The organism is Shewanella sp. SM95, from assembly GCF_025653595.1.
GTDB lineage: Bacteria > Pseudomonadota > Gammaproteobacteria > Enterobacterales > Shewanellaceae > Shewanella > Shewanella oncorhynchi.
Window position 1 is genome coordinate 1 of the sequence record NZ_JAKKSE010000014.1, and the last position, 57,671, is coordinate 57,671.

The 57,671-nt window shown below is 45.9% G+C and carries 51 protein-coding genes and 1 rRNA gene (1 of these 52 running past the window's edge); 26 read left to right on the forward strand and 26 right to left on the reverse strand.

The genetic code is table 11. The features are described from left to right. From L5M29_RS14920 to L5M29_RS14930, 3 genes are all read right to left on the reverse strand, one after another. A 16S ribosomal RNA gene (locus L5M29_RS14920) occupies nt 1–93 on the reverse strand; the annotation flags it as partial. A 940-nt stretch (nt 94–1,033) separates the two neighbouring features. Continuing rightward, entirely contained in the window at nt 1,034–1,939 is a 906-nt protein-coding gene (locus tag L5M29_RS14925; protein WP_006083558.1) for a helix-turn-helix transcriptional regulator, read from the reverse strand. A 69-nt stretch (nt 1,940–2,008) separates the two neighbouring features. After that, complete coding sequence (locus tag L5M29_RS14930; RefSeq protein ID WP_263168640.1) at nt 2,009–2,881, reverse strand: formate dehydrogenase accessory sulfurtransferase FdhD; 873 nt, start codon at nt 2,879–2,881, stop codon at nt 2,009–2,011. Between the two features lie 338 nt (nt 2,882–3,219). Here L5M29_RS14930 and L5M29_RS14935 point away from each other — a divergent pair, with 338 nt between their 5' ends. The 13 genes from L5M29_RS14935 to L5M29_RS14995 all read left to right on the forward strand — a co-directional run bounded on the left by L5M29_RS14935 (nt 3,220) and on the right by L5M29_RS14995 (nt 19,011). Beyond that, complete coding sequence (locus L5M29_RS14935) at nt 3,220–3,684, forward strand: DUF3305 domain-containing protein (RefSeq protein ID WP_105250549.1); 465 nt, start codon at nt 3,220–3,222, stop codon at nt 3,682–3,684. Further along, nucleotides 3,684–4,361 (forward strand): DUF3306 domain-containing protein, encoded by a 678-nt coding sequence (locus L5M29_RS14940; protein WP_263168468.1) that lies wholly within the window; start codon nt 3,684–3,686, stop codon nt 4,359–4,361. The genes L5M29_RS14935 and L5M29_RS14940 overlap by 1 nt, the downstream gene beginning before the upstream one ends. 189 nt (nt 4,362–4,550) lie before the next feature. Then, on the forward strand, nt 4,551–6,212 hold the full coding sequence (locus L5M29_RS14945) for a 4Fe-4S binding protein (RefSeq protein ID WP_263168642.1): 1,662 nt from the start codon (nt 4,551–4,553) through the stop codon (nt 6,210–6,212). A gap of 10 nt (nt 6,213–6,222) precedes the next feature. Then, a complete protein-coding gene (locus L5M29_RS14950) occupies nt 6,223–6,900 on the forward strand; it encodes a molecular chaperone (RefSeq protein ID WP_263168469.1) in 678 nt (225 codons plus the stop codon). A gap of 177 nt (nt 6,901–7,077) precedes the next feature. Beyond that, entirely contained in the window at nt 7,078–7,269 is a 192-nt protein-coding gene (locus L5M29_RS14955) for a twin-arginine translocation signal domain-containing protein (protein WP_113940320.1), read from the forward strand. Between the two features lie 24 nt (nt 7,270–7,293). Then, a complete protein-coding gene (locus tag L5M29_RS14960; RefSeq protein ID WP_113940319.1) occupies nt 7,294–10,146 on the forward strand; it encodes a formate dehydrogenase subunit alpha in 2,853 nt (950 codons plus the stop codon). 26 nt (nt 10,147–10,172) lie between these two features. Beyond that, entirely contained in the window at nt 10,173–10,769 is a 597-nt protein-coding gene (gene fdh3B, locus L5M29_RS14965; protein WP_006083566.1) for a formate dehydrogenase FDH3 subunit beta, read from the forward strand. Between the two features lie 49 nt (nt 10,770–10,818). Next, nucleotides 10,819–11,847 carry a formate dehydrogenase subunit gamma gene (locus L5M29_RS14970; RefSeq protein WP_113940318.1) on the forward strand — a complete coding sequence of 343 codons (1,029 nt, stop codon included), beginning with the start codon at nt 10,819–10,821 and terminating at the stop codon, nt 11,845–11,847. Between the two features lie 397 nt (nt 11,848–12,244). Then, entirely contained in the window at nt 12,245–12,445 is a 201-nt protein-coding gene (locus L5M29_RS14975) for a twin-arginine translocation signal domain-containing protein (RefSeq protein WP_105250556.1), read from the forward strand. 17 nt (nt 12,446–12,462) lie between these two features. Next, nucleotides 12,463–15,315, forward strand: a complete 2,853-nt coding sequence (locus L5M29_RS14980; RefSeq protein ID WP_131525790.1) for a molybdopterin-dependent oxidoreductase — start codon at nt 12,463–12,465, stop codon at nt 15,313–15,315. Nucleotides 15,316–15,344: 29 nt separating this feature from the next. Next, on the forward strand, nt 15,345–15,914 hold the full coding sequence (gene fdh3B / locus L5M29_RS14985; RefSeq protein ID WP_263168471.1) for a formate dehydrogenase FDH3 subunit beta: 570 nt from the start codon (nt 15,345–15,347) through the stop codon (nt 15,912–15,914). A 79-nt stretch (nt 15,915–15,993) separates the two neighbouring features. Beyond that, the gene (locus L5M29_RS14990) at nt 15,994–16,977 is read left to right on the forward strand and encodes a formate dehydrogenase subunit gamma (RefSeq protein ID WP_105250559.1); all 984 of its coding nucleotides are present in this window, start codon (nt 15,994–15,996) and stop codon (nt 16,975–16,977) included. A 450-nt stretch (nt 16,978–17,427) separates the two neighbouring features. After that, nucleotides 17,428–19,011 (forward strand): methyl-accepting chemotaxis protein, encoded by a 1,584-nt coding sequence (locus L5M29_RS14995; protein WP_263168473.1) that lies wholly within the window; start codon nt 17,428–17,430, stop codon nt 19,009–19,011. A 117-nt stretch (nt 19,012–19,128) separates the two neighbouring features. Here L5M29_RS14995 and L5M29_RS15000 read toward each other — a convergent pair whose 3' ends face one another. Next, nucleotides 19,129–20,244 (reverse strand): hypothetical protein, encoded by a 1,116-nt coding sequence (locus L5M29_RS15000; protein WP_263168474.1) that lies wholly within the window; start codon nt 20,242–20,244, stop codon nt 19,129–19,131. Between the two features lie 283 nt (nt 20,245–20,527). On the opposite strand from L5M29_RS15000, the gene L5M29_RS15005 reads away from it, so the two are divergent. Next, complete coding sequence (locus L5M29_RS15005; RefSeq protein WP_263168478.1) at nt 20,528–21,919, forward strand: SEL1-like repeat protein; 1,392 nt, start codon at nt 20,528–20,530, stop codon at nt 21,917–21,919. A 69-nt stretch (nt 21,920–21,988) separates the two neighbouring features. On the opposite strand, the gene L5M29_RS15010 is transcribed toward L5M29_RS15005, so the two are convergent. After that, entirely contained in the window at nt 21,989–22,900 is a 912-nt protein-coding gene (locus L5M29_RS15010; protein WP_263168483.1) for a bile acid:sodium symporter family protein, read from the reverse strand. A 380-nt stretch (nt 22,901–23,280) separates the two neighbouring features. Between L5M29_RS15010 and L5M29_RS15015 the strand changes: the two genes are divergently transcribed. From L5M29_RS15015 to L5M29_RS15025, 3 genes are all read left to right on the forward strand, one after another. Then, nucleotides 23,281–24,618, forward strand: coding sequence for a coproporphyrinogen III oxidase family protein (locus L5M29_RS15015; protein ID WP_105250563.1), 1,338 nt, complete (start codon nt 23,281–23,283; stop codon nt 24,616–24,618). A 132-nt stretch (nt 24,619–24,750) separates the two neighbouring features. Then, the gene (locus tag L5M29_RS15020) at nt 24,751–24,984 is read left to right on the forward strand and encodes a hypothetical protein (RefSeq protein ID WP_011787794.1); all 234 of its coding nucleotides are present in this window, start codon (nt 24,751–24,753) and stop codon (nt 24,982–24,984) included. Nucleotides 24,985–25,031: 47 nt separating this feature from the next. Further along, nucleotides 25,032–25,973: a DUF4424 domain-containing protein gene (locus tag L5M29_RS15025; RefSeq protein WP_263168484.1), complete on the forward strand. Its 942-nt coding sequence runs from the start codon at nt 25,032–25,034 to the stop codon at nt 25,971–25,973. Nucleotides 25,974–26,026: 53 nt separating this feature from the next. Here the strand turns inward: L5M29_RS15025 and L5M29_RS15030 are convergent, their stop codons facing one another. Continuing rightward, complete coding sequence (locus L5M29_RS15030; protein WP_263168487.1) at nt 26,027–28,027, reverse strand: ligand-gated channel protein; 2,001 nt, start codon at nt 28,025–28,027, stop codon at nt 26,027–26,029. A gap of 124 nt (nt 28,028–28,151) precedes the next feature. Between L5M29_RS15030 and L5M29_RS15035 the strand changes: the two genes are divergently transcribed. Beyond that, nucleotides 28,152–29,108 carry a LysR family transcriptional regulator gene (locus tag L5M29_RS15035; protein ID WP_263168489.1) on the forward strand — a complete coding sequence of 319 codons (957 nt, stop codon included), beginning with the start codon at nt 28,152–28,154 and terminating at the stop codon, nt 29,106–29,108. An 11-nt stretch (nt 29,109–29,119) separates the two neighbouring features. On the opposite strand, the gene L5M29_RS15040 is transcribed toward L5M29_RS15035, so the two are convergent. From L5M29_RS15040 to L5M29_RS15050, 3 genes are all read right to left on the reverse strand, one after another. Further along, nucleotides 29,120–29,905 carry a hypothetical protein gene (locus L5M29_RS15040; protein ID WP_173248138.1) on the reverse strand — a complete coding sequence of 262 codons (786 nt, stop codon included), beginning with the start codon at nt 29,903–29,905 and terminating at the stop codon, nt 29,120–29,122. Nucleotides 29,906–30,204: 299 nt separating this feature from the next. Continuing rightward, on the reverse strand, nt 30,205–31,143 hold the full coding sequence (locus L5M29_RS15045) for a LysR family transcriptional regulator (protein WP_263168491.1): 939 nt from the start codon (nt 31,141–31,143) through the stop codon (nt 30,205–30,207). A 28-nt stretch (nt 31,144–31,171) separates the two neighbouring features. Then, on the reverse strand, nt 31,172–32,029 hold the full coding sequence (locus L5M29_RS15050; protein ID WP_173497717.1) for a DMT family transporter: 858 nt from the start codon (nt 32,027–32,029) through the stop codon (nt 31,172–31,174). 193 nt (nt 32,030–32,222) lie between these two features. Between L5M29_RS15050 and trmL the strand changes: the two genes are divergently transcribed. After that, nucleotides 32,223–32,687: a tRNA (uridine(34)/cytosine(34)/5-carboxymethylaminomethyluridine(34)-2'-O)-methyltransferase TrmL gene (gene trmL, locus L5M29_RS15055; RefSeq protein WP_006079682.1), complete on the forward strand. Its 465-nt coding sequence runs from the start codon at nt 32,223–32,225 to the stop codon at nt 32,685–32,687. Nucleotides 32,688–32,718: 31 nt separating this feature from the next. Here the strand turns inward: trmL and L5M29_RS15060 are convergent, their stop codons facing one another. Further along, nucleotides 32,719–33,270 (reverse strand): hypothetical protein, encoded by a 552-nt coding sequence (locus tag L5M29_RS15060; RefSeq protein ID WP_219234984.1) that lies wholly within the window; start codon nt 33,268–33,270, stop codon nt 32,719–32,721. Nucleotides 33,271–33,482: 212 nt separating this feature from the next. On the opposite strand from L5M29_RS15060, the gene L5M29_RS15065 reads away from it, so the two are divergent. Next, nucleotides 33,483–35,510, forward strand: a complete 2,028-nt coding sequence (locus L5M29_RS15065; RefSeq protein ID WP_263168494.1) for an alpha/beta hydrolase family protein — start codon at nt 33,483–33,485, stop codon at nt 35,508–35,510. Nucleotides 35,511–35,585: 75 nt separating this feature from the next. Here L5M29_RS15065 and L5M29_RS15070 read toward each other — a convergent pair whose 3' ends face one another. From L5M29_RS15070 to L5M29_RS15100, 7 genes are all read right to left on the reverse strand, one after another. Continuing rightward, on the reverse strand, nt 35,586–37,049 hold the full coding sequence (locus tag L5M29_RS15070; RefSeq protein ID WP_263168495.1) for a M16 family metallopeptidase: 1,464 nt from the start codon (nt 37,047–37,049) through the stop codon (nt 35,586–35,588). Next, nucleotides 37,046–38,377, reverse strand: coding sequence for a M16 family metallopeptidase (locus L5M29_RS15075; RefSeq protein WP_263168496.1), 1,332 nt, complete (start codon nt 38,375–38,377; stop codon nt 37,046–37,048). The genes L5M29_RS15070 and L5M29_RS15075 overlap by 4 nt, the downstream gene beginning before the upstream one ends. 137 nt (nt 38,378–38,514) lie before the next feature. Beyond that, on the reverse strand, nt 38,515–39,936 hold the full coding sequence (locus L5M29_RS15080; RefSeq protein WP_263168498.1) for an amidohydrolase: 1,422 nt from the start codon (nt 39,934–39,936) through the stop codon (nt 38,515–38,517). Between the two features lie 700 nt (nt 39,937–40,636). Continuing rightward, nucleotides 40,637–41,008, reverse strand: coding sequence for an immunity 49 family protein (locus L5M29_RS15085; RefSeq protein ID WP_263168500.1), 372 nt, complete (start codon nt 41,006–41,008; stop codon nt 40,637–40,639). Beyond that, on the reverse strand, nt 40,996–41,535 hold the full coding sequence (locus tag L5M29_RS15090) for a hypothetical protein (protein WP_263168502.1): 540 nt from the start codon (nt 41,533–41,535) through the stop codon (nt 40,996–40,998). The genes L5M29_RS15085 and L5M29_RS15090 overlap by 13 nt, the downstream gene beginning before the upstream one ends. A 194-nt stretch (nt 41,536–41,729) precedes the next feature. Continuing rightward, on the reverse strand, nt 41,730–41,939 hold the full coding sequence (locus tag L5M29_RS15095) for a hypothetical protein (RefSeq protein WP_063882396.1): 210 nt from the start codon (nt 41,937–41,939) through the stop codon (nt 41,730–41,732). 360 nt (nt 41,940–42,299) lie between these two features. Continuing rightward, on the reverse strand, nt 42,300–43,019 hold the full coding sequence (locus L5M29_RS15100) for an ArsR/SmtB family transcription factor (protein ID WP_263168508.1): 720 nt from the start codon (nt 43,017–43,019) through the stop codon (nt 42,300–42,302). 64 nt (nt 43,020–43,083) lie between these two features. On the opposite strand from L5M29_RS15100, the gene L5M29_RS15105 reads away from it, so the two are divergent. Together L5M29_RS15105 and L5M29_RS15110 are read left to right on the forward strand one after the other, a co-directional pair. Then, complete coding sequence (locus L5M29_RS15105) at nt 43,084–43,467, forward strand: NIPSNAP family protein (protein ID WP_310795145.1); 384 nt, start codon at nt 43,084–43,086, stop codon at nt 43,465–43,467. Continuing rightward, nucleotides 43,464–43,793, forward strand: coding sequence for an antibiotic biosynthesis monooxygenase family protein (locus tag L5M29_RS15110; RefSeq protein WP_263168509.1), 330 nt, complete (start codon nt 43,464–43,466; stop codon nt 43,791–43,793). Before L5M29_RS15105 ends, L5M29_RS15110 begins: the two co-directional genes overlap by 4 nt. Before the next feature lie 118 nt (nt 43,794–43,911). Here L5M29_RS15110 and L5M29_RS15115 read toward each other — a convergent pair whose 3' ends face one another. The 3 genes from L5M29_RS15115 to L5M29_RS15125 all read right to left on the reverse strand — a co-directional run bounded on the left by L5M29_RS15115 (nt 43,912) and on the right by L5M29_RS15125 (nt 45,960). Continuing rightward, nucleotides 43,912–44,301 carry a DUF6678 family protein gene (locus L5M29_RS15115; protein WP_263168512.1) on the reverse strand — a complete coding sequence of 130 codons (390 nt, stop codon included), beginning with the start codon at nt 44,299–44,301 and terminating at the stop codon, nt 43,912–43,914. A 113-nt stretch (nt 44,302–44,414) separates the two neighbouring features. After that, on the reverse strand, nt 44,415–45,317 hold the full coding sequence (locus L5M29_RS15120; protein WP_263168514.1) for a hypothetical protein: 903 nt from the start codon (nt 45,315–45,317) through the stop codon (nt 44,415–44,417). Nucleotides 45,318–45,408: 91 nt separating this feature from the next. Next, the gene (locus L5M29_RS15125; protein ID WP_263168516.1) at nt 45,409–45,960 is read right to left on the reverse strand and encodes an SMI1/KNR4 family protein; all 552 of its coding nucleotides are present in this window, start codon (nt 45,958–45,960) and stop codon (nt 45,409–45,411) included. A 264-nt stretch (nt 45,961–46,224) separates the two neighbouring features. Between L5M29_RS15125 and L5M29_RS15130 the strand changes: the two genes are divergently transcribed. Then, on the forward strand, nt 46,225–46,368 hold the full coding sequence (locus L5M29_RS15130) for a hypothetical protein (protein ID WP_217363206.1): 144 nt from the start codon (nt 46,225–46,227) through the stop codon (nt 46,366–46,368). Nucleotides 46,369–46,564: 196 nt separating this feature from the next. Here L5M29_RS15130 and L5M29_RS15135 read toward each other — a convergent pair whose 3' ends face one another. Both L5M29_RS15135 and L5M29_RS15140 read right to left on the reverse strand, forming a co-directional pair. After that, entirely contained in the window at nt 46,565–47,227 is a 663-nt protein-coding gene (locus L5M29_RS15135) for a class I SAM-dependent methyltransferase (protein WP_263168519.1), read from the reverse strand. 105 nt (nt 47,228–47,332) lie between these two features. After that, on the reverse strand, nt 47,333–47,704 hold the full coding sequence (locus L5M29_RS15140) for a hypothetical protein (protein ID WP_263168522.1): 372 nt from the start codon (nt 47,702–47,704) through the stop codon (nt 47,333–47,335). Nucleotides 47,705–47,997: 293 nt separating this feature from the next. Here L5M29_RS15140 and L5M29_RS15145 point away from each other — a divergent pair, with 293 nt between their 5' ends. Then, nucleotides 47,998–50,118 (forward strand): putative bifunctional diguanylate cyclase/phosphodiesterase, encoded by a 2,121-nt coding sequence (locus tag L5M29_RS15145; protein ID WP_263168524.1) that lies wholly within the window; start codon nt 47,998–48,000, stop codon nt 50,116–50,118. A 459-nt stretch (nt 50,119–50,577) separates the two neighbouring features. On the opposite strand, the gene L5M29_RS15150 is transcribed toward L5M29_RS15145, so the two are convergent. Further along, entirely contained in the window at nt 50,578–51,174 is a 597-nt protein-coding gene (locus L5M29_RS15150; RefSeq protein ID WP_263168527.1) for a tRNA-uridine aminocarboxypropyltransferase, read from the reverse strand. Nucleotides 51,175–51,315: 141 nt separating this feature from the next. Then, complete coding sequence (locus L5M29_RS15155) at nt 51,316–52,524, reverse strand: multidrug effflux MFS transporter (protein WP_113940291.1); 1,209 nt, start codon at nt 52,522–52,524, stop codon at nt 51,316–51,318. 113 nt (nt 52,525–52,637) lie between these two features. Between L5M29_RS15155 and L5M29_RS15160 the strand changes: the two genes are divergently transcribed. Continuing rightward, nucleotides 52,638–53,609, forward strand: a complete 972-nt coding sequence (locus L5M29_RS15160; RefSeq protein WP_113940290.1) for a LysR family transcriptional regulator — start codon at nt 52,638–52,640, stop codon at nt 53,607–53,609. A gap of 83 nt (nt 53,610–53,692) precedes the next feature. Here L5M29_RS15160 and L5M29_RS15165 read toward each other — a convergent pair whose 3' ends face one another. Next, entirely contained in the window at nt 53,693–55,564 is a 1,872-nt protein-coding gene (locus L5M29_RS15165) for a methyl-accepting chemotaxis protein (protein WP_263168530.1), read from the reverse strand. Between the two features lie 376 nt (nt 55,565–55,940). Between L5M29_RS15165 and L5M29_RS15170 the strand changes: the two genes are divergently transcribed. Further along, the gene (locus tag L5M29_RS15170; RefSeq protein WP_263168532.1) at nt 55,941–56,288 is read left to right on the forward strand and encodes a hypothetical protein; all 348 of its coding nucleotides are present in this window, start codon (nt 55,941–55,943) and stop codon (nt 56,286–56,288) included. Nucleotides 56,289–56,310: 22 nt separating this feature from the next. Here L5M29_RS15170 and L5M29_RS15175 read toward each other — a convergent pair whose 3' ends face one another. After that, nucleotides 56,311–57,671, reverse strand: partial view of a DUF4145 domain-containing protein gene (locus tag L5M29_RS15175; RefSeq protein WP_263168533.1) — the 3' portion only. It continues 118 nt past the right edge of the window; only the last 1,361 of its 1,479 coding nucleotides appear in the window; the start codon falls outside the window, past its right edge — the gene reads right to left on this strand; its stop codon occupies nt 56,311–56,313.

The window sequence follows — 57,671 nt, forward strand, 5'->3', positions numbered from 1 at the left end:
TCAGGAGTAAACTCCCTTGTGCTGCCGCTCGACTTGCATGTGTTAGGCCTGCCGCCAGCGTTCAATCTGAGCCATGATCAAACTCTTCAATTAAAGTTTTGTTGCTTCCGTCTTGCGACGTCAGCGGCTCAATGAATTCTGATTTTTTGTTTCTMRCTAAAGAAACAAACTGTACATATTRCTATGAACACTCATTGTTACATTGATTTAAATTTTTGACTGCCAACCCGAAGGTTAAGCAGTTTCGATTAACTCAACACCTGTGAGTGTCCACACAGATTTCTTGTTTTATCTTGTTAAAGAGCAACTCAACCTCATAAGAGAAGGTGAGTACCACACTGAGCGTCGAACGCTTCCAGTTGGCTAGGGCTGCGTATTCTACGCATTTCCCGTTTCGCGTCAAGGAGTTTTTACAAACTTTCTCAACACTCATCAATCAGTAAACTCATCGATGAACTGTCACACCAGCCTGCTTAACGCTGTCTGCCGTGTCAGTGGATGCGCATTATAGGCAGTGAAACTTTTTGTGCAACCCCTATTTTAAGGAAATTTGCAGTTAATTCTAATTATCTAATCTAGCCACAAGATACCCACTACTTACCCCCAAAGTTATCCACAAAATAGCGCTTTATCTGTAATTTGGCCCAATTGATTACCAGCGTACAGTATCAAGACAAAGGGATCATGAGCATAAATGCTATCAGATTTAAATGAGAATAACGGCTGCTCGAACCGGAATATCTCACCTCCACTTTTATATGGAGTCGTTTATGGGAGAATGACGGGGAACAACAGAAGAAGATGACACTCTGAGTGTATTTGGCGATGAAGATACTTTACCTAATATAGTAGTTGCCTCCCATCAACCCACCATAGAAAGTCGAAACAACGTAATCAGCAATATAAAGAGGGTCTCTTTGATACTTATTCGTTAGTAACTGGCTACATTAGATATCAGCATGTAGTAGCAGTAATAAGTAGTTCAGAGACCATTCAACTCTATTCACCTTAATCCATTACCGAGTTGAGTGGATTAGCTCGCACTCCATAGCAGTTGTCCGCAGTCTGTAAGATCATAGCCACCAAGTAGTGCCGCCATTTGCCTCGAGTGACCGCTCGCCAACATAGTAAAAAGTTGTTGAAGCTGACGACGGAAGTAAATGCTTTGCGGCATAACGAAATCAAAAGACTCTTTAATCAGCGGCACGAAACTTAAACCACTTTCCAAAGCCACAGATTGACAACCAAAACCAATATCGGCATCCCCCCTAGCGATATAACCCGCCAACTCGCGTTCACTATAGGCCGTTAGCACGACATTAAGTTGATCTAAGCGAGCACCTTGCTTTAACAACCAATGCTCTAAGTGCTGTTGGCTACCTGCGCCCCCCTGACGACTCACCCAACGCCAAGGCAAGTTCACGACTTTATCTTCTTCTTGGCATCTGTGGTGCATATCGGCACGCATGATCAACCCTTGCTGACGAGAGTAACCATGCACCATGATCCATTGCTGATGGTTGTTATAACCTTTAAGTAAAGCTGGGTGGCGAATATTTCTATCCTCCATGCTACCCCAGTGTAAGGTGCACACATCGGCATAACCTTTAGCAAGCAACTCTAACCCTAAGCGTGAACCTGTTGCGCTGTAGCTTATCAACTCACGGCTACCAACTTGCGCCATCAAACGCGCCACCAGCATAGATAATAGTGGATCGTCACTACCAGTGATCAATAAACGGTCGGTCAGCATGCCACTGTGGCAAGAATCCATTACCCAACGGTCGATTAACACTTTCGGAAATAGCCATTTACCGGTGATTTTAGTGGCGGGGAGAATTCTGTCATTAGCCATGGCGTAGACTTTTTTCTCATTAAGATCTAAATACTCGGCCACTTGCTTCGCGCTCATGTAGACCAATTCACTGGCAGACGTCATCTTGTTTCCTTGTCTTATTCTTCGTTACTGCATGTAAGTCTTAGCATTACTGTCTTAGCTAACTTGGGGCTAAGGAGCCGTATTGGCATCAAACTGCAGATTTTCACTACCGTGGTACACCAAAAAGTGACGACCTTTAGCGCGGGCAATAATAGTAATACCCAACTGCTGCGCTAGTGCTAAGCCCATCTGAGTCACGCCACTGCGTGATAGCAATATAGGGATCCCCATTTTGGCGACTTTAATCACCATTTCCGAAGTTAAGCGGCCAGTGGTATAAAATATCTTATTATCGCCGCGATCCTGAGTCAGCCACATATCCCCAGCCAAAGTATCTACGGCATTATGACGGCCAACATCCTCGACGAAAGCCATAATTTTATCGTCTTCGCACAAGCCACAACCGTGCACAGCACCCGCATTTTTATAGGTTTCATTATATTCGTTGATATTTTTCAATAAGCTATAAAGGGTGCTTTGCTTAAGACTTGGCGTTGGTAAATTGATGCCGTCTAAATCTTGCATAAAACTGCCATAAACCGTGCCTTGACCACAGCCTGATGTCACCGTTTTTTCGGAGAGTTTCTCATCCAGATCGGCGGTTTGTTCACGGGTAACCACGGCTGCAGAACTCACATCCCAATCGACAATAACCGAGTCCAATAGACTGACATCCGAAATAAAGCCTTGGTTCTTAAGATAACCTAACGCCAGTGACTCAGGTTTCGCCCCTAGGGTCATAAGTGTCACTATTGGTCGCCAGTTCAAATACACGGTAAGCGGACGTTCGCAGGCGACAAATTTATCCATCACTTCCCCGGCTTCATTCACTGCTTTTACAGCAATGGTTAGCGGTACTTCCACTTGAGTTCTCACAAAAGAACAATGATGCTGAGTTTTTTGAGAAGGATTGGCTGCCGCTATTTCGCTATCTGTGCTCATGTTGTAATCAGGAATAGTGATATTTTCAGAGATCATAATGTTACCGCTTAACGAGTCATGGCCAGAGCATAGCAATATTTATACCTAGACATAAAAATTGGGGTTAAATGCGTGATCTGCCGCAATGCAGATTTTTCATTAGCCCTTTTATGTCCCATAACAAAATCCTGCACTGGACAAAATGTCCAATTTATAGGGTGTTTTTGATGATCTAGCTCAAACTAATCCACTATGTTTACTGGCACCAATATTGCAGTGACCTTTTATCGCAATTTGTTGGTAAAACCGAACCGTTCACTCTACGGTTTGTCCATCAACACGGCTGAGACGGAGAGACAATGCAACATACAACTAGTGTTTGGCCTATGTACGTTTCACTCAAGAAAGTAGAGAAGCAAGTTGGCCGCTGGACCTCAGTACAATGGGAAATTGATCACCTACTTCCCGCCACCCATCAAGCCCCAGACGATGCAACCTTAGTGCTACTCGAACTGCACAAAGACGAACGCGCCAGCTATCGCCTCAATCTCGATTTAGATAACGCCATGCTGTATTTAGTATGTGATGAAACGGCCGATGGCACTTGGATACCGGCGGCATTATCGGCGGATCAGAATGTCGCGGCGGGTTGCCTTGAGGGCAATACCCCTGTCCTCAACTTATTGATGCCAAAAGCTATCGCTTGTTGGATTGAAGCCTTTATCACCCAATATGGTGAAGTCGAAATTGCCGCTCATCGCCGTAAACATGTCGATGGCCGTAATAATCAAGGCCCAAGTCACGATCCATTGCGGAGGGACTAATGGCTGAATCCATACAAAAAACAGGCGGGCTACTGAGTCGCTGGAACCAACGGCGCGAACAAGTTGCAGCAGAGGAAGCGCGAGCTGACGGGGAAATCACACCTCAGGAGACCATCGTAGCCGAGCCCACTATGGCAGTTGAGCAGCTTCAACCCGCAGAGTCAGCCATTGAACCTAATACTGCAGAGCATGACGATCCTAATCGCATCCTCACTGCAGCGGATTTACCCAATCCCGACGAAATTGAAGTAGGCGGCAGCTTTGCGAGTTTTATGGGCGCCAATGTTGACCCTGCGGCTAAATCAGCAGCGCTACGTGCACTGTGGAAACAACCGCATTTCAACGAGATAGATGGGCTTTTGGAATATGCACTCGATTACAGTAATCAACCGAAACTCAGTGCAGAAGCCTCAGCTGAATTGATGCAAAAAGTCTTCCGTTACATAGCCGAAGACAGCGAGACCTCGGATGAAGAATCAGCTGTTTTAGCCAAACAAACTGAAGAAAGCAATCCATCCACGAGTCTTGATGTAAGCGAAACAACAACTCATGAGACTAATGAAGTCGAAGTCGAATGGGCAGCTGAGCCGATAACGGACAATTTGGATGGGGAGACTGATGACCTACCCCAAAATGCACCAGAGCCCTTAGCTCAGGTACATACCCGAGTTGTTTAACGTCAGTTTAGCTAATTTTAATGTCCGTAACTTTGGTATGTGAATTGCTGTACTAAGATATAAAAAAGCTTAGATAAAAGCAGAAAAGGCAATGACTTACTTATTACCAGCCGCCTAAATCTGCCCAGATACAGTAAAACAAGAAACAGCCAAAGTACTGTTCAGGAACGCAATGTGAGCACTTATTTGATGACCAATCAAACCCAAGAAGCGTTAAAACAAGCGCGACAACAGGTATTAACGCAAACTCAGATGTTGCAGAATCTGATCCCGCCAACTGTCAGCTATACCACCGAAGGCAATGTTCTTATTATTGGCCCAGAAGATCTGGCTCGCCTCGCCGCGGACAAATTGTCCACTATGGCCCATAGAGTGATTTTAGCCAATGAAGCCATTACCAGCCAAGATGAAGCGCACCTAGAACGTGTCATGGCAGCGGCAACTGATGTCGAAAGCTATTACAACAAACTCATTGGCGTAAAAGGCTTTTTAGGCCAATTTCAAGTCAGTGTTGAACATCAAGATGGTGCAGCCGAACTCAGTTTAGTGTCAATCCGTAAACCCCATTTCGATATCGTGCTCGATTTGAGCAGCGCAGCTTGTTTGAACTTAGAAATGCTGCCACCCGGCTATTTTTACGTAGGCCAAGACGCTGAAAAACTCGAAGATGCCCTTGCGCAAATTCCCGATCTCATAGGCCAATTTGATAAGCCGCGCTACGTCAAAATTAACCCAGATATCTGTGCCCACGACCGCAATGGCATCAATGGTTGTAATCGTTGCCTCAACTTCTGCCCAGCAGATGCGATCAGTAGTGTCGCAAAGAAAATTGAAATCGATCCATATCTTTGCCACGGCGCAGGCAGTTGTACCAGCGCTTGCCCAACGGGTGCTATCAGTTACGATTTACCTACGCCGCAAGCTTTGCATTCATACCTGAACAAAATTGTTAGTCGGTTCCGCGAGCAAGCACAAACCGCACCAGTGATCTTGTTCCACGATAATGCCGTCGGCGCCAACTTTATTAGTGACGATTTAGCAGGCGACATCATCCCCGTTGCCCTCGAAGAAATTACCGTTGCTAGCGTAGATCATTGGTTGTCAGTACTCGCTTGGGGCGCGCGCCAAGTGCTGATCCTCAACACAGACGCAACAGCGCCAACCCTAACGCAAATGCTTAAAGGCGAACTGTCGTTAGCCAATAGCATTTTAGATGAAATGGGCCAGCCACAACGCATTAGCCTCATCGACCCGAGCATGCTTGCCGATTTAGATTCGATGCTCGATATCAGCTTAGATTGGCCCGTGATCGTGCCCGCTGCATTTGCCTCGACCACTAAACGCAATACGCTATTTGAAGCGATCGATCACCTCAATAGCCAAGCGGGTGAAATTGATACTTGCCTTAGCCTCAACAATATTCCCTTTGGCAAAGTCAGTGTGAATGTAGAAAAGTGCACTATGTGTATGTCCTGCGTGGCAATTTGTCCCACGATGGCATTACAAGATGGTGGCGACAAACCTGCACTACACTTCATCGAGCAAAACTGCGTGCAATGCGGTTTATGTGAGGCAGCGTGTCCTGAAAAGGTTATCAGCCTAACCCCGCAAATTAACTTTAATAAAGCTGCCCGTCAGCAACAACACACCCTGAAAGAAGAAGCCCCCTTCGAATGTATTCGCTGCGGCTCTCCTTTTGCGACCCAATCTATGGTGCATCGGATGCTGGATATGGTCGGCGCGCACAGCGCATTTTCTGCCAATATTGAACGCTTGAAAATGTGTGGCGACTGCCGGGTAAAAGACATGTTTGAAGACATTCTTCAAGATCCTGAAAAGCAACTGCGATAAGAGATCCGCTATGACCGAATCAGTAAGACAAGTTTCAGAAAACGATCAGTTGAGAGCCGATATCTATCAACTGTTAGCCGCCCTATTGCGCCGTCAGCCAAGCCCTGAACTGCTACACTTTTTGGCCAATCTTGAAATTGATGCCAATGAAGACAACGAGATGACTAAAGCTTGGTTATCACTCCAACTCGCCGCACAGCAGTTCAACAGCGCACAACTAGAAGACGAGTATTTTGCCCTGTTCCTCGGTGTAGGTTGCGGTGAGATCCTGCCCTACGGCAGCTGGTTTATGACGGGCTCATTGATGGATAAACCACTGGCATTGCTACGCCAAGACTTAATGCAACTGGGGTTTGAACGCGAAGACAACGTCAAGGAACCCGAAGATCACGTTGCAGCCCTGTGTGAAGTGATGGGAACCCTGATTTTAGAAGCGCCAAGTTATCGCCAATTGGCTTTTTACCAACGCCATATCGGCAGCTGGATTGACCGTTTTTGCGACAATTTAGCCAAGGCGCCAAGTGCGGCGTTTTACGCCACGGTTGCACAGCTAGCAAAAGCGTTTTTTGCAATGGAAGCCAGTGCTTTTGAGCAATTAAGCTTAGATATTCCAGTCAATTGCCCGGGCAGCGCAGACTTACAGCCAGCCACCAGCGATTTAGCAAAACCAGTAGAGTTAATGAACTAAGACTAAACTGAGTGATAGCGCGGCATGTGCGTGCTAAATGTAAATGTTAGAGATGAGTTAAAACTGCTAAGGTGAGATTAATGTTCACCTTAGCAACAATAACGGAAGCTTAGGCTTCCACAATAACCGAGGTGGTAGCCGTTTGTACCACCTTATCCCGTAACACAAGGAGACACTATGAAGAAGCCAGCTTCCGACATGGGCCGTCGTCAATTGCTTAAAGCATTGGCACTCGGCAGTGCGGCAGGCGCAGTGGTCACTGTAAGTAGTCAAGCGTTAGCTTCGACAAAAACGGCAGCGACCACAGAGCCTAAAAGTGAGAACTACCGCGAAACCGACCATATTCGTAGCTATTATGCGTCGCTTTAAAACTAAAATAGAGGAGAGTGTGTGATGCGATTAACCCGCAAAACAGACCAGGTTGTCGAAGCTAAAGCGCCAGCACTGGGTCTCAATCGTCGTCAGTTCTTAAAATCGGCAAGTCTTGCCACAGGAGGGATCGCTGCGGCGTCCATGCTGGGCACAGGCATGATGCGTAAAGCACAGGCCCAAGAAGATATTGGCCATAATGTTCCCACCGAAGTAAAACGTACCATCTGTTCTCACTGTGCCGTAGGTTGTGGTGTGTATGCAGAAGTACAAAATGGTGTATGGACGGGTCAAGAACCCGCATTTGATCACCCGTTCAACGCTGGCGGTCACTGCGCGAAAGGTGCTGCACTGCGTGAACATGGTCACGGCGAAAAACGCCTGAAATACCCCATGAAGTTAGAAGGCGGAAAATGGAAAAAGATCTCTTGGGATCAAGCGATTAATGAAGTCGGCGATAAAATGGCTTCAATTCGTCAAGAGTCAGGCCCAGATTCAGTCTACTTTATGGGTAGCGCTAAGTTCTCTAACGAACAAGCTTATTTATATCGCAAATTTGCGGCATTGTGGGGTACGAACAACGTCGACCATTCTGCCCGTATTTGTCACTCTACCACGGTAGCCGGTGTTGCTAACACTTGGGGCTACGGTGCGCAAACCAACTCAATCAACGATATTCGCAACTCTAAGTGCATCATGTTTATTGGGGCAAACCCCAGTGAAGCGCATCCTGTTGCCATGCAGCATATTTTGATTGGTAAAGAACGCGGTGCCAAAATCATCGTTGTTGATCCACGTTTCACCCGTACTGCAGCGAAATCTGACGAGTACGTGCATATCCGTCCTGGCACAGACATCCCCTTCATTTATGGCCTGTTATGGCACATATTTGAAAACGGCTGGGAAGATAAAGAGTTTATCAAACACCGTGTCTATGGCATGGATCGTATCCGCGAGGAAGTGAAGAAGTATACCCCTGAAGAAGTTGAGTTAGTTGCAGGTGTACCAAAGGCGCAGATGTACCGCGTCGCCAAAATGATGGCTGAAACCAAACCCGGCACCATTATTTGGTGTATGGGTGGTACTCAGCACCACGTGGGTAACTCTAACACTCGCTCCTACTGTCTTTTACAGTTAGCACTGGGCAACATGGGTGTACCTGGCGGCGGCACTAACATTTTCCGTGGCCATGATAACGTGCAAGGCGCAACCGACTTTGGTTTGTTATTTGATAACTTACCGGGTTACTACGGTTTAACGACTGGCGCTTGGGCCCATTGGAATAATGTGTGGGATCTCGACCCTAATTGGGTAGCGAGCCGTTTCGATCAAGGCGAATATCTAGGACAAAAACCGCAAACTTCTGCGGGTATTCCTTGTTCGCGCTGGCACGATGGCGTGTTAGAAGATAAAACCAAGATAGCGCAAAAAGACAATATTCGTCTGGCGTTCTTCTGGGGACAATCGGTCAACACTGAAACCCGTGGCCGTGAAGTGCGTGAAGCTTTAAATAAAATGGATACCGTCGTCGTTGTCGATCCATTCCCAACCATGGCGGGTGTTATGCACCAACGTCAAGATGGGGTTTATTTACTTCCTGCGGCAACCCAGTTTGAAACCTACGGTTCAATCTCTGCGACTAACCGCTCAGTACAATGGCGTTCTAAGGTCATAGAACCCCTGTTCGAATCCCTGCCTGATCATGTGATCATGTACAAACTCGCCAAAAAAGTGGGTATAGATAAAGAGCTATTCAAGCATATTAAAGTCAATGGTGAAGAGCCTTTGATTGAAGATATCACCCGCGAATTTAACACAGGTATGTGGACTATCGGTTATACCGGACAAAGCCCAGAGCGTTTAAAAATGCACCAAGAAAACTGGGGTACTTTTGATGCTGACAGCTTAGAAGCCCCCGGCGGTCCTGCCAAAGGCGAAACCTACGGCTTACCTTGGCCTTGTTGGGGCACACCAGAGATGAAACATCCTGGTACCCAAATTCTGTATAACGAAGCCAAACATGTGAAAGACGGTGGCGGTAACTTCCGTGCTCGCTATGGTGTGGAACATGAAGGCAATAATATTCTTGCCGAAGGTACTTACTCTAAAGGCAGTGAGATCCAAGATGGCTATCCTGAATTTACCGCCGATATGCTTAAGCAATTAGGTTGGTGGGATGACCTGACCGAAAACGAGAAAAAACACGCCGAAGGCAAAAACTGGAAAACTGACATTTCCGGCGGTATCCAACGTGTTGCTATCAAGCACGGCTGTATCCCTTACGGTAACGCTAAAGCTCGTTGTATTGTATGGACATTCCCAGACGATATTCCACGCCACCGCGAACCACTTTACACGCCTCGTCGTGACTTAGTCGCTAAATACCCCACCTACGAAGATCGTATGGTTGCTCGTTTACCGACACTGTATAAGTCAATTCAAGACAAGGATTTTGCTAAAGACTTCCCATTGGCACTCACATCAGGCCGCCTAGTGGAATATGAAGGTGGTGGTGAAGAATCCCGTTCTAACCCTTGGTTAGCTGAACTACAACAAGAAATGTTCATCGAAATGAACCCTGCAGATGCAGCGGATCGCGGTATTCGCGACGGTGACAATGTTTTTGTTCATGGTCCAGAAGGCGCCAAAATCACGGTTAAGGCTATGGTGACACCGCGCGTTATTGCCGGTGAATGTTTTATGCCATACCACTTTGCAGGGGTGTTTGAAGGCGAAAGCCTAGCGAAAAACTATCCAGAAGGCACAGTGCCTTACGTGATAGGCGAATCTGCAAACACCATTTTAACTTATGGCTACGACGTTGTGACTCAGATGCAAGAAACTAAGTCCAGCTTGTGCCAAATCAGCAAAGCCTAACCTACTTGATGAGGAGATAAGCCATTATGGCAGTCATGAAATTTCTGTGTGACACCAAGCGCTGCATCGAGTGTAACGGTTGCGTCACTGCATGTAAGAACGAAAACGACTCCGCTCTCGAGTGGGGAATTCAACGTCGCCGCGTGGTGACGATCAACGATGGTCTACCTGGCGAAGCCTCAATTTCAGTGGCTTGTATGCACTGTACTGACGCTCCCTGCATGGCCGTATGTCCGGCAGATTGTTTCTACCGTACCGAAGACGGCATAGTGCTACACAACAAAGATACTTGTATCGGTTGTGGTTATTGCTTCTATGCTTGTCCATTTGGTGCACCGCAATTCCCGAAAAAGACTGCCTTTGGTAGTCGTGGCAAGATGGACAAGTGTACTTTCTGTGCCGGTGGCCCAGAAGAAACCTTCTCCGAAGCCGAGCGTAAAAAATACGGTGCCAACCGTATTGCTGAGGGTAAGTTACCTATGTGTGCTGAGCTTTGTTCTACTAAAGCGCTGCTCGCAGGTGATGCGGAAGTGGTATCAAACATTTACCGTCAACGTATGGCCTCTCGAGGCAATCCTAACGTGATTTGGGGTTACAACCCCAAGACAGGTGAGATTAACTAAGCAGAGCGAGGGTTAGGGAGAAATCCCTAACCTCTGGCAAGGAGTGAAAATGTTAAACAAACAGTTAAACAAATCACTGCGCAGTCTGTTTGCTCTGTTGGTGCTCGTCATGGGATTGGGATTAGGTTCAGTCATGAGCTCAAACCCAGTACACGCAAGTGATCAGCAATCGAGTCAACAACAGGCGAAAGCGCAAACCAGCGATGCCGATCTTTGGCGAGCGGTAAAAGCAGGCGATGCCGGCTATACCACTGCCAAAGGAATAGATACTGGGGTGTTGATTAACGTTGCCGGTAACCAAGGTAAAGAACTGAGAAATGAATACTTAACCCCCGTCATGGCGCTAGCCGTGGTGGGTGTGTTTGGTGCTTTCTTATTGTTTTATCTGGTGAATGGTCCATCAAAACTGAGTCATGGCTTTTCAGGCAAGATGGTTTCGCGCTGGTCAAAGGCGGATCTGTGGATCCATTGGATCATGGCGAGCAGCTGTCTGGCACTGATGTTTACCGGTCTAACCATAATGTTAGGTAAGCATGTCATACAGCCAATGTTAGGCCCCGACCTTTGGGCGCCATTGATCTATGGCAGCAAAACAATCCACGATTGGGCAGGTCCCATTTTTATCGCGGCTTGGGCTGTATGTGTGGTGAAATGGATGCCGTTACAAACCTTCAAGATGTATGATTTGAAATGGTTTTTAGTGGTAGGTGGTTATATCAACTTTGGCCCATTCAAAGGTAAGCACCCTGACAGTGGGTTTGCTAACGCCGGTGAAAAAATGTGGTTCTGGACCCTGATGTTGTTTGGTTTATTCATCAGCGTATCTGGCATCATGTTGGTATTGCCAGGCTTGGATTTACCCCGCGAAGCCTCTATGGGCGCGCTGCTGATCCACTCTATCAGCGCCATTATCTTGATTGCCTTTACTATAGTGCATATTTGGATGGCGACCGTACTGAGCGAAGGCGGTATGGAGTGTATGAAGTCAGGTTATTGTGATGAAAACTGGGCAATCCAGCACCACAACCTGTGGTATGACGAAATCAAAGCCAACGGCAGCTTAAAGTATAAAGACTAAGTTAAACCGCAGCTTTTACATCCTCAAAACACCCCGCCTCGCGGGGTGTTTTTTATTCGCACTGATACCCCTCGCATTAATTCAACAGTACAAAAAATTAACAACTGAAACAGCGAGATACAAAAATCCGCCAACGCCATCCTCCCCAGTAGTTCACTAAACTATGAGCGAGTTAACGCTTTAAGAGAACGGCTGCCGATTTCAGGGCTGCAAACTGTCCTAGATCAATTCCTACTCAACCCTTTCCTACTATATTGCCGTCACGCGCGATGATTGATGGTAAACAAGATGATTTCATTATCTTTTCCGTCGCTAATCTTCACTTTTTGATAACAAGATAAACCCCCACAAAAAGCCGTGCGATCTCAAAAACTAAACCCTAATTTCAGGAGTCAGCATGAAGCAGCAACCCAGCGATTTATCTCGCCGATCTTTGCTCAAAGCGCTCACCGTCGGCAGCGTAGCGGGTGCCGCTATTGCCGCAACCGGCATGAGCGTGGCACAGGTCAGCGAGAGCAGCAAGGTAACCACTAAAGAGTCAAAGGGTTACCACGAAACTGCGCATATCAGCAGCTATTACGATAGCTTGCGCAGCTAATCTAGGAGAAGTCAGCGATGAAGTTAACTCGCAAGTCCAATGTTGCCACAGTGGCAGACAAACCGGCGTTAGGCATCAGCCGTCGTCAATTTATGAAGCACGCAGGTATCGCCACAGGTGGTATTGCTGCAGCATCTCTGATGGGCACAGGCATGATGCGTCGTGTCGAAGCCAAAGAAGTGCCGCATGATGCGCCAATCGAAATCAAACGTACTATTTGTAGTGCCTGCGCCGTCGGTTGTGGCCTGTATGCCGAAGTACAAAATGGTGTGTGGACGGGCCAAGAACCCGCATTTGACCACCCATTCAACGCTGGCGGTCACTGCGCGAAAGGTGCTGCACTGCGTGAACATGGTCATGGTGAAAAACGCCTGAAATATCCAATGAAATTGGTTGATGGCAAGTGGAAAAAAATCTCTTGGGAAGATGCTATTAACGAAGTGGGCGACCAAATGCTCAACATTCGTAAAGAATCTGGCCCAGACTCAGTGTACTTCATGGGTAGCGCTAAGTTTTCTAACGAAGGTTGTTACATGTACCGCAAGTTAGCGGCTATGTGGGGCACAAACAACGTCGACCATTCAGCTCGTATTTGTCACTCTACCACGGTAGCCGGTGTTGCTAACACTTGGGGCTACGGTGCGCAAACGAACTCTTTCAACGATATCCAGAATGCTCATGCCATCTTCCTGATCGGGGCAAACCCAGCAGAAGCGCATCCCGTTTCGATGCAACATATTCTGATCGCTAAAGAAAGAAACAACGCCAAAATCATCGTCGTTGACCCACGTTTCTCTCGCACTGCAGCGCATTCAGACTTGCATTGTGCAATTCGCCCAGGCACTGACATTCCTTTTATTTACGGTATGTTATGGCACATTTTTGAAAATGGTTGGGAAGATAAAACCTTTATCAAGCACCGCGTATTCGAGATGGAAAGTATCCGTGCTGAAGTGAAGAAGTTCCCACCTAAAGAAGTCGAAAACATCACTGGTGTGAGCGAAGCCGAGGTTTATCAAGCGGCTAAATTAATGGCTGATAACCGTCCTGGCACTGTGATTTGGTGTATGGGTGGAACTCAACACCACGTTGGTAATGCCAACACTCGCGCTTATTGTATTCTGCAATTAGCACTAGGCAACATGGGCGTTTCAGGTGGCGGCACTAACATTTTCCGTGGCCACGATAACGTACAAGGCGCCACTGACTTAGGTTTGTTATTTGATAACTTACCCGGTTACTACGGTTTGACCTCAGCAGCATGGAGTCACTGGACCCATGTTTGGGATCTGGACATGGCATGGGTGAAAGGTCGTTTCGATCAAACAGCCTACCTTGGCAAAGATCCAATGACGACACCGGGTATCCCTTGTTCTCGTTGGCACGATGGTGTGTTAGAAGATAAGAGCAAGTTAGCACAGAAAGATAATATCCGTATGGCGTTTTTCTGGGGACAATCTGTCAACACTGAAACCCGTCAACGTGAAGTGCGTGATGCCTTAGACAAGATGGATACAGTCGTCGTTGTCGATCCATTCCCAACAATGGCAGGTGTTATGCACCGTCGTAAGAATGGCGTATATCTGCTGCCTGCGGCAACTCAGTTTGAGACTCACGGTTCAGTATCTAACTCAGGCCGTTCTATCCAGTGGCGTGAGCAAGTCATCGAGCCACTGTTCGAGTCTAAAACCGACATCGAAATCATGTACCGTTTGGCCCAAAAACTGGGTATTGCCGAGCAGTACACTAAACGCATCGCGATTGAAAATGGTTTACCTGTGATTGAAGAAATCACCCGTGAAATCAACCGCGGTATGTGGACTATCGGTATGACAGGTCAAAGCCCTGAGCGTATCAAGTTACACACCCAAAACTGGGGCACTTTCAGCAACAAGACGTTGGAAGCCGCAGGCGGCCCAGCTAAAGGCGAAACCTACGGTTTACCTTGGCCATGTTGGGGCACGCCAGAAGCTAAGCACCCTGGCACTCAAATCCTCTATAACCAAGCCAAACACGTTAAAGACGGCGGTGGTAACTTCCGCGCCCGTTACGGTGTTGAATATAAGGGTCAAAGCATTTTAGCCGATGGCACTTATTCTAAAGGCGCTGAAATTCAAGACGGTTACCCAGAATTTACTGCCGATATGCTCAAACAATTGGGTTGGTGGGATGATCTGACGGCGGAAGAAAAAGCGGAAGCCGAAGGTAAAAACTGGAAAACAGATTTGTCAGGCGGCATAGTGCGCGTGGCGATCAAGCACGGTTGTATCCCCTTTGGTAATGCTAAAGCTCGTTGTATTGTTTGGACTTTCCCTGATCAAGTCCCTGTACACCGTGAACCGTTATACACAGCACGTCGTGACTTAGTGGCGAAATACCCAACCTATGACGACATGCAAGTACACCGTCTCCCTACGCTGTATAAGTCTATCCAAGACAAAGACATGAGCGGCAAGTACCCGCTGGTACTGACATCGGGTCGTCTGGTTGAATACGAAGGTGGTGGTGAAGAATCTCGCTCCAACCCTTGGCTGGCTGAACTTCAACAGGAAATGTTCGTTGAGATAAGCCCTGCCGACGCTGCCGATCGCGGCATTCGTAATGGTGAAGATGTCTGGTTAGAAGGCGCCGAAGGTGGCCGTATTAAGGTGCAAGCCATGGTTACCCCAAGGGTAAAACCCGGCGTTACCTTTATGCCATACCACTTTGCGGGTGTGATGCACGGAGAAAGTTTGGCGCCTAATTATCCAGAGGGAACAGTGCCTTACGTTATTGGTGAATCTTGTAACACTGCGCTGACCTATGGTTATGACCCTGTGACACAAATGCAGGAAACCAAGGCATCACTCTGTCAGATTGTTAAAGCGTAAGTGCAGCTTAAGCTAGGAGAATTGCCATTATGGCTACAATGAAATTTTTGTGTGATACCAAGCGCTGCATCGAATGTAACGGTTGTGTCACTGCCTGTAAAAACGAAAACGACTCCGCTCTCGAGTGGGGGATCCAACGCCGCCGCGTAGTGACAATCAACGATGGTCAACGTGGTGAAGCCTCAATCTCTGTCGCCTGTATGCATTGCTCAGATGCACCTTGTATGGCGGTTTGCCCAGTAAACTGCTTCTACAGAACTGACGACGGCATAGTGCTACACGACAAAGATGCCTGTATTGGTTGCGGTTACTGCCTGTACGCCTGTCCATTTGGCGCACCTCAGTTCCCGAAAAAAGGTGCCTTTGGTAGCCGCGGTAAGATGGATAAATGTACCTTCTGTGCCGGTGGCCCAGAAGAAAACCACTCAGATGCAGAACGCCAAAAATACGGTTCAAACCGTATTGCCGAAGGCAAACTGCCTATGTGTGCAGAACTGTGCGCGACTAAAGCCCTGTTAGCAGGTGATGCCGAAGTGGTTTCAAGCATCTTCCGTGAGCGTGTGGCTTATCGTGGTGCTAAAAACGCGGCTTGGAATTAATTCAGGTCAACAGGATCTGTCCACAGACTTAGCTTAGCGCCTATCTAGGTGGGCGCGACTAAGTGAGAGAGGATGTATGATGAACAAATGGTTCAAACACATAGGTTTAGCCATAGCACTGTTATTTAGTGCTGTGTGTATAGCCAATGGTGGTGATGAACTGGCGAATCAAGTTCAGCAGTCTGATGCCCAAATTTGGGCGCAACTGAAGGATGGTGCCACGGGATACACTACCTCCCAAAGTGAGTTTCATGCTCAGCCGATCAATACCTATGATTTACGGGTATTAGAGCTGCGTAGCGACTGGTTAGCGCCCGCCTTAATGGCAGCGCTATTCGGTATGATCATTATCTTTGTCCTATTTATCAAGGTGAATGGCATCTCCAAGCTGCACCATGGTTTTTCAGGCAAGTTAGTGCATCGCTGGTCTAAGTTTGATGTTTCAATCCACTGGTTAGGCGCGATTCCATGCTTACTGTTGATTTTAACAGGCTTAACCTTGCTGGCGGGTCGCTTCTTCTTCCAACCTTGGTTGGGCGAAGGCATCTGGGAAGCAATCGTCTATGGCGCGAAGCAAATCCATGACGTGATGGCGATTCCCTTCATGATAGGTTGGGCATTGATGACCACCCTATGGGCGAAAAACCAACTGCCAAAAATGTACGACGTAAAGTGGTTCATGGTAGTAGGCGGTTACATTAACTTTGGTCCGTTCAAAGGTAAGCACCCAGATGCAGGTTTTGCTAACGCGGGTGAGAAAATGTGGTTCTGGGCATTTGCCCTGTTTGGATTAGTGATTTCGGCCTCGGGCATGTTATTACTCTTCCCTAACCTGTTCGAGCCAAGCCGTACATTAAGCTTGATCGCCCTGGTACTGCATTCAGTGAGCGCTATCGTGATCTGTGCTTTCTCTATCGTACACATCTTCATGGCAACTGTGATGTCAGAAGGTGGTATGGAATGTATGGTGTCAGGCTACTGTGATGAAAACTGGGCAAGCCAACATCACAACCTATGGTTTGATGAAATCAAAGCCAACGGCACGCTTAAATATAAAGAATAAGACTGAAATCTAGTTGTAGGTATTCAAAAAATACTTAGCCACTAGCAAACGTAGAGCCCCCGTCAATCACTACTGGCGGGGGCTTTTATTTCAGCATGAGTCATCGGCTTTAAGTATATGTCTGAATTACATTTTGAATCATTTATAGCATTTGAGTACGAGATCACAAAGACCAATTTAAATGCTAAATCACTGTAAAAAAAATTGCATGTATCATAGGTATTTAATAATAAAAACAATCATCTAGATAAAATTTGAATTTAAACAACACAACATTTCGTAACTTAGCAACCAACCAGATGCAACACCAATAAAACAATTCAATTAAAAACAGTATCTTAGTGGACATTTCCATAAAATACTCTCTTGCTGGCTAGCTCACGCACACGCTAAAATTACCTATAGCGTAATTAAATTACGCATTGCTGCTTTTTATCCTAGAAGGTCACCATGTTTAAAAATGCCAAAACCAGTACATTGACGGCATTGCCATCAGTGTTTACAAGTATCTTACTGATCATCATAGGTATTTCGTGCTATCGCAGTTTTAACGAACTCGGTGAGACCAGTAAAAGCCTAGTCGACAACACTCAGCTCGCAGAAACTTTCACTACAGTACGAGAATCCTTTTTTGAGCTGCGCTTAGCCACCTTAGTCCACAACGGTAAAGCTATCGCCGATCAACAACATAAGGTCGCACAACTTGTCTCTCAACTGACCAAATTTAATACCGACTTCATGGGCGCTGATGCTCAAGCTATTCACACACTTTTGCCACAAACAGAACATTATGTTCGTCTCTACCAAGAAGAACTGGCACTCGCTAAACAAACTGGAGCAGTACCTGAGCTAACCGCTGAGCGTGCAGCGCTCGGGCCTAAGGTCAGTAATCAAATCAACCAATTAGTCGCGCTGATCACTCAGCGAAATCATGAGTTAGGCAAACAAGCTGAAGATAAAGTCACCTCAACAGAAAGCATCCTACTGGGATTGATCTTGTTCGCGATTGTAGCGTCACTCTTCAGCGCCCTCATTATGAGTAAACAACTCGTCCACATAATCAATGAGATAAAACGGGTAATGGAACGTCTTGCCCATGGCGACCTAACTCATAAAACAAATATTAAAGGACAAAATGAGCTCTGCTCACTCGCAGAAGATCTCGACAGCGTGATAGGTAATCTACGTGAAATTATGTCTGAAATTGCCCAAGCCTCGGATCATATGTCCGACCAAATAGAGCAATTGAATGTGCAGTCGAATGCCAATAATCATGCACTACAAATCCACGCCGTTGAAACCGACCAAGTCGTGACAGCCATGACTGAAATGAGCGCCACGGCCCATAATGTCGCGGGTGATGCTGCATCCGCAGCCCAGTTTACTCAACAAGCAAATGCGCAAGCGGATAAATCGAAGAAAGCCGTCGAACAAGCTGCCAACACTGTGATTGCCTTGGTCGCTAAAGTCGATGTCGCTGCTGATGCGATTAATGATATGAACGAAAATACTCGTCATATCGCCGCGATTTTGAATGTAATAGGTGAAATTGCCGATCAAACTAATCTGCTAGCGCTTAATGCAGCCATCGAAGCCGCCCGTGCAGGTGAACAAGGTCGAGGCTTTGCTGTTGTCGCCGATGAAGTTCGCTCACTGGCCGCGCGCACGCAAGCAAGTACCGCAGAAATCAACCAGATGCTGGAACAACTTTATCTTGGTGCCAATGCCGCCGTAACCGCAATGGAGCAAACCAAACACAGTTGCCAACAAGCCGCCGATACCACTAATCTAGTGACGGAAAACCTTGATACCCTGACCACTTATGTGTTCGATATTAATGGGCTAAGTAATCAAATCGCCACCGCAGCAGAAGAGCAAAGCGCTGTGACCGAAGAGATAAACCGTAATCTGGCCACCATTCGTGAAATGGTCGATGAACTGAATCAAAGCGGTAAAGCCACCCTCAATAGCGCAACCTCTTTGGCCGCGACGAAGGAACAACTCGTCGGCGTGGTCTCGCATTTTAAGCTTTAAGTTTATATTTACTCGTCCACTCTCGACACAAATCCCTTGCGTGCCATGACTCGCAAGGGATTTCGCTTAATTTTTTTTGAGTCGCTATTTAACTGCAAAGAACGTATCAAGTCACGGCTACTGAATTACAGCTGGCCCAATATCACAGCTAGCATCACGGGAGATAATTGCCGCATGAAGGTTATGATCACCCCCTAATACGACTTTTCCTTGCTCGACAAAGGTAATGAGTAATTCCCCAGTATTAAGACGATGGGGAGTCGGCTTAGCAATATTGCCGAAACTAGGCTCAACCACTAACTCCTCAACACCTAATTGACCATCAGGGTTCAGGCATCGACGCCAAAGGGATAATCCACTATTTTCTTGAATGGGGTAAACATAATAAATATCAATATTGCCATCTGGTCTGATAATAGCCTTAGCATCGTGCACTGTCGCATCAGTCAAGTTAATAGATACAGCCTCTGTCCAAGTCTCCCCTAAATTACTGGATAATCTAAAATGGGTCTTAGTAATATAGACAGGTTTACCGCTGGGCTGAGTTTTACTTGTGCGGAAGGATTTTTGAAAAAAATAGACGATATCACCACCGGAGAAAGATGAAAGATAAGGCATGAAACCTGAACTATTTATAGCCGAGGGGGTATCAAATTTGACGCCATCATGACTTAGTGCAAAATAAAGACTGCAACATTTTTTAGCGGTAAACACAATAGCAACGCTGTCGCGACTAACTCGATGAAATTTAATATTACTTGATGGCGAAATCGCATCCTTTAATAATACCGGTTCTATTTCGACTAAAACCCCATTACGCAATTTTGCTCGAAATACATCAGCCTCAGACTTAAAGCTGCGGGCCTCAAGATAATACAACCAATCTTCGCCATTAAAGTTAACTAAACTCACGGACGAGACTATATTAGAAGGAATTTCAGGTAAAATATTGGCTAATACCCCCTTATCTAACACGCCGTGATCAAAATTTAAATGTGTATACCTCAGCCAAGCTTTTTCCATATTATGTCCACTCCAAGATTCATACACTAAAGTATTGGATGTGTCAGATTGGATAAGGGCACTTATAAATTGAATAGCACCGGAGTGCTCTACACGCAGTATATTTTCTTTTTTTAAAGGCAGTTCATTGCCACTCGCAGTAAATGAACATGCAATAACAATATATATAATTACCCGCTTTATTATCCATTCATCAGGTAAAAATTTCATATTTATTCATCCTTAAATATTGAGTATAACTAAAAACCTTCGGATTAAATCAATAACACCATCATCGACTTCCATATAACACCAACACTCTATATTACTCATAAACAAAGTACCCGATACATTAGCAGTACATTTGTCATATTTAGTTCACAGCCTCATTTTATCCGCCTGTCCATAACACAGTGGTAAACCGCAAGGCTTGCTTGTAGCATAACAAGCCTCTACGTTAAACAACTTCACTAGCACTACCGCTTACAAGTACCCGCTTAACGACAAGGATGTTATGAAGTTATTCACTATTGCTACTCTCCTATTACTGTTGACCGTAAGCTTTGCAGCAACGGCGGAAAAATTCACGCTGGAACAATTGTTTGAGCAACAACAATACGACGCTTTCTTGCAACAAGCACAACAGCAAGCAGCAGAGAACAATGCTGAGGCGTTATTCTTACTGGGTAAAGCCTACCATCTCGGCCGTGGCGTCACGCAAGACAATGCCACCGCCAGCCAATACTATGAACAAGCCAGAGCCTTAGGTTCGGCCCGTGCCAGCCATAATCTAGGCAGCATGGCGCTGGATAATGATCGAAAAATGCAGGCCATCCCCTTGTTAGAAGAAGCGCTGGCGCGGGGTCTTAAACTACCGACCTTATATAACCTAGGACGAGCACACAGTCCGGCAGATCCCAGCTCAAGGTTCTATCTAGCGAAAGCAATCACTGCGGCGCAGCAAGCGGGGAGTTACTTTGGGCAAGCCTTTGAACTCCAGCCCGATAACCTCTATCTGGATAATGCCTCACGCGAGTATCTGCGTGCTTATTTAATGGCGATGCAAAGTGTCGGCAGCGAAAGAGAAAGTCTCGACCTCCCGCAGTTACGCCAGCAAGCCATAAAGTGGCTGGAATTGGGTATGGCAACAGATGACGGTACGGCGTGGACAAACTACGGTGCCCTACTGTTGAACGAAAATGACTACAGCGGCGCGAAAGCCGCATTTTTACAAGGTGCTAAGCGTCAAGTTGCCATAGCTAACTATCATTTAGGCAGCATGGAAGAGCGCGGTTTGGGCACAGAAGCCGATAAAGTGAAAGCACTGGCATACTACGAGAAAGCGGCATTAGCCGGCATGGAACAAGCTAAAACGCCCGCATATAATCTGCTTAAGGCACAACTGGAATATGAAGACGATCTCACTAAATTGGAACAGGGCATTGCCCGCTTTAATGCACTAAAACAGCAAGATCAGTATGTTCCCATCTCACTGGACTCAGTTATAAATCGGCTGGCGTGGGGCACATTTCTGGCACAGCAGCGGCAACAGACTATTTTGCTGCCAACAGCGGCCACAACCCAATTAAGCTTGCAGGCCTGTGGTTTAAGCTACAACCAACTGCATGGCAGCACATACAATATTGGAGAAAACTCGCACTGGCGTATGGCGGCGTATCTAACCTTAGCTGACAAAATCGCCTTACCACTAGAAGGCAGAGTCGATGAACATGGCTGCGCCAGTTTAACGATTACCATGACAGATCAGCTGTATCACTTGTTACAACAAGGTGCCGTATTCGGATTACGCTTTCCCAACTACACACTGCCACTGGCATTAAGCCGGCAAGAAAATATCTTGCAGCTAACACTCATGCCTGTCGAGACCCCATTACCGGTTAATTAGCCACAGCAATTTAAGCCTGTGGCCGCGCTTGCTAGGCCACAGGCATTATCTATTTTCGACAGCAACATCTTAATCTTGCGATTCCCTCGCCCAATATCCCGCCAGCATGGCGCCTGATAGGTTATGCCATATCGAGAAGATGGCGCTGGGGATGGCGGAAATGGGGCTAAAGAATTTAATACATAAAGCAGTGGCGAGACCGGAGTTTTGTAGGCCAACTTCGATGGAGATAGTTTTACAAACTGTGTGGTTAAAGCCTAATAAACGGCAACAGAAATAGCCTAAGGCGAGACCAAGGCCATTATGTAAGAACACCGCCAGCAGAATAATCGGGCCAACTTTACCAAACTGATTGGCATTTAACGCCACGATAATCGTAATCGCCATCACAATTGCCAAGATAGAAATCAGTGGCAATGCAGGAGCGACTTTAGCCACCAGCGATTTAAAAAAATGATTGATAATCACGCCAACGCTAACAGGGATCAGCACAATTTTCACTAAACTCAGCAGCATATCTGCGAAGGGTATATCGATCATTTCCCCAATCAACAGCTTAATAATCAGTGGTGTTAACACCACACCCGCTAAGGTTGACAGTGCCGTCATGGTTATCGATAAAGCCACGTCGCCTTTTGCCAAATAACAGACCACGTTTGAGGCGGTGCCGCCTGCAACACTACCCACTAACACCATGCCTATGGTGAGTTCCCTATCTAACCCTAATAACAGGCTGATCAATAATGCACTGAGCGGCATGACCGAAAATTGCAGCACGAGTCCTGCGAGTACAGCACGTTTCTGTTTGAATGCATTAGCAAAATCCTGAAGATCTAAGGTGAGCCCCATAGATAGCATGATGATCACCAACAGCGGCACTATGGCGGATTTAAGCTCAGTAAACCAACTAGGTATCAGATAAGCTGTCATTGCGCCTATCAGTGCCAACAGCGGGAAGAAGCGGTTTACCTTTGCCAACATAGTGGGCCCTTTACATCAAGAGGTTATTTTTATCGCTCGGATGATGACAGCCGCCCCTTGGATAGACAAGCGCTAATCCGCCAGCAACAAAATGCCTCGAATGGTGATTTTCAATCTCAGTATTTAGACTGACACGGCAAGCTAACCCCTCAAATCTACAATAAATTCCGCTAAAAAATGCATGATAAAAATGCATTCTCAATCGCTAAAACATGATCTGCTTAACAAAAAGCCCGTGATTTCCTTGTTAGGAAACCGTAACTTATAACCAGTTCACGTTTTAACAATTACATACGAGGTAGTCTTATTGCGCTAGGTGGTCGTGAATTACCTAAAGCAATTTCGGTGTTTACGGTTAGCACTCTCAGATAGGAATCGTTATGTCATCAGTTATTCAAACGCTCAGCGGCGCTATCGCAACGCCTTATCAAGCGAATATTACCGTCCCTAACTGGATGCTCGGCTCGATGGAACGGGTCATGCAGTACTATGTCGATAAGAATCTTCGCCTCGATACGCTTTCCGCAGAAATGATGCCAGCACCGGTTGAAGGCAAAAAATATATGCTATACGCACATATTCCCTTCTGCCATACCCTGTGCTCTTACTGTACCTTCCACCGTTTTATGTTTAAGGAAGACAAGGCGCGTGCCTACTTCATCTCATTACGTAAAGAGATGGAAATGGTCAAGGCCCTCGGCTATGACTTTGAATCTATGTACATTGGTGGTGGTACCACCACGGTATTAGAAGACGAATTAGCCCGTACCATAGAACACGCTAAAACCCTATTTCCTAGCATTAAAGAAGTCTCCTGCGAGTCCGATCCGCAGCATTTAGACAGCCCAGGCTTTAAACAGCTCAAAGGCTTAGTGGATCGCATGTCTATCGGCGTACAAAGCTTTAATGACGATATTTTAAAAATGACCGACCGACTCGATAAATTCGGCACGGGTCAGCAAACCTTCGACAAGATCATGGGTGCCAAAGAGTTGTTCCCTATTATCAACGTCGACCTGATTTTTGGTTTCCGCGGCCAAACCGATGAAGTGATCCAACACGATCTCGACATGGCATCGCGCTTAGACCCAAGACAAATTACCACCTATCCGCTGATGATCACTCATCAAACCCGTAAGAGCGTTAAAGGCAAATTAGCGGCGCCGCAAGCGGATATGGCAAACCAATATCGCCAAATATTAAACAGTCTTAATGGTCAATATAATCAATTATCTGCATGGGCATTTGGTAAAACCGATGACGAAGGATTTGACGAATACGTTATTGATTACGACGAATACTTAGGGGTAGGTTCGGGCTCATTTAGTTTCTTAAATGACACGCTTTATGTGAACACTTTCTCGCTACGTAAGTACCAAGAACGCATCGCAGCGGGTCAAATGGGTGTCGAGCAACAAAAGAACTACAGCAAAAAAGACGTGATGCAATATCGCTTTTTGCTGGGCATGTTCTCCGGCCGTTTATCGCGTAAATATTTCCGTGAAACCTTTGGCGTCAATTTAGATACCGCCTTATTTAAAGAAATGACCTCAATGAAACTGATTGGCGCCATCAAAAACGACCCAACAGATCCCGACAATCTGATCGTCACCGACAACGGCAAGATGATGGGTCTATTGATGATGAAAGAGTTTTACTCAGGCATGGATAACGTGCGCGCCCAGTTGCGTAAACCGCTCAAACCCTGTGATATGTAACACTTATTGATGATTGTTGATTCATAAAGACTAAACAGGCCCTTCGAGGGCCTTTTTGTTAACTCGGTTTAAAGGTAATCTTGCCCAGTACTATTAATTGAGCACAATCCCAACAATAAAGGAGTATTCGTTATGGGTTTTAATGAACAAGAAAAACAAGCCTTATTAGCACTCAAAGGCGTTGGCCCGACAGTAATTAAACGCTTCGAAGAAATTGGCATCAGCTCGCTACAACAACTCGCCCAACACGAAGTGGATGATATTGCTAACTTAGTCGCCAGCATGCTGCGCACTACTTGCTGGAAAAATAGCCCACAAGCGCGAAATGCGATAAGTGCGGCCATCGACCTCGCCCGCGCGCAATAATCGTTCCCCATTGATACTTAAAGCATCCAACTAGAGTTAAGAAGTACATGTCAGCACACTTAGCCATACCCCTTTTTGCTATAGTTTTACTCGTCTACGGAGAAACTGCCTCTGCCAACGATAGCAGTTTTGGCGATGCTAATGGCTCTATTACCTTGAAATATCAGCCTAATATCAGTATGGATAAAGAGTCCCTCTTCATCAGCGAGACCGAAGTCAGGGTCGATTATGTGTTTACCAACACCAGTTCGCAGGATCTTATCGTCCCCATAGCCTTTCCCATGCCACCGATGTTTTTTGGCTCAGCCGATCACAGCAGCATTGATAACTTCACCCTTAAAGTGAATGGCAAAACCCAGCCAACTCAGCACAGGCTTGTTGCCCAACTTGCCGATAAAACCGATATTTCAACCGAGCTGAAACAGCTTGGTTGGGGGATAGATGAAGTCGCTTACTTTACCGAATATGCTGAAGTCCCCAAGGGTAAACCCGCACTCCACAAGCAATGGTTGGATGAGAACCAACAAATCGCCTTTACCCTAAGTGATTACTTTGTGTGGGAACAAACCTTTCCCGCGGGCCAATCTGTCGCTATCAGCCATAGCTACACGCCAAGCCTCTCAACGGGCATCCCCGATACTGCCAATAGTATTATCGATACTTACACTGAACTGGCCTGTTTAGATGAAAGCGCCAAGCAAGGTATTCGGAAGCGTAATCTCGTTGTCAAACAAGACGGCGAAGATGTTGAATATGGCGTGGAATGGAGCCACCTTAGCTATATTTTGGTCACGGCCAATAACTGGCAAGGGGCGATTAAGGACTTCAAACTCACTATTAAAAAATCCCAGCCCACAGATCTCATTAGCCTGTGTTTTGATGGCGAGCTTAAAAAAACCGATCCACTCACCTTTGAATTCCAGCAAAAACAGTTCACGCCAAAGCAAGATCTCAGCATCCTGTTTATTCGTAAACCGAATTTTGAATAATCAAAAAAGAAGCCAGCTAAGTGCTGACTTCTTTATAAGTCACTGTTTTTTAGTTAAAAACTATAAGTCACACCTAACCAGTAACGGCGGCCATCTTCGATATAACCGTATTCTTCTTGGGTAATTTTCTTATCGAAGGCGTTATAAATGCCCGCGCTAAATTTCAGGCTATCGTTCAACTGGTAGTTAGCCCCCAAATCCAGCAGAGTATAAGAAGGGGCGATTAAACTGCTCGATGAAGGTCCTGTCGTCGGTTGGCTCTCTTCGCCACGGTAGTTCACCCTCAACCAAGTGCTTAAATTATCAATAGGCTCGTAGTTGAAAGACGCTTGGATCAAATGCTTAGGCAATTGATTCAATGGGCTACCTTTATAAACACCTGTCTTTTGCTCCGAATCCGTATAGGTATAGTTACCTGTCAAACTCAAGTTCGAGCGAATGCGATAGTCGATACTCAGTTCAATCCCTTGGGTCACAGCTTCGTCGACGTTCACATAAGTCGTCGGATTAGAACCAAATTGATTTGGACCATCGGTACATTGAGTCGCAGGACAAGCTACACGGGTGATCTTGTCATTAAACTCGTTATAGAACACACCCGCGCTAGCGGTAATGCTCTCGGTCAGATCAGAATACAAACCTAACTCATAGTTAACTGAAGTTTCAGGTTGTAAATCTGGATTACCGTACATGTTGCCACCGCGGCTAACTTGTCCCCAGTCGGGCACTGTCTGGCGTAAACTCGGCGCCCTAAACCCTGTTGATACACCGCCCTTTAAGGTGGTGCTGTCGGTTAATCCCCACACGCCATAAACGCGCGGACTGACATGATTACCAAAGTTTTCATCATCATCCAAACGCAGCCCCATGGTCAGAGCAAAGTTATCGACAATGCGCCATTCATCCTCAGAAAACACCGACCATTGTTTGCGACTAATATCAGTTAAGTCACTCACTTGGTTACCTGTTTCGTCGGTGAGATCTTGATGATTGAATGCTGCACCAAAGGTCGCTGTATGACTTTGGCCTAACGTAGTGATAAGGCTAGATTGCGCATCCGTGTTAGTGATTTTCATCTTACGGGTTTTATTATCAAACACTTCATGCTTGATATAGCTATCCGAAGTACCAAAGTCCCAACGACCTGTATGTGAAAGGGAGAAGGTGCTGTTTTCATATTCTGTCGTTGAAGATTCAGGGCAACCGCGACGACCACAGGCTTCGCCCGGTGCTAACGGTGTGACGGTTTTACCTAAACTGCTGTCGAGTTCTTGGTTAGAAGTACCAACTTCAAACATGATATCGTGATTTTCATTGGGCGTGAGCGCAAATCTCGCGGTCAAGTTAGTCGCATCGCGACCTCGGTAACCACCATAGATTTGATCTTCTTCACGCTGGGTATATTGACCATAAAGTTGCATCCCTAGCAGATCTTTGATCAAACCACCGTTGACGAAAAAGTTGCCTTGATACACATTTCCCGAGTCAGATTTCTCCTGCAAAGTGCTGTCGAGTCGCACCTCACCCTGCCACTCGTTTGGCACTTTGCGAGTGATAATGTTAATTACACCACCAATGGCATCCGAACCATAAAGTGACGACATAGGCCCACGAACGATCTCAATTCTATCGATAGCAGCCAATGGTGGCGTCCAAGCGCCTTCAACGCCTGGGCCGTCACTGTTGGTCCGTGTCTCGCGCGAGGATTGGCGTTTACCATCCACTAAAATTAACGTGTATTGGCTACCCATGCCCCGCAGACTGATATCCTGACGGTCTGCACCGCCCGTAATCACCACGCCGGGCACTTCTAACATGGCATCGGTTAAGTCGCGGTAGAAGCGGTTATCCAGATCCTCACGGGTGATCACGCTGATAGAAGCTGGCGCATCGCGAATTTGCTGTTCAAATCCCGATGCAGTCACCACGATTCTTTCCATCATCTTTTCTTTATCTGACGCGGTATCCGCAAGGGCATTTGTTACTGGTACTATGGGCAACAAACATAAAGCGGTGATCACTTGAGCGAGGTACTTCTTACGACTTAACAACATAACCGACAAGTCTCCATTGAGCAAATATTGTAAATGAGAACAATTTTCAATACGGCAATGTATCTCTATGTTACAATCAGCTCAAGTTAGACTTTAGGTATTCACTTGTAAGAGTTACTTAAAAATGAATAAAAACATGATCAAAGGGATGATCGTTTTTGCGACAATCGCAGAAAAGGGCTCAATGAGTGCCGCAGCGCAGCAATTAAATCTCAGCTCGTCGGCAGTAAGTCAGCAAGTGACCAAGCTTGAAATGGACATGGGGATCAGCCTATTCCACCGCAATACCCGCAACCTCACACTCACCGAAGCGGGCAGTTTGTTCTATGAGAATTGCCGCAAGGTCATAGCGATAGTCGAAAGCACAGAGCAGAAACTTAATAACTTGAAAGGTATTCCATCAGGGGAATTAAAGATTGCCGCGCCTATAGGATTTGGCGGCGGCCTGTTAAGCGAACCTTTTAATTACCTGTTGGCAGCACACCCACAGATAAGTTTGAATTTACTACTGCAAGATGGCCCGATAGATATAGTCAACGACGGTATCGATCTGGCGATTTGCATCGGCCCCTTATCGGATTCCAACCTAATTGCCCGCCATTTAGCCGATTGGCGTATGTTACTTTGCGCCTCACCTAATTATCTGCCAATGCATAAAAACCTTAGCCACCCAACGGAGTTAGCTGAATTAAATCGGATCTATCACACTTATGCTAAAGGCGATATCTTAACCCACGCCTTCAGCCAAGAGTGTTTTGAACTGACAAGCCAGCGAATTAGCGTCAACAATATGCAAGCGTTAATTCAACTCACACTCGATGGTCTAGGATTTGCCGCCCTGCCCGAACCTGAAGTGCACAAATACCTCGAAAGCGGCCAACTTGTCACCCTATTACCCGAATGGTCACTCAATACCTACAGTGTTTATAGCGTAACGTCGGCGCGAGATAAGCAGCCCGCAAAAGTGAAAGAAGCGCTCAATGCACTTAGCCAATACTTTAGTCAGGCAGATTTTACAGATAATTATCATAATCGTGCTCCTGCACTCAGCAATATGCGATTCGATATGAATTTAAATTGATAAAAACTAATTTACAATTCTTTATTAAGCATGTTAGCTAGAGCTTGTAAATTAATAGGTGTCACTTTTATAATACCTTTCCCTGGAGCATCTATTTCAGCAATCATCAAGAATGATAATGAAATCATTGCAGGTAATATAAATAACAAACCTAACTTCCCTTTAACTTTCCTTGCATTATAACCAATCAATATATTGCAATTAATTGCAATAACCACCAATAAAATCCAAGCGGCTAATGGAATTTGATGACGCCATCCAGCAAAGGTTTTCTGTTGAGCTAGTACAATTTCGTTAATACTGGCAATCACTAATGAGGTCACAGGAGTCTGTTTCTGGGTAGTTTCATGCACCGCTGTTTCCCATAATACTTTCTGCAAATCCAACACTTTCATCCTAATAAAATCAATACCTTCAGGCGATTGTGCATCATAAATATTAATTCGTTGCTGTAAATATTCTCGTAGTGTGGCCTTCATTAAATCACGGCTTGATTCAGTCAATAAATCTGCTCGCATAAAACCAGTACGAATAACAAAAGCCTCATACTCTTCCGCTGCCTGCCGACTATTGAAGCCACTTATTGACATCGATAACGTAAAACCAATAATTAAACCAAGAAGAGATAAAGTAGCTCCTAGTATTACTCTAAAATCTTCATCGCCCTCATTATTACTAACGCCCTTCCTACCGATAACTTTTTTCCCAATCCAAGCAGACAGAAATAGCACTATAAATGAACCTAAAAACAATCCAATTGAATATAAAGTTAAACCAAAAAATTGAATATCAAGCAAAGTTTCAACCTATTTAATCATAATAAAACTTAAACCTATGTAATAAAAAAGAGAACCATCTCTTCTAAATAAATTATAGGCCTTCGAAAATTACCTTCGAGAAGTTTAGCCCCGAGGTCCATAGCTATAAATTTAACCAACTCGCAAAGGTGGTGCTCTGGCATTATATTTACTTATCTATTATTTACAGTAGTCAAAATCCAATTAAGATATTTCCTACAAAAAAACAAGATGCCACAGGGACGATGAACTTAAATCAACCATTAAAAACAGGGAGGGAAACGATACAAGATATTAATTTATAATGATAAATTATTATCTCGCACTTGGCTAATAATCAACTCTCGCAGCCATTTATGGCTTAAATCATGCTCGAAGTGTTTGTGCCACATCAATAAATACGCACCGGGGATCAGCTTGATGGGTGATGGTAAAGACTGAAGCTCAAAAGACTTCATCACGGCCAAGGCATAGCGTGAAGGTGCACAGAGGATCAAATCGCTCTGTTCACACAGGGTGAGAGCACTCTGAAAGTCGGTCATATTCACGGCAATATCCCGTTTACGGCCCTCGAGTTGCAACACATCATCCAGTAACCAATGCTCTAAACCGCCAAAGGCCACTTGCAGATGGCGATAACTCAAGAAGGTATCTAAATTCCACTCTTGTGTTAACGCCGGATGATCACGACGCATCAAACACACTGGATAATCCTGCACTAACTCAACATGGCATAAGTCATCGGGAATATTATTCACATGCATGGGTGAACGCTCATCCCACTCGCGGCAACCTATGGCTAAGTCGATGTCGCAACGCAGTAATCTGTCCATGGTATCGAGTCGCCACGTTTGGCAATTGAGACTCACACCGGGAGCTTGAGTGAGCAACATGGGCATAAAATGGGGAAAGGTCAGTGAATAGGTGGTTTCGACCAAATGCATTCTAAACTGTCGTTGGCTCAAGGCGGGTTCGAAGGTGTCCGGCCGAGTAAATTGCGCCAATTGCTGTAAGCATTGGCGCAACTCAGGCGCAAGTGACAAAGCCTTGGGTGTCGGTTTTAGGCCGTAGGCGGTACGCTCAAATAAAGGATCATCAAACACTTCCCTCAGACGTGTGAGCTGTTTACTCACCGCCGACTGGCTCAAATGCAACCGCGCAGCAGCGGCGGTCACGCTTTGCTCCTCAAGTAGAATTTCGAGTACGGGCAGTAAATTCAGATCCAAACGTTTTAGCATCTATGCCTCATTCACCCCAAAATAATGACTAGGGTTGCACTTTTTTAAATGGATTTAACCTTAAATTCTGCGGCAACTTCATCAATAACAGTGACAATAAAATCACAGCTATTCCCATCCATTGGCGCATATCTAAAGTTTCCCCCACAATCATGACCCCTAATGATACGGCAACCACAGGGTTGACTAAAGCGACCATACCCATGATTTCTGGCCCTAAGTTTCGCATAGACCATAACCAAGCCCAATAGGCAACGGCGGTGTTGGCAATCACTAACCATATCAGTGAAGGTACAAGCGTCATACTCGGTAGCTGCGGTGGCCCTGCCATAAACCAAGCCAGTGGGATCAACATCAAACCGCCTAATAATAGCTGCCACGCGGTCAGCACTAAAAAGTCACCCACATCCCACTTTTGCATCCAGCGAGAAGAAAAGGCAATTAACGTCGTGGCGCTCAACATGCACAACACGCCGATAGGATCGAGATCCGCCGAAGGGTTAAGCAGTAAAATCACCCCACCAAGACCCATTAAGCCTAATAATAACCACTTCATTGCTGGGCGTTTTTTATCAATGAGCCAAGCCAGTATTAAGAAGATGAGCGGCAGAGTGGCCCCTAAGGTTCCCGCCACCGCGCCCGGCAAACGATACGCGCCGATAAATAGCAAAGTGAAGAAGGCACCGATATTACAAAAAGCCAGCAAACCAAGCTTTGACCAAACCAAAGTTGGCAAACGAGGACGCAGCATCAACATCAGAATCCCCGCAGGCAGCGCGCGCCACACAGCCACCCAATAGGGCGACATATCATGTAAGTAGAGACTCACTAACGCATAGGTCGTCCCCCAAAATACAGGGGCGAGTAACGCAATAATAAAGGGCATAATGACTTCTTAAAAAGTATCTTGATGTTGAGATATATTACTTTGAGATAATAAAACAGGCAAGCCTTGAGCTAATAATTCCACCGATTACAACCTCTATTGCATGAACTTAGCCAAATCCACCCACAACAGACACTGCGCTTGGGCACCGTTTGCCGTATAATCGGCCGTCATTTTCTACAGGCGGGCCAGTATGTTCCATATCGCACTCTATGAGCCAGAAATCGCACCTAACACAGGTAATATCATTCGCCTTTGCGCAAACAATGGCTGCCAGCTGCATTTGATTGAGCCATTAGGTTTTGATCTAGAAGAGAAAAAGCTACGCCGCGCGGGTTTGGACTATGCCGACTTAACCAATGTGACTCGCCATAAAGACTTCGATGCTTTCCTCGAAGCCATGGCTGGCAAGCGCATTATGGCCTGCACCACTAAGGGGAGTCGCCCGCATACTGAGCTGAGTTTTGCCAAAGACGATGTGCTGCTATTCGGCCCAGAAACCCGAGGTTTACCGATGGCGATTATCGAATCCATCCCCACTGAGCAGAGACTACGCATCCCCATGGCGGCCACCAGCCGTAGCTTGAATCTGTCTAATGCGGTGGCAATTATCAGCTATGAAGCATGGCGCCAACTGGATTTTGCTGGCGCACTTTAAGCGCTATCGAAGGTAAATCGCGGATTTGCGGCTAAGGAGATGGCGCGACGGGCGTCATCTCTATCCCGCGAAAAAGCTGATAGCGATCAACATCATCGTCTAAATATTGAATATTCTGCGTCCATTGCCATGCGTTAGCTTGAGCACCCGCCCCCTTTGCCTCGAACAGTAATTGAATTAACGCAGACCGAGCAGTCACCACGCCCTCACCCAGCAAAGAATAATCGCCATTTTGACGATATAAGCTAAAGACCTGCTGCTTCTCTTGGGACACGCCATCGTAATAGGTCAACAACACTTGCTCGCCCTGCTCCCTAAACCACCAGGTTTCACTATAGGGCGCACGCGTGCCAACACTGACAGACAATAACAGCTGCCGCTTATCATGGGAGCAAAATCCGGTGACTGTGACTTTTCGTGGCACTTCCCCCACTTTGGCGGCATCGCCCACCCATTGACCGGTAAACTGAGGGCAAAACTCACTAAAACTTACCTTAGCCGCGTGTGCAGCCAGAGGAATAGCAGCACTCAGTGCAATTGCCACTCCCCATAATAGTCTTAATCGGTTGATTTTATTCTGCATCTACCTAGTCCTCAGCCGAAATATCACCCTAGATTAGCCTGTAATTCTGTCATCAACAAATCACAATTAGCCGACAACCATTCACAGATGCTTACACAAAGCGTCCCGCTATGGGTTATCACTCAGTTTGCTTTCATGCTCGGTTTCTATACTCTCGAATCTGCACCATAAATAAAATCATTATAACTATATGTATGATAAGGAGACTCACAGTGAAGAAGACAGGAATCTTATTGCTCTGTCTGTTGATGCCATTCGGCTCAGCATTTGCGGAGCAGGGTAAACCGCTCTCGGTGGAATTGCTCTGGCAACTTAAGCGTATTGGTAGCCCAGTCGTATCGCCCTCTGGTGAGCATATTATTGCGCCAGTCACAGAATATGATCTGAAGGAAGATAAAGGTTCGACCCAGTTATGGCGTTTTGATGGCGAAGGTAAGAATAATCGCGCTATTACAGTCAAAGGGTTAAAGGTGAGCGAGCCCGTGTTTTCGCCCGACGGTAAAACCTTGGCCTTTGTGAGTGAGCGAAATGAAGACGACGCAGGCCAAATCTACCTATTGCCTATGGACGGTCCGGGTGAAGCGCAGCGCTTAACCGACATACCTACTGGCGTAAATGGTATTAAATGGGTTGGCAAGCATTTGTATTTCATCAGCAATGTATTCCCAAATCAAACATGGGACGAGATGAAAACCCAACTAAAAGCCGACGAAGACAATAAGGTCTCCGCTCGTCAGTGGAACGCTTTGCCCTACGCTCAGTTTGATCATTGGTTAGATGAACGTCGACAAGCCCATGTATTTAGGCTCCCCGCTTCGGGCGGCGAAGTCGAAGCCGTGACGCAAGCACTCGGCCATGAGTTACCACGCTCGAGCCAAAGCAGTTCAAGTTACGATATTTCGCCTAATGAACGCTTAATTGCCTTCAGTACTTATGGCTCAGACAACCGTATCGACCCTAAACTGGATATTTTCCTTGCGACGATTGGCAGTGGTAAAGCAGAGAATATCACCCCAGAAAATCAAGCCGCTGATGCTGATCCCAGCTTTAGCCCCAATGGCAAAACGTTGGCTTTTACCCGTCAGAAAATCCCCGGTTTCTATGCCGATACTTCAAGGCTGATGTTACTGGATATCGATAGCCGTAAACTTAATACGCTAACACCAGAGTGGGATCGTTCGGTCAGCCAATTTAATTGGACCCCCGACAGTAAAGGCTTTTATGCCACCATCGAAGATGCCGCCACTAACCGCATTTATCATATCGATGCCAAAAACGGTAAAGTCAAAGCCATTACAGAGGCAACTGACTTTGGCCAACCCGCCATAGGTAAAGACGGTGAACTGATTGCCACCAACGAGAGCTTTTTGCACCCAGCGCGCTTGGTCAGCATTAATCCCCGCAATGGTAAGACGGTACGCCTAGAGAATTTTAATGACGATATTCTCAAAGATGTTGATTTAGGCACTTACGAATCAGTGACCTACAAGGGATATCAAGATCAAGATATTCAAATGTGGGTTCACTATCCCCCCGGATTCGATCGCAGTAAAAAATATCCACTCTTTATGCTAGTTCACGGCGGGCCACACAACGCCATTACTAACGGTTTCCATTACCGTTGGAACGCACAAACCTTCGCCTCTTGGGGATATGTCACTGCTTGGCCAAACTTCCATGGTTCTAGCGGCTTCGGACAAGCGTTTGCCGATGCGATTAACCCAGATTGGAAGAATAAATCCCTCGAAGATGTGCTCAAGGCTGCCGACTGGTTTAAACAGCAAAGCTGGATAGACAGCGACCGCATGGTGGCGGGTGGCGCAAGTTACGGTGGTTATCTGACCTCAATTATTTTAGGCCAACCACATCCCTTTAAAGCCTTGTTGATCCACGCTGCGGTTTACGACATGTATTCACAAATGGCGTCGGATTTTGCCGTGCACAGCACCCGATTTGGCAACTACTGGGATAATCCTGAGCTGTATAAAGCCATTTCTCCGCATTACTTTGCAGCTAACTTTAACACTCCGACCTTAGTCAGCCACGGTCAGCTCGACTACCGGGTACCTGTGGGACAAGGATTTGAACTGTTCCGCACCCTGCAAACTCGCAATGTGGAATCACGGATGATTTACTTCCCAGATGAAAATCATTGGGTTATGAAACCCAATAACTCTATCTATTGGTATAACCAAGTGAAAGATTGGATGACCCATTATGCTAAGCCAGGCGCGCAATAGCACCTAGAACAGAAAAGCAAAAGGTCTGCACTATGCAGACCTTTTCTTTATTGAATCAAGCCTCGCAATGATAACTTATTGGCCAAATCCCGTGGCTTTAATATCGACGGTTTGCACTTTGCCGTACTTAGCGGCAATAGGTGCAATCTTAGCCGCATTGCCAATCAGCACAAATTGCAGATCTTTTTGCGGGAAGTAAGTTTTCACTAACCTTTGGGTTTCTTCTAAGGTCAAACCATCCACCTTAGCTTGGAACTCATTGATAAACTTATCATCGAAACCGTATAGATACATGCCAGATAAGAGCCCCGCCAGCTGCCCTGAGGTTTCAAACTGAGGCGGGAACTGACCCTTAACGTAGGCTTTAGCCGAATCTAAGGTCGCTTGATCTACACCTTTCTCCCATAAACGAGCATAGGTTTTCAAGGCTAAATCCATCGCTTCTTGAGTGGTTTCCGTCTTAGTGAAAGTACTGATTGTGAATACGCCCGAATCGGTATAAGGGCTAAAACCTGAGCGTGCGCCATAGGTTAAGCCTGCGTTCACCCGCAGCTCGTCGTTAAGCCAAGAGGTAAAACGACCACCTAAAATAGTGTTCACTACCGTTAAACCTACATAGTCTGGATTGTCACGACTAATACCTAAACCGCCGATCACAAAGGTGGTTTCGATAGCATCGGGTTTATCCACCAGCAAGACTTTGGCCTCAGTCAACTGAGGTAAACCTTGGTTTAAATCAGGTTGTACCAGTTTTTCGCTGCCTTGCCACTGACCAAAGGCTTGCGTCAGCTTGGCTTTCATCGTCGCCACATCAAAGTCACCCACGACAGTTATCGCGGTATTGGAAGGTTGATAGTAACTCTTATGGAAGGCGCGCAGTTGCGGCACGGTTACTTGTTCAAGCGAATCGCTGTTACCCGAAGCCGCATTACCATAAGGATGTGCACCAAATACGAGCTTATCAAAATAGCGACCAATCACCGCCCGCGGGCTTTCTTTATCCTGCTGCAGCCCAGCAATCGCGCGCTGTTTGAGCTTATCGAACTCGGCGGCATCGAAGTCTGGTGTTAACATCGCCGCGCTAAATAAGCCCAGCATCAAGTCAATGTCCTTCGCCATAAAGTCAGCACTCAGATAACTGCCTTCCTTATCCGCTTCGGCCACTAAGCTTGCACCGAGAAAATCCACTTGCTGCTCGATATCCGCCTTAGATTTCCCCGCCGCACCTAACAGCAAGCCTTCTGCTGTCATTTGTGCCACGCCTGCGGTGGTGTCATTCACAGCACCCGCACGCACCACGGCATTTAAGGTAATCAAAGGGACTTCGCGCTGCGGCATTAAGTACACAGTTAAGCCATTATCTAACACAAACTTATCGTAACTTAGCATCGCAAAACTGCCAGTATCGACCCGCTTTGGTGCCGATGTCGCCGCGCAGCCCGCTATGATTAAGCTTGTGCCTAAAGCCAATGCTGCCATTAACTTAGACGATTTCCCAAGTGATGCCATCTTAAGTGATTTCACTGCTGTCGATTTCATAGGGAAGACTCCTCAGTTGCCGCCAGCACAGCTACAGTGCGATTCGATTTACGTAAATAGGTTTGGGCAACACGTTGAATATCCGCTGGCGTTACCTTGTTATAGGCTTCTGGCGCATTAAATAGCTTGTCGTAACTGCCAAAATACATCTCATAGGTGCCTATGGTATTAGCCTTACCATTAATGGTTTCCATCGAACGATAGAAATCCATCAACTTGATATTTTTAACTTTATCCAGTTCTTGCTGGGTCACGCCCGTTGTCGCAATCGCATCGATTTGTTCAATCAGCGCCTGCTCCAGCGTCGAGGCTTTCACCTCAGGCGTGGCAACACCCATCACATAGAAGAGGTTAGGATCGACCGACATCGGCATATAGGTTTGCGCTTCTAAGGCCACTTGTTTATCAACCAGTGATTGATATAAACGCGAGCTATTACCTTGACTCAAAATCGAGCTTAATAAATCCAGCGCATAAAAATCTGCGTGAGTCGCCGCCGGAATATGATAAGCCAGCATCACATTAGGTGTGCTCACCGATGCCTTTTGCACAAAGGTACGACGCTCACCCTTTTGCTCAGGTTCTACGGTGCGAATCGCTTTAGGCGGAGTTTGTGCCGGAATAGGCGCAAAGTACTTGTCTGCCAAGGCTTTTACTTGGGCAAGCTTTACATCGCCCGCAATCACGACCACGGCATTGTTCGGCGCGTAATAGGTTTTATGGTACTGGACTAAATCTTCCAGCGACCAAGCGGCGATATCCGACTCGTGACCGATCACCGACCAAGAATAAGGGTGGGCTAAAAATGCCACGCCTTTGATTTCGCCTTCGAGGGCATTCCAGTTAGAGTTTTCTAAGCCAGTGGAACGCTCCGACTGCACTACGCCACGTTCGCTATCGACCATGGCTTGGTTGATATCTAAGTTAGCGATGCGGTCAGCCTCGAGATCGAACATAGTTTCGAGCGCATTGGCGGGGAACCAATCGGTATAAACCGTCATGTCTTCAGTGGTATACGCATTGTTCGCGCCACCGGCGGCTTCCATAGTACGGTCGAACATTTTTGGGCCGTACTTTTTCGAACCGTTGAACATCATGTGTTCGAAAAAGTGCGAAATACCGGTAATGCCGGGCACTTCGTTACGTGAACCGACCTTCCAAAATAAATACATGTTGGCATTGGGAATAGAGGCATCTTCTAGCACCATGATTTTCATGCCGTTATCTAGCGTGAAACTCTTAATGTCTTCTGCCGTGGTGGCCTGTGCTTGGCTTAGGGGGTTCAAAAGTCCCATGGCCAAAACCAGAGCCGATAGCGTGCGCTTCATCTTGTTCGCTCCTTGCTGTAAATATCCACATATAGAGGTAAATTGTTTAACAAATCAAGCGCAGGAAGCTTATCCCGCGCCGATTTTTTGTAAGCTCAAGTTATACCGCAGCGCTTACGGAATAATACGTTAGCCACTTATTGGGCTTTGAGTGCCGTTAACGCCACTTTGGTCATGGCCTCAACGCCCACTTTTAGCGCGCTTTCATCCACATAAAATGCCGGTGAATGATTGCTGGCCGCCGTTTCAGGGTCCGTTCCCTTTGGCGTCACCCCGAGGAAGAAAAACATCCCCGGCGTTTCTAAGGCATAGTAAGCAAAGTCTTCGGCACCTGTGATTAACCCAGGTTCAATCAGCATCTTATCGCCCACCACACTCGCAAGCACAGGCCGCATACTGGCGACTAATTCGGGATTGTTGACCACCACAGGATAACCTTGATGGATCTCAGTAGTGGCAGTCGCCCCTAAGGTTTTCGCCGACAGCTCGGCCATTTGCGCTAGACGCAGTTTAATATCGGCGCGCATAGGTTGGTCGAAGGTGCGAATAGTGCCAATCAGCTCGACTTCATCGGGAATAATGTTAGAGCGAATGCCACCATTAACCGCACCAAAACTCACCACGGCAGGGGCTTTAGTGATATCCACCTGACGGCTGACGATCGTTTGCACGTTAGTGATAATTTGCGCCGCAGCGACAATAGGATCGACCCCATTCCAAGGACGCGAACCGTGGGTTTGGCTGCCTTTCACTTTGATAGTAAAAGAGTCTTCACTCGCCATCGCCGGACCACTGCGCACACCAATCATGCCACTCGGCATGCTAGAGGTAACATGCATACCAAACACTTGGTCAGGTTTGCGCTGAGCAAACAGCCCTTCCTTTAGCATCAATTCTGCGCCGCCTTCTTCCCCGTCTGGCGCGCCTTCTTCGGCAGGTTGGAAGATAAACATCACATCCCCCGCTAGGCTGTCTTTCACTTTCACGAGGTTTTCAGCCACGCCCATCAACATGGCCACATGGGTATCGTGCCCACAGGCATGCATCACCCCCACCTTTTGATCGCGGTAAGTGTCGGTCGCTTTAGAGGCAAAGGGCAAGTCAACCACCTCAGTCACAGGTAAAGCATCCATATCCGCCCGAATCGCAATCAACGGACCAGACTTGCCACCTTGCAGCTTTCCGCCTTTCAAAATGGCCACCACGCCCGTATGCGCCACACCCGTTTGTACTTCTAACCCTAATGATTTCAAATGCTTTTCAATAATCTTGCTGGTGCGAAACTCACGATTAGACAACTCAGGGTGTTGATGTAAATCGCGGCGCCAGTCGATCACCTTTTGCTCCACACCCGCCGCCAACTTAGCCGCATCAGGCATAGCACTGGTCGCCGCTTGCACCGAATTAAAACCCGTGCCCATAAAACTCAAGGCTAAGGCTGAAGCGAGTAAGGTCTTGGAAAAATGGGACTTATTTGCAGAGGATTTAAATTCAAATGCCTTTAGGATTGCTGATCTTGAGATAACTGATACAGCAAGTGATACAGAAGATAAAGTCATAGCGATAACCTATTGTTGTTTTTATAAGCTACCTAAACTACACGGACATTGAAGAATTGTTAATAGATTTAACTATGAAGGTAAAAGAGACAGTGCTTAATTACAGGCTGTCTTTAACCGTCATTCCTGCAATACTTGTGGGCGGGTATCCAGCTTTTAGGTAAATCAGTCTGTTCGATCTTGAGAGTATAAAAAATTTTTTCAAGTGAAACCCATGCTTAACCAATTGATTTATTATGAAATTAAGTTAAGCACAGCCATTACAATGACACGCAGCCAGTCCAGTCATGGGTGCTCGAACGTGGCATCTGCTGTATAGGACCGCTCGCATGGATGTGAATAAGCGACCATGGGGCGGACGGTCACCTCCATGGCAGCACTCAGAATGTCTGAACGTCCGCATTTTCTGGCCATGCGTGCACACTTAATCACGGTAGTTGAATTAGTTCTTAAGAGCTTTGATTAATTTTAGAGGGGAAACCGCCCCACAACAGCCGCTCACAGGGCATAAAGGCGGATTTTAGGTGGCGTGGTGAATTAGCCTAGGTAAGAATAATCACGGACACGCTTGGAGGCTAAGAAGCATTAAGACAGGGCTCAACTGCGATAAAGTTTGCCGTTTTCTCATTTAGAAAAAACTGTGACAGCCATTATGAGTCCGATTTTAATGGCCTTGTGCAAGGGACAAATCTAATAGTACTTAGCTTATCGGCTCTAACTGTTCGAAGCTCATAGGTTGATCCTCAATTTGATAGATAACTTCTGGGACATAATCGCTGTAGAACCCTAAGGTATAACCAAACTTGCGGTAGGCTAACTTTGCTAACGCGCTAAGCGGCAAGGAAATATCGCCAACTGAATGTCCCGCCATACGTGGCAGGCTATAAAACTTATCGTGGGATTGCAGCGCTAGGTACATGGCCTGCCGATATTGGACTTCATCAGCACCGCCGAAGATTTTCAACATGACGTCAATGGTTGGCAGCGTAACATTCGCGACGTGATCGTAAGATGCCGTCGATATCTTACCAAACTCAGTGGCGCTGACAAAATCTTGGATCAACGCTGCCACATCGCGCCTTTCACACGGAAGAAACCGGCCAAAATATCACTCATCATATGGGAAGGCGGATCCAACTCCCAATTAAAGTTATCGGCCTCCTTGATGCTGACCAAATAGGTCATATCTTGGTACTGATCATGCAACACCGCACTCCAAAAATAGATACTCCAGTCTGCATAGGATAAAAATCGGTTATCTGCAGGCAGTGATTTCAGCACTAAGGTGTCTGCGGGGATCTTGACACTGAGGGTATCGCCATCGGCCATCAGCTTACGTTTATAACCCTTAATACCCAGATAATGCATTTGCTGCAGATGCTCGAAGGCACGTGCCGGAGCTGCGGCGCTATGCAGTGCCTTTGATGCCAGAGCGAGATGACGATTACTGATACTCAGCAAGTCAATGTCTCTGGAATCGGTACGGATCATATTCATCACCCTATCCAGACTTTCCAAACGTTCCTGATAAAGCCAAGCATGGCCCTTGAGCCTTTCTAGGTGAAAAGGCAGCGGACGGGATAAATCGACTGATTGCATCTTGTTAATACCTTCCTCTATACCGAAATGGCAAAGCTATATCGTCATGAGTGACAATGCCACTCAGTAAACATGTCTCTATAGGCTCTATGACTACATTTATGTTAATTACGAAATAGGTGCAAAAATTAAGTGTCATATTCACTTAACTATGAGTAGCCTCATTTTGTACTCAAGAATTAATATGAGAATAGTTATTTTACTGAAAAATCTACAATTTGTGTATTGCTTGTTAAGCATTTTTCCCTAGTAAAATAATTCTCACAAAACATTGCTGTTACATGTAATTTTTTAGGAACGGGATCATAGATCATTTTAACTAGGTCTTTATCTACTATCTGACCAATAATTCCATAACGAGGCACTGATATTTTTTCGTTTAACGCACAACCAGAATCAAACATGCCATAGATGACTCCATTTTCATCCTTTATATTAAAACTGATACCACCCAATGGGTCAAAACATAGAATATAATTAAGCTCAAATTTTTTTCAGAATTATTATATATTGTTATATAAAAGTTATTTCCATTGACCTCAAATTTTAACGCCTCATTTGCCAATACAGAAAATGAGAAGACATGAAGAAAGAATAAAATTAAAGATGTTTTTATCATCCAACGCCGCCTAACTTAGTTCAAATTAACACCCCATCCAAATGCCTTCTATTCCTTTCTATCTGAATTCTGGAATAACAAGTAAAAATGGCTAGCCATAATTAACAATATGATTTTCAGCCTCAAATAGACAACATTAAATTGTCTATTTTGTCGCAATGCCATAGTCAGCACGAAAGGATTTTAACCCTCGGCTTGAAAATTGTAGGGCACGGGTATCGAGGGCTTTCTCTGCCCAGCCTTTAGTCAAAATATCCTTAAGAACCCATTGACCTAGAACACCAGCTAGATGGCTGCGACGCTCGCTCCAATCGAGGCATGACTTACACAAAGGACGGCGAGATTGACGACTTTTCGGCACATCGAATACATCATCTGGTGCACCCAGCAACGAGTGTTCTACGCCACGTTTGGCAAAAAAGGTCATCCCTGCTGCGGTAATTTTTGTTTCGCCACCTTCATGGGCGATCAAATTCTGCCGACTTAAGCTGTCGTAAAGCGCAACACCCAATTCACCCGCGAGATGGTCATAACAAACACGAGCCAGTCTCAATCTAGGGTCCGCAGGTCCATGAATGACCTTAGGGTTCGCAATGGCAGCGCTCATGTTGAGCAGACTTTCCAACAGTTCGGCCACTTGGCGGCTCTGCAGCTGAAAATACTTATGCCTCCCCTGCTTACGCACGAGCAATAGTTCACCTTCAACCAACTTAGTTAAATGGCTGCTGGCAGTCTGTGGCGTGATGTCAGCTTCAAGAGCCAGTTCTGTCGCCGTCAATGCCTCTCCGCCCATAAGAGCAATCAACATACGTGAGCGGGCGGCGTCGCCAATCAAGTTGGCAATAAAAGCGATGTTAGGTTCCATGCTTGTAATCTCATTCGAGGACAGTTCGATAACCATCGAAGCATTAAGTTTTCAGGTAATTACAATGCAACTAAAACCTTTACCACACAAGTCAATGGCGCCAAACACTATGAAAATCACCTGTTTTATCGAATACAAAATAAACCCCTTCAAATTGGAACAATTTGCCCAATATGCTGAAAACTGGGGCGATATAATTCCAGCCTACGGCGGCGAACTCCTTGGCTACTTTCTGCCACACGAAGGCACCAACGATACTGCATTTGGTCTCATTAGCTTCGATAGTCTGGCCCACTATGAACGCTATAGAGACAAACTGAAGACAGAAGCCGCAGGCAAGGCAAATTTTCAGTTGGCCAAGCAAGGAGAGTTCATTTTGAGTGAAAAACGCAGTTTCCTAAAGCCGATAGCCAAGACCTATCAAAGAGCTGCTGAGACAAAACTATGATGGTAGTTATTTTTGAAGTCGTGCCGAATCCCGGCTGCCAAGAAAGGTATTTAGAGATAGCCGCCGACCTGAAATCAAGCCTGAGTAACATTGAAGGATTTATTTCAATCGAACGGTTTCAGAGCATGGTCAATCCCGAACGCCTATTATCGTTGTCATTCTGGGAGAATGAGGCTGCGGTTCAGGCTTGGCGACAACAGATATATCACCGCGAGGCACAAACTCAAGGACGCGTACAATTATTTGCCGACTATCGCCTGCGGGTTGCCGAAGTTGTTCGTGACTATGGCATGTTCGACCGCGCTCAGGCACCTAAGGGCAACTGATATGCTGCGACTTGAATAGCGTGCCTTACAGGCACTCAGTCCTAGCAACAAAGAGTATACTCGCCGGCGAAATTTGACCCACAATACTAAACGCTAGGCGCCACTCTAAAATGGTTTTTTATGTAAATACTGGGGTTGTATCTTGGCTTATATAGCCCCATACCCGAAAACAAGAGCCTTCCATAGCGTATTTAATTCCGTGTCTATTTAGAATGGTAAGAATTTCACTGCTCCTATCGGTCTCCTTAGGTGCAACTAAACGACCACGATACTCGGAAACTATTGGATTAAAGTCTAGCCACTCGATACCTGAACTTTCTTCATAGATCTCGTTCCACCAAACGGCACTAAATCCTAAAATATCCTCTGATGAAATCAGTTTGTACCTTACGCTAATAGATAGAAAATGAAGCTCTTCAAAATCATAACAAAGCTCGCGCCACTTAGTTTTATTCATCACTGAGACTAACTGGCGTTCATTAATTATTTTTCGATATCTCTCGTGCATGATTTCAAGTCCAACTCATTTTTAGTGCGTGTGTATCCAGACATGAGCAAAAACAATCCTCCTTAAATAGAAACTAAATCACAATCTCACTTTAACTGGTTAATTTTTTGGGGTTATTCGTGACCATCTCTGTGAGAATGTGCTGTTAATGAATGGATTAGCGCCAGCGTATTTGGGTCAATTGGCAGATCATTTAACTCTCGCTCAGCTAAAGGATCGAAAGATATCCCAATGGACTCATGACCCGTAGTAAAAAATCCGTGTAATTCATGCTGCCATGGTAGGGGAAAATCAAGTGGTGGTAGTGGCGCATTGGCCATATGGAACCTCCACAGATTGACTAAACCATGAGCGTTAACACAGTAACATTTTTCCAGTAGCGAGAACTCCTGCTGCAGGCGATTAGACTTGACTATAATGGCTATGTTATCGATAAACGAGGTCATATCCTGATTGATGATGGCGGCTAGGCTGCGCAGCATCGCCATGCTGTATTTCGAGTCTTTTAGGTTTGTAAGTTGATGGCGTAACTTATCTGACACGGCTGTGGCACCTAAAATGGCATATACGGCATTGCAGGCCAAGAGTGTCACCCTATGCCCAGTTAAAAAAGGCGGCACAAATCGCTGTTTATAGGCTGTAATAGTAGGTAAATCATGGATGGCTAGTGCCGCCAACAAGGGCCAAATATGTAGGCTATCTGTACCCGAATAATCCCCATCCCGCACTAATCGCGTCAAACAACCAAAGCGCCCCGCTAATGTCAGGCAGTTCATAAACTCATCGAAGTTATTAAAGGCCACCCGTTGGATTATGGCTAATTGGGTTAAATCATTTTCTATGTAGCAGATGCGATTGATCCATTCGTTAGCGGAGAGATGACGACTCTCTTTTACACACTGTTGTAGGATAGCGAGTTTGGCGACTTGAGGCTCAGTTAACTGCTTGTCATTTTCTGCCAATCTCTGCAATGCGTTTAGTGCTTGGTCTCTGTCTTTTTTAGGGTAGCTTTTCACATCATACCTCACTTCATGTTGCCCTGAAGTTCAAAATGTAATCATAGGTTTACTAGGCTTATCGAGTAGTGGACGTTTATTTTCGTTATCCTTAATCCTCAATTAATTCATCTGGATATAGCGCGATTTGCGCCAAGGATTGTGCAAAAAATTGGCTTAGATCTGGGCTAATAAAGTCCATCATATCGGGGTCATGGGTGTATGCGATCACTTGTCCCATTTGGCCTAATGCCGAGGGCGAATGATCTGTAATCAAGAGTAATGTACCGCCCCCAAATTGGGCAAAGGGCAACCAACCTTCTTGATACCATCCCGATTGGATTTTGGGATCCCGCACTTCTGGCTCTTGGTAATTAGCGTAGTGCTGGGCCCGTTTTTTCATTCGGTCACGATATGCAAGAGATGAGGCTAAAGACAAAAAATCATACCGGCAAAAGTAATCTTTCCGGGCAAATACTGTGCTCCACTCATTGCCGCCATTGGCATATCCCCAAAGCTCCCTTAACGGAGAAACAAATTTAAAACCTAATTGTTTTTCGGCTTCATCTAAGGCCGAATTTGATAAGCCACGATCCAGTTCTAATGTTTGATTCATGTTGGCGTAAATAGCACTCAATGCTTGTAGATACGTCTTAACATCCATTGTATTTATTCCTTCATCTTGACACTTGGCCGCAGTATTAATCCATTTGCTTTATACCGCGAACATATACACTTGGCGAACTTAGTTAATCGAATTAACCACATAAATTCTATTTTCATATTGCTACGACAGATTCTGTCACAGCCTTCTATTACTTATAAGCCGCTATTCCAGCCATACCTTATTAACTAGATATACAGCCTAATTTTCAGCGTCAAGTGACCCTTACTCAGTTTGAACCCTCGCTCGCCCCGCAAAATATCGGTGAACGAATTAGTCGAGCGTCTTGCAAACCACACGCAGAATACGAGTAAACGTTTGGTGCAACATCCACTACTCGATGATATAGACCAAGCACTAGCGGCAATTGTGCGTGTAGTCGCGAGGAACACCATAGAACTCAGTTAATACAATCAGATAGGCGTGCTAAACAAACAACGCCCCCCACGATGCCCTAGTGATTATCGGGCTAACGGCTAACCCTAATCTTGAGTCAGAGCTTGAGGTATTAGTAATAGCCACTGGCATTACAACAAAACCCATAGAAAATCAGGCATCTATAGCGTCACAAATTGATGATAAGTACATTTAAGCGACAACAGCATTAACTCGACTGATGAATTCCTTTATGCATCTCTTTATGCAAGAAGACTACGTCCTTATCGATAATTTCTAATCGCCAGCCATAGTGCTGGGCGAGCCATTCAAAGGTCGCTTCGGCGTAAAAATTGATATGGGTAGGGTCATTTTTATAGTGCCAACTGGCAAATGCGGTTTGATTTTGTACCCGCTTGGTCATCACAGCCAAAATGCCGTTAGGTTTTAATAGCTTATTTAGCTGCTCAAGCAGAGCGTTAGCATCACTCACATGCTCTATGACTTCGGTTAAGGTAATAAAGTCGTATTGGCGGACTAAGGTTTCTGGGTTATTGGCGTAATAAAGGTCGTAATTATCTATCTGATAACCGCGCGCCTTTGCCATTAGACTCAATGCCTTACCTTCTCCGCAGCCAAAATCGAGCCCTTGGGCCGAAGTGCTAACACGGCTAAGTAGTGGCTCAAGTGTGCGATTTAAAAATGTTTGATAGCCGAGATCATCGGCATGGTTCTCGTGCTTATCGTACTCGGCTTTTTCTGCCTCGGCCGAAAGATAAAACTCAGAAGGCACGCTCACCAGTTGGCAGGTTTGGCATTGCTGGTAGCTACGCTTCCTATCTTGATGATAAGCGAGTAATTCAACGCCATGACATAAGGGGCAGATATTCAACAACAATTCCTAGGGATAGTAAGGTGCATAGTAATGAGAATAGTCGTAATGCCCACAAATAATGCTAGCACTGACTAGCTGAAATCGACTGTGTCGATGGCCTGATTAAGGTTTAGGGATTTTACGCTCTTTTGCGGCGGCTTCTTTTGCTTCCCGTAAATATTTTTGCTCGCGACTTTCTCTTTCGTCGAACTGTTTTTGTGCCTTAAGTTTTTGCTGCGCTTCCCAATCGTTGGTTTGAGATTGTTGCTTAATTTTATCTTCCCGCTCTGCCGTCTCTTTAGTGGCTTGACGGGCCTTTTCTAATTGAGCCTGTTCTAATCGCTGTGAGTCGATGCGAGCCTTATCGGCTTTTTGCTCTAGGGTCAATCTAGGCTTTGGCGCCTCGGCGGCATTCGCTAACGCGAGATGAAAACTAAAGATGAGGACTAGCGATATTAATATTTTAGAGATTAACACTTTAAATAAATACGCCATTCCATGTCTCCTTGTATTCGATAATTGAATGAATCAATGATAAAAGCCAATTCACGCAAGATGTGCAAAACATAGCATAAAATCTGCCTAAGCTTGAAATATGCAGCAGGTGTTCTTAAAAAATATGCTTGAATACAAGTCTTAAACTACACTTTTTAAATTTCTATTTGAGTGAAACAACAATTAGGTTTATTTTTAACCCCATTGGAATGATGTACTATTGGGCAACTTCGTGTTCAACGAAGACCTAAAAATGGGATGTGACTATTTTGCGTCACAAGGGAGTATCCTGAATGATCAGATGGCAACACTTACTTAAGAAACTCAGTACAGATGATCCTGTAATGCAAGAAAAGCTGTCTCTCTGGCAAGCACATCCCCATAAAACCCCCTTAGCCTTAATTCAAGGCTTTAGCTTTATTAGTGCCAACCAAGCCACCCTCAGTTATTTTGAGACTGAATACGATGCTTTTGTGAATGCGACTCCCTATGATTTTTCTCCGAGGATCCAATCTTCAGGCCGCAATAGTGTTGAATTTGCACGGGAAATGATCCTCGAAGCCATTGCAGGCAATAATGTTGAATTCAACTGGCTGCACATGAGCCAACAAGGCAATGAACTGCCGACTCGAATTAATCTCTATCGCTGTTATCTGCAACAACAGCCCGTGGTACTCGTTGAATTACAAGCTCTTAATCGCCGCAATCAAATGCGCGAAACGATTTCTGATGGTTTTGCTCATATTCCCAAAGAAATTTTGTCGACCACGCTCGAAGAAAGTGCCGAAGCTGTGTATATCACTGACACTGATAATCAAATTTTGGCTGTCAATAAAGCCATGTGTCGTATTTGCGGCTATAGCGCTGAGCAGCTCATCAGTAAAACCCCTGAATTTTTAGAAGTAAGAACCCATAATATGGGGGAAGAAACCGAATGCCAAATCGCCTTGAAACAAAGGGGATTTTGGCAGGGCGAAACATGGAAAAGACGTTCAGATGGCAGTAACTTTCCTGCTTGGCAGAGCAGTCGTAAAATCGTCACTGAAGATAATGCTCATTATAATGTGAATATTTTCAGTGATATTAGTACTAAAAAACTATTAGAAACCCAGCTAACAACTCGGGCTATGTACGATACCTTGACTGGATTACCTAATCGGTTCCATCTCAAACAGATCCTCAATAGTGCCCTCGAAAAACTTAAAACTGATCCCCTCGCACTGGGGGCGTTGATGTTTTTAGATCTCAATGGTTTCAAGAATATCAACGACAGCTTCGGTCACTCCATGGGCGATAGAGTATTACAACTCGTCGCCGCCAGACTCGAAGCAGGTTGTATCGAAAAGGCCGACATAGCCCGTATGGGCGGAGATGAGTTTACCTTAGTGCTGCAAGACTGTAGCTGCAAAGATGAAATCCAACTGTTTGCAGAACAGATTCTCAGCTTATTTGAGAGCCCCTTTGAAATTGAAGGCCAAAAGTTCTTCCTCGGCACCAGCATAGGCATCGCGCTATTTCCTACCCACAGTAACCAAGCGGGACAGCTGATTAGTCTTGCCGATACTGCCATGTATTGCGCTAAAAAGAGCTTACCGCATCTCGTGTTTTACGATAAGGAGATGAGCCTAGCAGCCGAGTTAAAATTACAGTTAATCAATAACCTAAGACATGCGCATAGCCTAAAACAATTCACTCTCGCTTATCAAGCCATAGTCGATTTACACACAAATCAAACTATTGCTGCCGAAGCCCTGCTCCGCTGGCAGAAGTCACCGACAGAATATTATGAAGCTGCCGACTTTGTGCCATTGCTTGAGGAAACAGGATTAATTGTCAGCATTGGCCAATGGGTATTAGAACAGGCCTGTGTACAAGCGGCCCTCTGGCGAGCACATTATCAACCCGACTTTAGAATTTCAGTCAATGTGTCACCACTGCAATTAGAACACTTAGATTTTATCGACCAAGTGATAAATGCCTTAGAAATTGCGAAGTTACCTGCTGAAGCACTGATTTTAGAAATTACCGAATCGGCATTGTTACGACAACCGGAGCAAGCACGACTCACACTCAATCGTATCAAAGCGTTAGGTGTCAGTATTGCCATCGATGATTTTGGGACTGGGTTATCGTCACTCAGTCGCTTAGGGACTTTGCCAATAGACAGCGTCAAAATTGATGCCGAGTTTGCCTTGCGCTTAAACGAAGTCTCAGGACAAAAGCTCTGCAATGCTATAGTGCAACTCGCACAAGCACTCGACATTCACTTCGTCGCAGAAGGTATTGAAACTCAACAACAAAAAGACATAATGACAGATATGGGCCAAGGTTTCGCCCAAGGATTTCTATTTGGCTACCCGAGTTCAGTTGAAAACTTCACCCAAGCCTTTCTTGCTGAAAAACGCTTAGCCTAGAACAGATTTAGGACTGCCGATGTTCGCATCGGCTCGATAATCCGACTTGCGTACCAAATTATCGCTCTCAACGTTTACAACGGAAAACGAAAGATTTCGCTAAGGTTTTATCGAAATATTTTGATGGGGCGCGAACTAAGGGGAAAGATTTTCTTGCAGAAAACATACGATTTAAGCTCGATAGCCCTGCCAGCACGCCATTTACTAATAGTAATGAATGGAATCACTCCCCTGCAAAGCAATTGGCTGGCAAAGCTATCTCATCATTTGCTGCGCAAATGAATCCTAGTTATTAAACCGTATTTCACATTACGTTAGCGTGATCTGAATAAGATTTTGACTATTTTAATTCGTACGGAGTCTCAAAACTCAATAACTTAAAAGCACTAATTCATACTTAAAAAATCTAAGACTCAATAGCCTTAACCTCATCAACTATACCTTACCACTGGATTCATTTTAGTTCTGATAACGAACCTGCACTGTACTCGGCATCGCCTTAATCCGCAATTCCACCATAGCATCAAATGCCATCATTAACGGCTGAACATCAAGGGTAGGATCGAGGGCGCTTAACATATAAGCGCAAGCTTCTAAGGTCGATAAACTATCGCTACGACTCGATTTACGGATCCGATAGCGCGATTCATAACCTTCAGCCAAATGCACCGCAGGATACTGGGTTAACCAAGGATTCAGTTGCAGCATTTTGAATGCCTTACGCCAAGTGCCATCGAGCAACAGCAATATACAATCAGGATTAATACGTTGCTGTTCAACACTTACACTTAACGCAGAGGGGTAGACGAGATAAATAGGCTTATTACACGCCGCTAAATATTCCCGTAAACCGTTGAAATCAGACTCGCTTTCACCCACATAAACTTGCGTTTTAGGTACAGCAAGACTCAATACCCGCACACTATTCTTTTTATGTTCGACTTCACTCGGGTGCTGTAAAACCACCAACTGAGTCATTGGAGAGATAGGCTGAACGCTCGCACATAAGCAAGCATTTTGCGGATAACGACAGATAGCACAATAGTGACGGGACAAGCTTTACCCTCGATTTAGTGAGTTATTTTACGAGTATACCAAAGGATAAAAGGGTATTAGACACAATAAAAAATACCCACAGTTCGCGGTCAAACAAACTGTGGGTAAAGGGTGTACTCTGTAATTAATCAGTGCCGCGAACTAATGCTCGCCAACTAACTGCTCTTGGTGCCAGTGGTCGAATCGACTCAGCGCCATCATCAACAATAAACCGATAGAAAACACACCCATGACGAGTGCCACTGCGTAAGGTGCAGTTAAATTCGTTTGCTGTATAAGTCCAGCTAAAACGGATGCACCACTCATCTGAATAAAACCTAGCATAGCCGCGGCAGTCCCCGCTCGTTCACCGAAAGCTGACAGTGCCATACTCGTCGCAGGGCCGAGTAAGAAGGCAAATCCCACACATAACAACATCATAGGTAACATGAAGTTAAAAGCTGCTGCCATCCCTGTATTTGGACCAAACTGTTGACCCGCCACTGTCGCCACTGAAGACAGAACGAGTAAAGACAGAGCCAAAATAACCGTTGGACGATTACCCAATTTGCGAATGACGATCGGTGCCGCAAAACAGGCCACGATATTGAACACAGCATTGAGTCCGAATAAGCCACTAAACGCCAGCTCAGAAACCCCTAAATGCCCAATCAACCACACAGGCGCATAAGACACATAACTCAAAATAGCCGCCATAGCCGACATACAAGCAAAGGCATAAAACAAAAAGTGGGTGTTACCGAGTACAGGTTTGAATCTGCCCCAACGGTAAAGTGGGCCAGTAGTAACAGTGTTGGCTGGACGAGTCTCAGGTAAGCGATAACCAACAACGAGCATCATCAACATGGCATATAACGTCATGAAAACGAAGGTTGAACGCCAGCCGAATTGCATCGCTAACAAGCCACCTAAGGTTGGTGCTAAAGCTGGGATCACGCAAATCGCGCCATTTAAGTAACTGTAAATTTTAGCGCCTTCTTTTTGTGAGTAGCAGTCGCGCACTGCACTAAACACCACAATAGAAGTTGAACAGGCGGCTAAACCTTGCAGCACACGAGCAATCTGTAACCAATGAAACTCGATGGCCGCGGCAGCGAGAAGACTACTTGCGCCGTAGAGTAAGACCCCGAAAATGGCCACAGGACGGCGGCCATAACGGTCGGCTAATGGCCCAATCAACACTTGGCCTAAGCCCATGGCGAATAAAAACAATACGAGCGTGGATTGCACATCACTGGCAGATACGGCGAATTCTGTCGCCATAGTTGGCATTGAAGGTAAATAAATATCGATGGCTAATGGGCTGAGCAGCACCATAGACATCAGGATAGGTAACAGATTGCGCCGCATAAATAATCTCAGTTGATCAGGGAAAGGTATTTCAGTGGGCGCTATTTTAATTAACTCAAGGTATGAACAGAAATGGTATAATTTCCAAAGTAAATTTCCTCTGAGGAATATCTGTGAATATCGACAACTTAGCCAGAATCGATTTGAACTTGCTGGTCATACTCAAAGTGCTGCTAGAGGAGCAAAGTGTCACTCGCGCCGCCAGCCGATTACATATAAGTCAGTCAGCCCTCAGTAAGAGCTTAAATCGACTCCGAGAAACCTTAGATGATCCCCTATTTCAGCGCACGGCGCATGGCTTAAAACCCACCGCGCACGCCCTCATTCTTGGGCAAAAACTGCCGAATATATTGCAAGACTTGTATCAACTCACTCAGCCTCCGACCTTTAATCCTGCCAGTAGCAATCGACAATTTTCTTTTGCCATGGTGGAAAGCGCCTATGAAACCCTAATCCCATATTTTATCGGCCCTATGCTGACCACGGCACCCAACGTCAAACTCGACTCCTATGTCTGGACCGAAAAATCGATGCAGGATTTGCAGCAAGGGCAAATCGACTTTGGCATTTCAGGGCGAGATTTGCATCCACTGTCGGATTTTCAAGTGGATCGCCTGCCCGAAGGGATTGCCTATCAAACATTATTTACCGATCAACAAGTCTGCTTAGTGCGAGAGGATCACCCGCTGATGGCGGCGCTCACCTCAGAACAATGGAATTTACCCCTTTACCTCGATATGGCCCATGTGCAGGTTCGTTGTGAAGGTAGTGATTGGTGGGCACTGGATTACTTTCTTGCCGATCTTGGGCATAGACGCCGGATCAGCACGACTGTACCCGACTTTTATGGTGCAGCCAGCGTTTGCGCCCACAGCAATTTAATCTTCACTCTGCCGTCGAGCTTTGCCCGTCACGCCTGCCAACTTTATCCGCTCAAACAACTGCCACTGCCTTTCGAATTTATGCCAATGGCCTATGTGTTGTTATGGCATCAAAGAAATGATGAAGATCAAGGGCATAAATGGATTAGAGAAACCATTTGTCAAAGTGTGGCTAAGTTATTCAATCCCACAGAAATGCTTTAACACGACAAAAACGATCAGTAAAAAGCCCGACAAAGCAAAGGCTTTATCGGGCTAATATCGAGGCACGCTATTAAGAATAGCGATTACAGAATAAATGTCGCGACTTGCGCATTCAGGTCATTAGCGCGAGCTTTTAACCCCCTCGCCTGTGCCAAATCTGCCATGGCCGACGCGGTAATCTCATCGGTCACATCTTTAATCGCAACCGTATTCTGGGTTATTTCACCCGTCACTTGAGTCTGTTCTTCCGCTGCGGTAGCAATTTGGCCTGCCATATCAGAAATCACGTTGACCGCTTGCGTAATCTCTTCAAGGGCTTTCGCCGCCGCATTGGCATCTTCTACGCTATGACCCGCTAATGCTTGGCTGCTTTCCATCAAGCTGACTGCTCGAGCGGTAGTGCGTTGTAGCGTTTCAATCGTGGTATGTACTTCCTGAGTCGAATCCTGTGTACGACGTGAAAGCACTCGAACTTCATCGGCAACGACCGCAAAACCACGGCCTTGCTCGCCAGCACGAGCCGCTTCAATGGCTGCGTTAAGCGCCAACAGGTTAGTTTGCTCAGCAATCCCTTGAATTGTCGCCAGAATACTCGAGATAGACTTAGCGTGACGACTTAAATCGCCAATGACATCCGTTGCTTGAGTCACTTCATCGGCGAGAGAATTAATCGAGTTACGAGTTTTATTCACTAACTCTTTGCCCTGTAAACTGCTCGCAGCTGACTGTTGAGCCGCTGTTGCCGTGCTCTCAGCATTGGCTGCGATCTCATTAGTCGCACTCGCCATTTCAGTTACCGCAGTCGCGACCATAGCGACTTCTTGCTGCTGACGTTGTAACTCGGCAACAGAAGTTTGCGTGGTGGCAAGACTACGTTCAGCATCGGCATCTAACTCATTCGCTAATTGGCGAATATGGCTGATCAGCTGATGTTGACTGCCCACAAAGCGGTTAAAGCTGTCGGCAAGCACGCCCACTTCATCTTGAGTATCGACAGAAATACGTTGAGTTAAATCACCATTACCATCGGCAATACGCGCAAGGGCTTGCGATACTCGACTCAGAGGACCCAGTAACATGCCAACTAACCAAGAAATGGCTAACACACTCAGCAACAGTACGAGTGCAGAGAGACCCAGTTGAGTGAGTAATAGGTTAGACAATGGCGCTTCTAGCGTTTCCTTATCAAGCACTAACACTAATTCCCAATCTGTATTAGGGATATCAACGCTCCAGACTAATTTGTCACGTCCTTCATTTTCAAAATACATAGGCAACAGAGTGCCCGCTGCACGGCTCTGTTCCGGTAAGTTGCGATTAAGCTCGTTGTCGATTTCACCTATAGGTTTCATCGTCTTAGCTTGATCTTTATAAGCGATCACTGTGCCATCTTTGTGCATCATGATGGCATAACCGTTTGCCGGTAACTTCATCCGATTAACACCGTCAACTAGGCTTGCGATAGATAAGTCACCACCCACAACACCTTGTGCGGTAGGCTGTGCCATAGTCACAACCAGAATGTTATAGGCAACATCCACGTAAGGTTTTGTCAAAATAAGACCGCGCTCACTGATGGCTTGTTGATACCAAGGGCGGCTGCGAGGATCATAGCCCGTACGATCAATACTCGGATCAGAATCCAACATTTGCCCTGCTTGAGAGCCAAAATAGGTCAGCTGAAAACGGCCCGATGCCTGTGCTTGTTGAAGTGTATTGAGGCTGTCACCTTCAACTTTGTTCGCCAGGGCTCCCATAATATCTTGGCGGCCAGCCAACCATTCTTGGATCCGCTCAGCCTGCTGTTCACCTAAGCGCTGCACTTGTTCTAGGCTGTTTTGTAACAGCTGGGATTTTTGGCTGGAATAACTTTGCCATGACAACAAACCAATCACGAGTGAAAGGGCTGCCACGACAGAGAACAGAATTTTTTGCTTGAGCGAATATGAGTTCATGTTGGCGTCTAATTAATTAACAAAGCAGTGAAACAAGAGGGTGTTTGAGCGGGTCGAACGAACATTTACAACCAATATAATAAGGCGGCTAACTGAGCTAAAACTGCAGTTAAATTTGAGCTGAATTTTCTCATATTCTGTACAGTTAGCAAAGAAATTGCTCAGATTTACATCAAAAAGATTTTAGCAAACACATATAATTAACCAACCGTTATTCGAGCAACAACATATAGATAGGCATGCGATCACATATCAAAGTAATGCGCAACACCAAAATGGCCTCCGGAGTAAAATAAAGTAAATTAATCAAGATTAACGTGACCTATACGTACTCGCTATTGCACACTAAATGTCCACTGCCTATCGAGGAGTTCTTATGATTTTTCAACAGTTCCAACAGAGCCCACTGCAGACCCGAATTTCTGGCCCACGGGCTTGGTTAGCGATGGCAATTAGCATTAGCCTAATTTTTTTATCACTATTTTTATTGCCCTTCGTGCTCTTATTTGGCGCGATTGCGCTCGGTTGTTTAGTCCTATTTAGCCGTTTTTATATGGCACGTCAGTTGGCTAAGTTTAATCAGGCTCAGGCAAGCGCAACGCAGCATGCCCACGCGACAGAGGAGCCGCAGAGTCAGGTTTATGGATCTGACACTATTGTTAGGGAATCTAATGCGGCACGCCATCAAGGGCGCACTTTTGAGCATAAAGAGGATGAACACTAGTTCAATCGAAGCAAAACTGCGCTTAAGCGAGTAAGGTCTGCGCGCGTTTAAGGCTATGAATTTCGGCGGGATCTTGGGTTACCTCAAGCACATTTTCAATCTGTAATACCAGTGAACGCCACAGAGGCTCGATAATATCCGCCTCTTTTTTATTGGCATTTTGCCGTGCCAGCTTAAGTAAAGCCGCAGATCCAACGACATCAATTCGCCCTAAGATACCGTCGGCCAGTGCCATACTCAGCTCAATCATCGCAGGCACACTGTGGCTATATTTGATCACTTGGCGCAAATAATCCTCAGCTTGAGTCAAATCACTGCCAAAGGCATTGTCATCATTGAGCATATGCTGCGCCCGCGTGAGCATAGCATCGAGTTGTCCTTGCTCGGCAGCTTCGGCCATCCAATGCTCACTGGCAATCATATCTCGAGTACAGCCATCTCCATTGGCAAGCATTAATGCTAAATGATACTGGGCATGGGGATAACCTGCTTGCGCGGCTTTGCTTATAAAATGATAGGCTTGAGTTAAGTTCTTTTGCTGGTAATGCAATACACCTAGATTCGCCATCGCTTCGGTTTGCTCGCCATCTGCCGCACCTTGTAAATATTGCTGTGCTAACTTGCTGTCGGGTTGAAACGACTCACTGCCTACAAGATAAAAATATCCCAATAACGCCATCGCATTGACCACACCTGCTGCTGCTGCAGTGGCAATGATCTGTTCACCTTTAGCCACTTCTGGCGCGCCTTGATAACCGTGGATCAGTGCTACGCCATGCTCATGTAAGGCTTCCATGTGCTTAGGTGCCGCAAGGGAAAACCAATAGGCCGCCCGGGCAAAACTGTCAGCAGCGCTAATGTGAGAAATGACATTTAGAGGTGAAACTATGGATAAATCTTGGCTTGATATAGCTTCGGCTTCAGCCACAAGTTCTTGCTCTTTGAGCAGTTCTTGTTCTTTCAGTATCAAAGCCTTGGTCTTAAACGATATCCCCACCAAATACTGCGCTTGCGGGTCATCTTCCATCACAGCGCGGTAGCACAAGTCCCTCACCGTCATTGCGTCAGTCGCTTCATAACAGTAGGCAGGGGCAACTCGACCTTTAACCTTAGGATACAAGTGCTCGACTAAAGTCAGAACATCTTTAATGGATTTTTGCGCTAGTGCGAGTAATTGTTCCTGGGTGAGATGGTATTTCTCAGGATGAGCACCGCGGTTACCGTCGGCACGCAATCGATGCAGGGCACGAGTGGTCTTCACATCAATCACGCGCCGCTGATTTAGCTGTTCGATCCTATCGTATAAATTCGGACTGGAAAACGCGATTTGCTTATCTTGCCCCAGTAACTCTGTAAGTTTATGGGTAAAACTGCGAATGTGTA

Coding starts and splice junctions, on each gene's coding strand:
- L5M29_RS15060 (WP_219234984.1), bottom strand. CDS start 33,270: ATGCAGAATAAAATCAACCGATTAAGACTATTATGGGGAGTGGCAATT.
- L5M29_RS15105 (WP_310795145.1), top strand. CDS start 43,084: ATGCAACTAAAACCTTTACCACACAAGTCAATGGCGCCAAACACTATG.
- L5M29_RS14945 (WP_263168642.1), top strand. CDS start 4,551: ATGACCAATCAAACCCAAGAAGCGTTAAAACAAGCGCGACAACAGGTA.
- L5M29_RS14930 (WP_263168640.1), bottom strand. CDS start 2,881: ATGAGCACAGATAGCGAAATAGCGGCAGCCAATCCTTCTCAAAAAACT.
- fdh3B (WP_006083566.1), top strand. CDS start 10,173: ATGGCAGTCATGAAATTTCTGTGTGACACCAAGCGCTGCATCGAGTGT.
- L5M29_RS15140 (WP_263168522.1), bottom strand. CDS start 47,704: ATGGCGTATTTATTTAAAGTGTTAATCTCTAAAATATTAATATCGCTA.
- L5M29_RS14955 (WP_113940320.1), top strand. CDS start 7,078: ATGAAGAAGCCAGCTTCCGACATGGGCCGTCGTCAATTGCTTAAAGCA.
- L5M29_RS15080 (WP_263168498.1), bottom strand. CDS start 39,936: ATGACTTTATCTTCTGTATCACTTGCTGTATCAGTTATCTCAAGATCA.
- L5M29_RS15075 (WP_263168496.1), bottom strand. CDS start 38,377: ATGAAGCGCACGCTATCGGCTCTGGTTTTGGCCATGGGACTTTTGAAC.
- L5M29_RS14980 (WP_131525790.1), top strand. CDS start 12,463: ATGAAGTTAACTCGCAAGTCCAATGTTGCCACAGTGGCAGACAAACCG.
- L5M29_RS15100 (WP_263168508.1), bottom strand. CDS start 43,019: ATGGAACCTAACATCGCTTTTATTGCCAACTTGATTGGCGACGCCGCC.
- L5M29_RS14970 (WP_113940318.1), top strand. CDS start 10,819: ATGTTAAACAAACAGTTAAACAAATCACTGCGCAGTCTGTTTGCTCTG.
- L5M29_RS15125 (WP_263168516.1), bottom strand. CDS start 45,960: ATGGATGTTAAGACGTATCTACAAGCATTGAGTGCTATTTACGCCAAC.
- fdh3B (WP_263168471.1), top strand. CDS start 15,345: ATGGCTACAATGAAATTTTTGTGTGATACCAAGCGCTGCATCGAATGT.
- L5M29_RS15005 (WP_263168478.1), top strand. CDS start 20,528: ATGAAGTTATTCACTATTGCTACTCTCCTATTACTGTTGACCGTAAGC.
- L5M29_RS15090 (WP_263168502.1), bottom strand. CDS start 41,535: ATGCAATCAGTCGATTTATCCCGTCCGCTGCCTTTTCACCTAGAAAGG.
- L5M29_RS14935 (WP_105250549.1), top strand. CDS start 3,220: ATGCAACATACAACTAGTGTTTGGCCTATGTACGTTTCACTCAAGAAA.
- L5M29_RS14995 (WP_263168473.1), top strand. CDS start 17,428: ATGTTTAAAAATGCCAAAACCAGTACATTGACGGCATTGCCATCAGTG.
- L5M29_RS14940 (WP_263168468.1), top strand. CDS start 3,684: ATGGCTGAATCCATACAAAAAACAGGCGGGCTACTGAGTCGCTGGAAC.
- L5M29_RS15020 (WP_011787794.1), top strand. CDS start 24,751: ATGGGTTTTAATGAACAAGAAAAACAAGCCTTATTAGCACTCAAAGGC.
- L5M29_RS15045 (WP_263168491.1), bottom strand. CDS start 31,143: ATGCTAAAACGTTTGGATCTGAATTTACTGCCCGTACTCGAAATTCTA.
- L5M29_RS14975 (WP_105250556.1), top strand. CDS start 12,245: ATGAAGCAGCAACCCAGCGATTTATCTCGCCGATCTTTGCTCAAAGCG.
- L5M29_RS15070 (WP_263168495.1), bottom strand. CDS start 37,049: ATGAAATCGACAGCAGTGAAATCACTTAAGATGGCATCACTTGGGAAA.
- L5M29_RS15110 (WP_263168509.1), top strand. CDS start 43,464: ATGATGGTAGTTATTTTTGAAGTCGTGCCGAATCCCGGCTGCCAAGAA.
- L5M29_RS15010 (WP_263168483.1), bottom strand. CDS start 22,900: ATGTTGGCAAAGGTAAACCGCTTCTTCCCGCTGTTGGCACTGATAGGC.
- L5M29_RS14990 (WP_105250559.1), top strand. CDS start 15,994: ATGAACAAATGGTTCAAACACATAGGTTTAGCCATAGCACTGTTATTT.
- L5M29_RS15035 (WP_263168489.1), top strand. CDS start 28,152: ATGAATAAAAACATGATCAAAGGGATGATCGTTTTTGCGACAATCGCA.
- L5M29_RS15095 (WP_063882396.1), bottom strand. CDS start 41,939: ATGTTTGATTCTGGTTGTGCGTTAAACGAAAAAATATCAGTGCCTCGT.
- L5M29_RS14960 (WP_113940319.1), top strand. CDS start 7,294: ATGCGATTAACCCGCAAAACAGACCAGGTTGTCGAAGCTAAAGCGCCA.
- L5M29_RS15030 (WP_263168487.1), bottom strand. CDS start 28,027: ATGTTGTTAAGTCGTAAGAAGTACCTCGCTCAAGTGATCACCGCTTTA.
- L5M29_RS15015 (WP_105250563.1), top strand. CDS start 23,281: ATGTCATCAGTTATTCAAACGCTCAGCGGCGCTATCGCAACGCCTTAT.
- L5M29_RS15155 (WP_113940291.1), bottom strand. CDS start 52,524: ATGCGGCGCAATCTGTTACCTATCCTGATGTCTATGGTGCTGCTCAGC.
- L5M29_RS15170 (WP_263168532.1), top strand. CDS start 55,941: ATGATTTTTCAACAGTTCCAACAGAGCCCACTGCAGACCCGAATTTCT.
- L5M29_RS15165 (WP_263168530.1), bottom strand. CDS start 55,564: ATGAACTCATATTCGCTCAAGCAAAAAATTCTGTTCTCTGTCGTGGCA.
- L5M29_RS14925 (WP_006083558.1), bottom strand. CDS start 1,939: ATGACGTCTGCCAGTGAATTGGTCTACATGAGCGCGAAGCAAGTGGCC.
- L5M29_RS15025 (WP_263168484.1), top strand. CDS start 25,032: ATGTCAGCACACTTAGCCATACCCCTTTTTGCTATAGTTTTACTCGTC.
- L5M29_RS15145 (WP_263168524.1), top strand. CDS start 47,998: ATGATCAGATGGCAACACTTACTTAAGAAACTCAGTACAGATGATCCT.
- L5M29_RS15050 (WP_173497717.1), bottom strand. CDS start 32,029: ATGCCCTTTATTATTGCGTTACTCGCCCCTGTATTTTGGGGGACGACC.
- L5M29_RS15000 (WP_263168474.1), bottom strand. CDS start 20,244: ATGAAATTTTTACCTGATGAATGGATAATAAAGCGGGTAATTATATAT.
- L5M29_RS15115 (WP_263168512.1), bottom strand. CDS start 44,301: ATGCACGAGAGATATCGAAAAATAATTAATGAACGCCAGTTAGTCTCA.
- trmL (WP_006079682.1), top strand. CDS start 32,223: ATGTTCCATATCGCACTCTATGAGCCAGAAATCGCACCTAACACAGGT.
- L5M29_RS14950 (WP_263168469.1), top strand. CDS start 6,223: ATGACCGAATCAGTAAGACAAGTTTCAGAAAACGATCAGTTGAGAGCC.